We start from the raw sequence: 57426 nt of genomic DNA on the forward strand, positions 1-57426 counted from the left end.
CCCGCAGATCCATGCCCGCGTACAGCGCCGCCACCTGCTCGGCGTAGCCGTTGAACGGCAGCGTCTCGCGCCGCGACAGCTCGCCGATCCGCCGCTCGCTGCGCTGCGACCAGCGCGGGTGCGGCACGTCGGGGTTCACGTTGGCGTAGAACCCGTACTCGTTGGGCGAGGACTGCATCCACAGCGAGGTGGGCTGGTCGGCCACCAGCTCGATCTTGGTGATGGCCTTGATGCTCTTGAAGCCGTACTTCCAGGGCACGTGCAGCCGGATGGGCGCGCCGTTCTGCACCGGCAGCGACTGGCCGTACAGCCCGGTGCCCAGCAGCGCCAGGTCGTGCATGGCCTCGTCGAGACGCAGGCCCTCGACGTAGGGCCAACTGAAGTAGGCGTCCTGCTGCCCGGGCATGTGCTCGGGGGCCATCACGGCCTGGAAGCGGACATAGCGGGCCTCGCTGGTCGGCTCGGCGGCGGCCAGCAGCTTGCGCAGCGGCACGCCCAGCCAGGGGATGACCATCGACCAGCCCTCGACGCAGCGGTGGCGGTAGATGCGCTCCTCCTCGCCAAACTGCTTCGCGAGATCTTCGATGGCGTAGGTTTTGGGGTTGCGCACCATGCCGCCGACCTCGACGGCCCAGGGGGTGGTGGGGAAGCCCTGGGCGAGCGCGGCGACGCGCTCTTTGTCGGTGGTGAACTCGTAGTAGTTGTTGTAGGTGGTGATCTGCGCGTAGGTGTTGAGCGCATCGCCCCGCTCGTCTTTGGTTGCGCCCGAGCGGGTGGTGTGGGTCGCCACGCCGGGGATGGCGGCATTGGGCTGGCTGGGGCTGGCCGCCGGGCCGCAGGCGGCCAGCAGCCCCGCCCCGCCCGCCAGCGCCGCCGCACCCCGCATGAACTGCCGCCGCGTGCGGTACACCGCCTCCGGCGTGATCTCCGAGCTTGGTATCTTCCTCGCCATCGCTCGCCTCTCCTCTCTTATGATAGCTACTGGTTTTGTTATACCACGAGTACCTGATAAAATGGTGAGAGGACCATGATCGTGCCAACCATCTTGAATCTATCGCGCTCCATTTTTGCTGTCGATCCGAATGGCTTCGGCCAAGCCTAGAGGCTATACTACACAGGGTTATCGCCTCTACGGCTCGAAGCGTCCCGCCAAGACCCATGCACCATAGATGAGGCCCGCATGACACACTCCGCCGCAGCACATCCCTATCTTCGCACCCCGGCCATCTCGCCTGACGGCCAGCAGATCGCCTTTGTCTATGCCACCGATATCTGGCTGGTGGGCAGCACCGGTGGCAGCGCCGAGCGCCTAACCGCACACCCCGCCAACCACAGCTCGCCGCGCTGGTCGCCCGATGGCCAGCAGATCGCCTTCAGCGCCGACCGCAGCGGCAATGGCGAGATCTACTGCGTGCATCTGGAAGCGAGCACCAGCACCCAGATCACCTTCCACGACCACGCCGCGACGCCAGAGGCCTGGTCGCCCGATGGCAGCGCGATCTACTTCAGCTCGGGCCGCGAGATGCAGGGCGCGGCGCTCTACCGCGTGCAGGCCAGCGGCAGCACGCCTATACGCTGGCTGAGCCAGCCCTACACCCAGATCGAGCACGCCAGCATCAGCCCCGACGGCCAGCGGATCGCCTTCAACATCACCCGCGAGCCGTGGTGGAAGCGTGGGCCAAACAGCTACACGGGCAGCGAGGTGTGGCTGGCCAGCAACACCCCCAACCCGGAGACCTTCCTCCGGCTCGGCAGCGACTACAGCGGCACCAACCGCTGGCCGATGTGGTCGATCCACGGCGACGGTGTGTATGTGGTCTCCGACCGCGATGGGTATGAGAACATCTGGCTGCTGCCCGCCAGCGGCGGCGCGGCGCGCCAGATCACCACCTTTCGCGACGGCAGGCTGCTCTGGCCCACGATCAGCGCCGATGGGCGGATGATCGTCTTCGAGCGCAACTTCGGCATCTGGACGCTCGACATCGCGTCGGGGCACGTCGCCCCCATCCATGTGCGAGTGCGTGCCGAGAGCAAGGCCCCGGCCACCCGCGCCGCCAACGTCACCCGCGACATCCAAGAGCTAGAGCTATCGCCCGACGGCAAGAAGATCGCGTTCATCGCCCACGGCGAGGTGTTCATCGACTTCGCCGACAAAGAGACCGACCGCGAGCGGCGGCAGGGGCCATCGTTCCGTATTACCAACACCCCCGCGCGCGAGGCCAATGTCACATGGTCGCGCGACAGCCGCCATGTCTTCTACACCTCCGACCGCGATGGCGAGCCGAGCATCTACCGCTACGATGTAGCCCAGCGGATCGAGCGGCGGGTGGATGCGGCGGATGGCAGCAAGCACTCGCTGCGCTTCTCGCCCGACGGCACATGGCTGGCCTACGCATGCGGCGACAGCGAGATCCGCCTGATCGAGCACGCCAGCGGGGTCGACCGGCCTTTCGCCAAGGCCAACTTCACCCGCGGCGTGATGTTCGACTGGTCGCCCGACAGCCGCTGGCTGGCCTACACCGCACAGGATGACCGCGCCTTTGTGAACGTCTACATCCAGCAGATCGGGCAGGGCGCAGCCAGGCAGATCTCCTTTCTCAGCAACGTCAGCACCTTCTGGCCGATCTGGTCGCCCGACGGCGAGTTTATCATCGGCACCACACGCCAGTTTCGCGCCGAGCAGCAGATCATCCGCATCGACCTGCAGCCGCGAAGGCCGCAGTTCCGCGAGGATGAGTTCGAGCGGCTGTTTGCCGAGCCGAAGGCCACCGCCGACCCGCCCGCCAGCGAGGCCGCCAGCACCGAGGTGCGCTTTGAGGGCATCGAGCAGCGCCTCTCCATCCTCACTGCACCCCAGCTGGACGCCATGGCCTGCGCGATCAGCCCCGATAGCCGCGACCTGCTGTTCCACGCCAGCGTGGCGGGCAAGGGCAACCTCTGGGTGATGGCGCTCGACGACGCCCGCGCCGAGCAGTCGCCGCGCCAGATCACCTCGACCAACGGCTACAAAGGCTCGGTGCAGTTTGCCCCCGACGGCAAAAGCTTCTACTACACCGACGCCAGCCAGATCGTCATCCGCAAATTTCCGCTGGGTGAGGCCACCAGCCTGCCGATCAGCGCCGAGGCCGTGATCAGCTTCCACGAGGAGCGGCTCCAGATCTTTGATGAGTGCTGGCGGGTGCTACGCGATCGCTTTTACGACTCGACCTTCCGCGGCATGGACTGGGTCGCCATACGCGATCAGTTCCGGCCATACGCGGCTGCGGCCCAATCTAGCCACGACTTCCGCGCTATCCTCAACCTCATGCAGGGCGAGCTGCGGGCCTCGCACACCGGCGTGTTCGGACGCAGCCTGCCCGCCGACGATGGCTATATCGGCGTGCTGTTCAACCAGCACGAGCAGGCCAGCAGCGGGCGGCTGATCATCGACGCGGTGCTGCCCAACGGCCCGGCAGAGCTGGCCGGGGTGCAGAGCGGCGACGAGCTGCTGGCGGTGGATGACAGCGAGATCGCAGGCGGGGCTAACCTAGATGCCCTGCTGAGCCGCACGATCGGGCGGCGCGTGCGGCTGCGGCTGCGCGCGGCAGATGCCGAGCCGCGCGAGGTGGCGCTGCGCCCGATCGCGGCCAGCAGCTATGACAAGATCCAGTACCGCGCCTGGGTGGAGCAGAACAAAGCCTATGTGCACCGCGAGAGCGGCGGGCGGCTGGGCTACGTGCACATCCGCGAGATGAGCTACGCCGCATACCAGCGCCTGCTGATCGACCTCGACGCCGAGATCCACAGCCGCGAGGGGATCGTGATCGACATCCGCTTCAACGGCGGCGGCTACATCTTCTCGTTCATCCTCGATGTGCTGTCGCGCCGCACCCAGATGCGCCACGGGTTCCGCGACTACCCGGCCACCGACTCGGCCCACTTCCACGGCAACCGCGTGCTGAACAAGCCCACTGTGCTGGTGATCAATCAGAAGACCGCATCCAACGCCGAGATCTTCGCCGAGGGATACCGCCAGCTGGGCCTAGGGCCGATCGTGGGCAGGCCCTCGGCGGGCGCGGTGATCAGCACCACCGAGCGCAGCCTACTGGATGGCAGCTGGCTGCGGGTGCCACAGTACCGCGTCACCACCATCGATGGCGAGGATCTAGAGGGAACAGGGCGACCTGTGGATGTGGATGTAGAGATGCCTGTGGGCGCGGGTGCCCACCGCCGCGACCCGCAGCTAGATGCGGCGGCCCAGGCCCTGCTCGCACGCATCGACCGCAGCACAGCCAGCTAACAGGGCCGGTGGGGCCATTGGTGCGCGGCCCCACCGGCGCAGCTTGTCGTCAGGCAAATGCAAAGCGGTTGAACACAGCGCTCTATCGTCAAACAGCGATGAAGAAGCAAGAAGTGTGGCTTTCTTTTTACGATATACGGTAGTTTTATGAGCAATTCTGCAATAATCTTGTCTACAAATCATCACAGGTTTGAACGTTTTGATTCTATTCGCCAGATTCACACCAATAGAACTATAGAGTCCAATTACTATTGGGCTATTCCTCTCAATATCACAGCTTCGTTATACTAGAGCGACGAGCAACGATGCTCCAATTCCCTATTTTTCTCGCAATCATTTAAGGGAGCATTAGGATGCGTGTCCTGATCGATCAGAAATCGTATGAGGAGATGCTGAGCAAGCCTTCGCAACCACGCGACTGCTATGTACGGAAAACGGAATACTTGCACCATATGTATATTGATGGGGTGAAGTATCTGGTCGCACGGGCGGTATACGACAACATCAAAAAGGCGCAGGATGCCAGCGACGACGATGCCCTGCTTCACCTGATGTACCATAAAGACGAGCTGGAGCGGCTGGTCGCCGACGCGCGCAACAAGGGCGTCGATCTGCGCACCACACGGCTGCTGGGCGACCCGCCCCCCACCGACGACGAGGCACGACCCACGCTCTCCAACAGCTTCCTGCCCCAGGAGCCGCAGGAGATCGAGGCAACGGGCCTGAACCGCACCTTCCTCTACGAGCACACCACACGCATCATCTACAACCGGGGCCGTGTCACCGGTGCCGAGCTGGCCGACGAGATGCGGCTCTCCTACCGCATCGTGGATGTGCTGCTGACCGAGCTGCGCAAGCAGGAGCTGATCGACATCGCCGGGCAGCGCGGCTATGGCGACATCAACTACGAGTACACGCTCACACCGCGTGGCAGCCAGGCCGCCCAGGATGCCCTGCTGAAGACCATGTACTCCGGCCCCATCCCAGTAACGCTGGAGGAGTGGATCGCCTCGGTGAAGGCGCAGACGGTGAAGGATGTGATCGTCACCCGCAAGAACATCCGCGACGCCTTCCAGGGCCTGGTGATCGACGAGTCCATCCTGAACTGGGTCGGCCCGGCGGTGAACTCGGCCTCGTCGGTGATGCTGTTCGGCTACCCCGGCAACGGCAAGACTACCATCGCCGAGCGTATCACCCACCTGATGGGCGACGATATCTTCATCCCCTACACCATCTATGCCGACGGCGCGGTGATCAAGATGTACGACGCGATCGTGCACGAGACACCCAAGCGAGCGCTGCCCGAAGATCTTGAGTATGACAAGCGCTGGATCCGCATCACCCGCCCGGTGGTGATCGTGGGCGGCGAGCTAACGCTTGAGGGCCTGGGGCTGGTGTATAACAAGGAGTCGCGCACCTACGAGGCCCCCTTCCAGATGAAGGCCAACTGCGGCATCTTCCTGATCGACGACTTCGGGCGGCAGCAGGTGCGCGTGTTCGACCTGCTGAACCGCTGGATCATCCCGCTGGAGAAGCGCTACGACTTCCTCACCACCGTCACCGGCAAGAAGATCCAGATCCCCTTCGATCAGCTGATCATGTTCTCTACCAACCTCGACCCCAACGACCTAGGCGACGACGCGCTGCTGCGGCGTATCAAGTTCAAGTTCGAGATCATCGACCCGACCGAGGAGCAGTGGCGGCAGATCTGGCAGATCATGTGCCGGATCATGAAGGTGCCCTACGACGACCGAGGGCTCGACTACCTGCTGGCCAAATGGTATGTGCCCGACGAGCGACCGCTGCGCATGTGCCAGCCACGCGACATCCTGCTGCAGATGATCGCCATCGCCAAATACAACATGGAGACGCCCACGCTGAACGCCGACCTGCTGGATGCGGCCTGCGCCACCTACTTCACCAGCAAGGAGAAGAAGAACTTCGGCGCGAAGGTGCGGCTCGATCTCTAGGACAGACCGCCCGCCAAGCTCACACCACGCAGAAGCGCCGCACCCCATTGTGTCGGGGGGCGGCGCGTCTCTTTTGCCCGCGGGCGCCGCGAGGGGGTCAGGTCGCCCCGCACGCCACCCCCCGCCCCCCCCCCCCCCCCCCCCCCCCCTTCCGCGCCCCCCCCTTGTGGCCGGGGGGGCGCCGCTTCTCTTTGCCCGGCGGGCGCGGCTAGGGGTTCAGGTCGACCCGCTCGCCACGCGCCGCGAACACCAGCTGCTCGGCCACATTCGTCACGCGGTCGCCGACGCGCTCAAGGGTATGGGCCACCACCGTGCGGTCAAGCGCCCACTCGGCGGCGGCAGGCTCGCGCTGGATGAGGGCCAGCATCTGGGCCCGCACGCCGTCCTCTAGCCGGTCGATCTCGTCATCCTGCTGCTGGATCTGCTCCAGCTTGTCCGGCGAGCCAGCGATAAAGGCATCGATGCCGGTGATCAGCATGGCCACGGCCAGATCGCCCAGCTGGCTGATCGGCACATCGGGCGCGGCCTGCGGCGGGGCGGGGTTGCGCAGCGTGGCCTTGGCGATGCGCTTGGCGTAATCGCCGATGCGCTCTAGCTCGGATGCGATCTCGAGCGCGGCCAGCAGCCGCCGCAGGTCGCTGGCCACCGGCTGCTGCAGTGCGATGATCTGCAGCACATGCTGCTCGATGGTCTCGTGGGCCTTGTCGATCAGAGCATCGGCCCCGATGATCCGCTGCGCCTCGACAAGATCGATCTGGTCAAACGCCCGCACGGCGGCGGCGATCTCTTTTTTCACCGCCTCGCCAAGCGACTGCAGCTCTTGGTAGAGCTGGTGCAGCTCCTCGTCGTAGTGAGCCCGTGTCCGCATAGCACCTCCTTCTTCATACCAGGTATGGCTAGTATCTCACATCCTGGCAATAGTGCTGGCGACAGCGGCGAGCTTGTCGGCGTAGGTCGCGCCGGGCACGGCCCAGCGCCCGTTGAGGTTTTGCAGCAAGCGGGCCTCGCCACGGTAGCGGCTGAGCGGGCGGAAGGTCAGGGCCTGGGTGATCAGGCGGCTCTGGGCCGGGCTGGCCTGCTCGTCGCGCAGCGCATAGGCCAGCAGCCTGCCCACGTGGGCCGGGATGGCGTCTTTGTCCCAGGTGGTGAAGGCCACGCCCTCGTGCCAGCGGTTGGTGTTCTCGTTCCAGACCCACGAGCCGCTGGGGGGACGCCGCACGCTCTGCTGGCCGGTGACGCCGATGCCCGCCGGGTTGCGGCGCGGGCGCTGCGCCCACCACGAGGTGAGGTTGCCGGTCTCGTGGATGAGCTGGGCGATGGCGATCACCGGATCGAGGCCGACCGACTGTGCGATGCGGAAGTAGGCCGGCACAATCACGCGGCGGATGTCGTACTCGGTGTAGTCGCCATGGGGGCGGGCGCTGATAAAGCGGGCGCACTGCTCTTGGCTGGCATGGTTTGGCCCGAGGATGTGGCTCTCGATCGTATACGGCATCGTATGCTCCTTGCGACATTGCATGGTTTGGGCAGATCCTACTCCTATCTGCCCAAAATGACAAGACCGCTATGGGTTTTTACTAGGGGGCGCAAGGGAACGACAGGAAGAGCGCCGCTTTACCAGCAAAAAGACGCCAAAGCACCAAGGGAAGAAAAGAGAACGAGGAGAGTGGGCAAAGCCAAGCCCGCACCCCCCTCGCATCCGGTGAAGATACACCAGATCCTGGCCTAGCGCTGTGTGTGGCGTCCGATGGTGGCCATAACCGCAATGAGGGCGGACCTCGTGTCCGCCCTCACCTGCGCCGCACAGATCGCGCAGCCGCTACACCCCGCAGCCCTGGCTGAGCGCCTCGCTGGGGCCAGCGGGCGGCAGGTCGTAGACCACGCTGCTATCGCCCTCGTAGTAGTCGCTATCCGCCAGGATCTCCAAGCGCCCGTCGCCATTCAGATCCCACAGGCCGTTGAGCGAGAAGACCTGCGGCGCGCCAAACTCAATTGGCTTGGTGATCACATCGCTGGCGACCACGGTGGCCGGCTTCGTCGCATCGGCGTGGATGATGACGAGGATGGAGTAGTCGCCGGGCTGAGCCGAGGAGCTTGGTGCCGTGCCCTCGCCATACTTGGTGGCTGCCACTGCTGTCTCGCTGGTGCCATCGCCGTCGATATCGGCCTGGATGGCGCGGGTGATCTGCACCTTTGGCTGGCTGAGCCCCAGCTTCTGCAGCGCGGCCTCGACCGGCGGGACAAGGCTGGCGGTGGTGACAGGGACCTCGGTCACGGGGCGCGGCATCGGCTGCCAGTCCGCACCTAGGGCGAAGCGCTCGGATGGGCTCTGGCCATCGGTGACCTCGACCGAGTAGAGCCAGGTGCAGATCGGGTCGTCCTTGGGCTTGGCCGCCGAGCCAGCAAAGCGCAGCGGGCCAGAGCCCTGGCCCAGGCTGATGTAGGTGGCGGGCAGCAGATAGGGCGCGCCGACCTCGGCCTTCACCCAGCTGCCGTTATTTACCAGGCCGATGACAATCTTCCGCGATATATCTACCACCGCATGCATGTCGTAGGCGACCGCCTGCTGTGCAAACAGCCGTTCCCAGGTCTGCGGGCCGACCACACCATCGACCTCAAGGCTGTTCAGCGCCTGGAAAGCCTTGACGGCCAGCTCGGTCTGTCCACCGAAGACACCATCGACCGTGCCAACATGGGCGTAGCCGAGCTTGGTTAGGCGATCTTGCAGCGCACGAACATCCTCGCCCTCAAGCATGGGATTCTGCAGCAGCAGGTTTCGCGTGCGGGTGGGCGCGGTGGCATCGGAGGCGGCGGGCGGCATGCTGGTCGGGCGGGGCGCGACGGTCGCGCCAAGCCCCGCGCCATCGGTGGGAGCGGGGGCCACCGTTGCGCCGAGCGCCGCCGGGGCCGCCGTGGGCTGGGCAGCAGCCGCCGTGGGCTGGGCAGCGGCCGCCGTGGGCTGGGGCGGCTGTGGGGTAGCAGTCGCACAAGACACCAGCACGCAGGCAATCATCGGGAGAGCCAGCGTACGGGTATGAAAAAGACGCATTCGGTTCCTCACTTTCTCACGCGTTTCCATAGACACAAACGTGGGAAGCGCACGTTTCTGCGCATCCAGGGGGCAGCAAGCAGCATTCGCGCCAAAAGGATTTTCCCTTTATACTTTGCGCTCGCAGGCCAGGAAGGCCGAAAGCTATTGTAGGATGTTAGGGAGGGCGAGGCAAACGCCTCGCTGGTAGCCTAGAGCTTGAAGATGACAGATTTGGAACCGAAACCGACCGCCCGGCGCGTGAGCATTCTGGGCATCCCAATCGACGATGTGACCGAGGAGGAGGTGATCGCGCAGATCCGCCAGTGGGTGGCCGAGGGCGGGCCGCACCAGATCTGCACGGTCAACCCCGAGTTTGTGATGGCGGCCCAACGCAGCGGCGCGTTCCGCCGCGTGCTGCTAGCCGCCGACATCTGCACGCCCGATGGCTTCGGGCTGCTGGTGGCGGCCCGCTGGCGCGGCAGCCCGCTGCGCACGCGGGTGACCGGCGTGGGACTGACCGAGCAGATCGCGGCGGTAGCCGCGCGGGAGGGATGGTCGGTGTTTCTGCTGGGCGCGGCTCCCGGCGTGGCCGAGCACGCCGCCGAGCTGCTGGAGGGGCGCTACCCCGGCCTGCGGGTAGCGGGATGCCACGCTGGCACGCCCCGCCCCGAGGATGAGGAGGGCATCCGCCAGCGGATCGCGGCGGCCCAGCCCGATGTGCTGCTAGTGGCCTACGGGCACCCTGCGCAGGAGCTGTGGATCGCGCGCAACCAGCCGCTGCTGCGAGTGCCTGCAGCCATGGGCGTGGGCGGCACCTTCGATGAGATCAGCGGGCTAGTGCGGCCCACCCCGGCCTGGGTGCAGCGCCTGGGGCTGAAGTGGGCGCATCGCCTGATCCAGCAGCCGCAGCGCTGGCGGCGGGTGCTCACGGCAGTGCCGCTATTCATGTGGGCGGTGCTGCGCGAGCCGCGGGCGGGCTAGGGCAGGGCCAGTCGGCGTTCCACCAGCTGGCGCTGGATGTGGCGGGGGCGCAGCGCCTCGACCAGCACGGCCACGCTGCGCTGGGGGTCGCAGGCATCGCCGCAGGTGAAGCAGTCCCAGAAGGCCGCGCCGTGCTCGGGGTAGGTGTGCAGGCTGGCGTGGCTCTCGGCCAGCAGCGCCAGCGCGGTGACGCCCTGGGGCGCGAAGCCGTGGACGATCTGGCGCAGCACCGTCGCGCCGGTGGCCTCGGCGGCGCGGCGCACCAGCACCTCTAGCGCCACGAGGTCGTCGAGCATGGCTGGCTCGCAGCCCTCCAGCGTGAGCAGCAGGTGGCGGCCATGGGCCGCGTAGGGCGGAGCGGTCGCATCGACCATGGGCATGTGCTCGACCATCACGCCACCTGCCCGCTGTTGCTATGCGAATGTTGCATCGAGCGGCCCCTCACATTCCATCCAACGAGTTTCGTCTCTCGTCCAACGAGTTTCGTCTCTCGTCCAACGAGTTTCGTCTCTCGTCCAACGAGTTTCGTCTCTCGTCCAACGAGTTTCATCTCTCATCCAACGAGTTTCATCTCTCGTCCAACGAGTTTCATCTCTCGTCCAACGAGTTTCATCTCTCGTCCAACGAGTTTCATCTCTCGTCCAACGAGTTTCATCTCTCGTCCAACGAGTTTCATCTCTCGTCCAACGAGTTTCGTCTCTCGTCCAACGAGTTTCGTCTCTCGTCCAACGAGTTTCGTCTCCCTGCACTATTCCCAATGGTGGTGCATGCCCTCTGCGGGCGGCACCACAGGTTCCACACCCTTGGAACTACGCGAGGAGGCGATGGAATCATTGACGTAGGGGCGGGTCTCGTGCCCGCCCGCACCGCATGCATCGGCATCATCGAACGCCTTTGCGATACGCGCGATGCACGCGGCGCGCATCGCCACGCGCCGCAGGCATCGGTTGCCGTTCGATTCCTGCGGCGGGCCACGATGGGGCGGGCACGAGACCCGCCCCTACACCCATTGCGGGCATTGCGATCATCGGATCGGAAACGATGATCGCAATGTGGAATCATCGGCAGCCGACCTCGCATGTTTGCCAGAAAAGCAAGTGACGCCTGCTCAGTCGCATAAACCCTGTGCCCAGACACCCTAGCGCTTGGGCGGGCCATCGGTCGTATCGTTCCAGTTCTGCAGCCAGTCATCCAGCAGCGCCGCCAGCGTGGCGCGGTAGGCGGCGCACGCGGTGGCGTGCTGCCAGCCGCCCACACCGATGGCAACCGCCGCAGCCAGGGCCACGAAGCTCTGGATGTCAGCAATATCCTGCGTGGCCAGGCCCTCGATATTGCCGTTATCCCACCAGTCGCGCATCATCGTGCTGGCCACGGCGCGGGTGGTGTAGTGGCGGATGTGATCGGGGGTGTCGTTTGGCAGGTAGAGCAGGGCAGGGCCAGCCGCATCGCGGGTGAACTTGGTGAGCAGCACTACCGTGTCGGCGGGGATACGCCCGTAGGCCGAGGACTGGGTCACATTGCTGGCGGCCCGCGCCATGCGCTGGTGCGGCTGCGGCGCGGGCTTGCGGCCTGTGCCCAGCGCCGCAGCCACGGCAAGGCCCGTCAGCAGCCAGGCCCCCACGAAGATCGGCAGCGAGAGGCGGGTGGCGGTGATCCGAGTGATCATCCAGAGCAGCAGGTAGACCAGCGCCCAGGCCAGCACCACCATCGCCGCCGTGCCCGCCGCCACGCGCGCCAGCCAGCGCAGCGCCGCCCAGCCCGCGAACCCCGCCACCAGAAAGCCAAAGCCAAGCAGGGCCGCCTCGAACACCGGGTTGAGCACCCGCGAGCCGGGGATGGCCTGCATGATCCACAGCACCAGCAGGCAGAAGATCGCCCCGCCAGCGCCATACAGCAGCGCCGCCAGCAGCATCCCCCCCCACTGCTGGCGCGGGTGGGCAGTCGATACGCTCATGCCTTCTTCCCCTAGCCCACGATCACGGCGACGGTGATCGCCGCGAGGCCGAGGATCACGGCGGCCAGCTTGATCGCCGCCGCCACATTGCCGCGCTCGATCTCCACCTTATAGTCGATCGGGTCGAGCCGGTCGTACAGCTGCACGCCCAGGTAGAAGATCAGCACGCCCACCACGCCCCAGCCGATAGAGGCCAGCACCTGCATGATCACGGTAGCAAAATCGGGCATCGGTGTTCCTTTCTGCATAAAAACGGTCGGCGGGGTGGCGGTCTAGTCGATCGGGCCGGGCGGGCCAGGGTCGCCGGGCGAGTTCCAGTTGGCCAGCCAGTCTTCGAGCAGCGCGCGCAGGGTGGCCTGGAAGATCGGCAGGCCGGAGATGTTAAGATCCGATCCAGCCAGCGAGGCGGCCAGCGCCACGAAGCTCTTGATGTCCTCGATATCCTGGAACAGCAGTCCCTCGGTGTTCTCGTTCTCGCGCCAGTCGCGCAACACAAATTCCAGCACGGTCTCGGTGACATAGGCGCGCACCTGCTCGCTGGCGCTACGGGGCAGGGCGGGTAGCACCTTCTCCTGCACCATCAGGGCGCTGCGCTGCAGCAGGCTCACGGTGTCGGGCGGGATGCGGCCAAAGCGCCCGGCGGACTGATAGCTCATGCGGGGTCTCCTCCACTGCGGGCCAGGGCGCTCGCCGCCCGGCCCTCGGATGCGATGCGCACCACCGTATCGGCGATGCGGTCGAGAAAGGCGTAGTCGTGCGCGCCGATGAAGCGCACCGGCGTGCCGCCGAACTGGCGCTTGAAGCGCGAGAATCCGGCGTAGAGATGATCGGATGTGCCAAACGGCTCGTAGCCATAGAAATCATAGGTGGCGCAGCCGCTGGCCAGCGCGCTTTGGATGGCGGCCCACTGCAGCGCGTAGCCGCCCATCATCTGGCGCTTGGCGTTGGTGACGCCGCCGTAGAGATAGGTGGCGCGCTGGCCGTAGGTGATCAGCAACATCGCGCCCAGCAGGTCGCCGCCGTGCTCGGCCAGCAGCAGGCGGGCGTGCCCGGCGGGCATCAGCGCGGCGCACAGGTCGGCAAAAAAATGGTACGGCTCGATAAAGAAGTCGTCGCGGGTGGCGGCGTCGCTCAGCGCATCATAGAAGGCAGGCAGATCCTCCGCCGAGCGGCTCTCGCGCACGGCCACGCCGTGGCGGGCGGCCAGCCGGATGTTGTAGCGGCCCTTGGGGCGCATCTGGGCCAGCACCGCCTGCTCGCCCTGCGCTAGGTCGAGATAGAGTGTCTCGCAGGGCAGCAGGTCGAGCGGGGCGCGGCGAAACTCGCGCAGCACCGGCGGGCGCGGCCCAGGCAGGCGCGGCTCGACCCGCAGGGCCAGCGCGCCCAGCTGGGCGGCCCTGCCCCTGGCCTCGGCCAGCAGCAGGCCCAGGCCCTGCCGCGCGGCGGCGTGGTCATCCCAGGGCAGCACCGGCCCCTCGGGCGCGACCATCAGGCCCATGCGCTGGCCCTGCGCCGTGTAGAAGATCGCGCCGCCAGCCAGATCCTGTCCATCCATCAGGCCCAGGTGCAGCGTGGCGAAGCCCTGGGCGCGCTTCCACGCGGCCCAGTGCAGGCTCTGCATCACCCCGCTGGCGGGCGCGCGCTGCACCAGCTCCTCCCAGCGCCGCCCCAAGGGAGAGGCCGCATCCAGATCGCCCAGATCGATGAGCTCTCGCGTGTTGGCCATGGCTACTTCAGCCTCTCCAGCAGCACCCGGGCCGCCGCCAGCTCCTTGGGCAGCTCATCCAGCTGGCGCTGCGAGAGCGTGAGCTGCTGGGTGACGCTGGCCAGATCGGCCTCGGTGCGGCGGATGGCCTCGGAGAGGGGGATGTTGGTCGTGCCGTACTCCACCGACTCACCCAGGCTAGTGGTGCGCTTCAGCGCGTCGTACTCGGCCTTATCCTTCTGCAGCAGGGCTTGCTCCTGCCGTGCCGCCGCCACGTCGGCCTCCAGGCGGGCGTAGGCCGCTGTGCTCTGCTGGGTCTCGGTGGTCAGCATGCCACGGATCAGCTTTTTGAAATCATCGGAGTAGGCCAGATCGGCGGGCTGGGTGCGGGCCGCATCCAGCCAGACCGCGCCGCCATCGTAGTAGCGCGTGCCGTCGGGGGTCTGCAGCAGCAGCGCGCTGCCGTCGGCCAGCAGCCACGCGCCGCTGAACAGCTCGAACGCGCCCTCTGCCGGGGGCTGGGGCAGGGCGGGCACCGTGGCCGGGATGGTGCCCAGGCTGGCCAGCGCGTTGGTCAGGCGCTGCGACATCGACTCCATGTTTGCCAGCTCGCGGGCGTCGTCGGCATTCCAGGGCACAAAGTCGACCCAGCCCACCCAGCCCATCCACGAGCGCTTGGCTGTGGCGCTCTGCACCAGGCCGGCCTGCTGGCGCGTGATCTCCTGCGCAGCACGCCAGTAGAGCGCCGAGTCGCGCTCGAAGTAGGCCATGGGGATGCCAGTCTGGATGTCGGTCAGCGTCATCACCTCGGCGTCGAGCAGCAGTGCGGCGGTGTCGCTCACCACCACGGTCACGCGGCCATCTTGCAGGATGTCGGTCTCCGGCGTCAGGCGGTAGACCGAGACCTCCTCGGCGGGCTGCTCGGCGGGGCGCGAGCTGCTGGAGTAGTGATTCGAGTGGTAGTGGTGGTAGCCGCTGCGCCCGTAGAAGATCGGGTAGTAGTGGTAGCGGCGCACGGGGAAGCTCGACCCGGCCTCATCCACCGCGCTGGCGGTGCCATAGCCAGGGCTGCGGAAGCCGCCGCCGCTGGCCACCTGGGGCGTGGATGGCTGGTAGTAGCTGTTGGATGGGCTGGCCAGGCGCGTGGTCTCGCCGGTGTAGGCATGGCCAGCGGCGGCGCTGCCGCCCGAGCCGCTGCCCGAGCCGCCCTTGCCATAGACCGCATCGGGGTAGATCAGGTTAGCCACCACTACCACCAGGGTGACGATGGTGACCACACGCATGCCCAGCTGCAGCAGCCCACCGTAGCTGCCCACCCAGTCGCGCAGGTGCGCCCGCAGCAGCCGCAGCTCGGCCACCATGCGGTGGGGCAGATCGGCGGCGCGGCGCAGCAGCCGATCGACCAGCGCGGGCAGGTCGATCGCGGCGAGGAAGCGGCCAGGGTCTTCGAGAAAGGCCTCGATCATCGGGCGGGTCTGGTCGGCGCGCAGCGCGGGCATGAGCGTGAGCATGCGGCCCAGCAGCTGGGTCTCGTCGGGGCGCGCCCCGATGGGCTGGGCCAGCGCGCCGCGCAGCTCGGGCGGCAGCAGGCTTGCGCCGTCATCGGGCGGGGGCAGCGGGGCATCATCCTCGGGCGCGGCCAGCGCATCCCACAGCTCGCCGCCCTGGATCACGGGCGTGCTGTTGTACATATAGTGCACCAGCACGCCGCTGCCCGCCAGCCCCGGCGCGGCCTGGCTGCGCAGCGCCGCCGCCTGCTGCGGGAAGCTGAACAGCCTGCGCAGCTGCTCGTGGCCGTGCAGCGCCTGGCGCGGCGTGGCCAGCTCGGCGGCGGCCAGCTCGGCGGCGGCGATCGGCTCGGGCGAGGCGAGGAAGAAGCCCCAGTCATCGCCATAGCCCTGCTCGTCGAACGAGGGCAGCGCGATGCGGTAGGGGCGCGGGTGGAGCTGAGCGGCGCGCATGGCGTTGTAGATCGACCAGTAGGCCTCGGCGCAGCCGCTGGGCGAGAGGCCGTTGACCGCCAGCACGCCGCGCTGGCCCAGCAGCCCGCGCAGGCGCTGGTACCACTCCACCGAGTGGAAGCGGGCCTCCTCGGCGGTCTGCGGCGAGGTCAGGTCCAGCACGATCAGCGCGAACGTGCGCCCGCAGCGCTCGGCGTAGGCCCAGGCGTCGTCGATCTGCACATGGACAGCCAGATGGTGCAGGCTGCCACCGTTCAGCTCGGCCAGCTCGGTGCGGGCCAGCTCGATGATGGCGGGGTCGTAGTCGATCAGGTCGATGCGGGTGAGGCGGGGCGATTTCAGCAGCTCGCGGGCGATCAGGCCATCGCCGCCGCCCAAGATCAGCGCCTCCAGCTCGGCGGGGGCGCGGCGCTCGGCCAGGGCGAGGCCGGGCAGGGCCAGCGACTCGTGATAGATCCGCTCATCGCGGCTGTCAAACTGCAGGTCGCCATTGATATACAGCAGGAGCGCATCATCGCGTCGATCAAGAAGAATGGTCATTGGCATACTCACGGGGCTAGAGGAAAGCCTACTGGTGCTATATACGCAGCGCAGCCGCCGAGGTTTCAGCCGCGCCCAAAAGCCGGGTATAATCAAGGCTCGACCCAATTGGCGAGAAGCAGCGCCGCCGCACCGCAGGGGTGCGCCGCGCTGCTTCTGTGCATCAAGCAGAATGAGGTTCCCCTGTGCCTATCTCGCAGATGCTGCTCAACAGCATTCTTCTCTTCTGCGCTGCCTTCATCGGTGGCACGCTCAACTCGGTGGCGGGCGGCGGCAGCTTCTTCACCTTCCCCTCGCTCCTCTTCGCAGGCATCGACGCCAAGATGGCCAACGCCACCAGCACGATCGCGCTGTGGCCCGGCTCGCTGGCCAGCGTGCTGGCCTACCGCGAGGAGATGGGCGACATGCGGCAGCAGGTGCGGCTGCTCGCGCCGATCAGCATGATCGGCGGGCTGGCGGGCGCGCTGCTGCTGCTCGTCACCCCCTCGGATGTGTTCGAGCAGATGCTGCCCTACCTGATGCTGGTGGCGACCCTGCTGTTCACCTTCAGCGCCCGCATCACGGCCTTTGTGCGCGGCCTCGACCACCGCGCCGACTCGCCGCGCGCGGTGCTGGTGCGGGCCGTGGTCATCCAGGCGGTTATCTCGGTGTACGGCGGCTTCTTCGGCGGCGGGATCGGCATCCTGATGCTGGCCGCGCTGGCCCTGATGGGCATGGAGCACATCCACCGCATGAACGCGCTCAAGGCGCTGCTCGGCTCGCTGATCAACGGGATCGCGGTGGTCACCTTCATCATCGCCCGCGAGGTGGAGTGGGGGCCGGCGGTGATCATGATCGTGGGGGCCATCCTGGGCGGCTACATCGGCGCGGCGGTGGCGCGCAAGATCGACCCGAAGGTCATACGCAGCTTTGTGATCGTGGTGGGGCTGGGGATCTCGGCCTACCTATTTGTGCGCGGCTAGCATGCCAAAGGCCGTGGCGTGCTGATGCGCCACGGCCTCTTTTCTGCACCCCGAAGCGCTAGCGCCCCTCGCCGCCCTGCGATCGGTCGGGCAGGGGCGTGGGTGTGGTGGCCGGAACCAGACAGGTGATCGAGCTAAGCAGCTCGTTCGAGCCACGGATGCGCAGATCCACGCGGTAGCTGCCCGGCAGCTCGCTGCCCATGGTCAGGCTCACGCTGAAGGTGCCATCGCGCCGCACGGTGCCGCCGCTCACCACACGTGAGCCAAAGTAGACTAGGAAGCCCGAGTTGGCAGGCCCCTCGCCGGTGATCGTCACCGTCTCGCCGGGCATGCACACCCGCGAGCCATCGCTGGGCGTGGGGGTGGCCAGCACCTCCTGGGTGGGCGTGGGCGAGAGCGGCTGGGGCGTGTAGAGCACGCGCGGTGTGGGCGTGGCAAAGCCACCCTGGAACGGCGTGGCGACCGGCGTGAGCGTGGTGGGCGTGGCGGTGATGCCAGCCCAGCTGGTGGCAGTGGTGACGGTGCTGGTGATGGCGCTGGTTGTCACCGTGGCGGTGGCCGCCACCGTGGTGGTCGCGCCAGGGTAGGCGTTCGTCGTGCTATTGGCCAGCGCCATCGCGGTCTGCGTCGGGCCGGGGTAGTCGGTAATATCGTTCTGAGGTGCGGCGCGCGACCCAGCGCTCGGCTGGAATAGCAGTACCGCGATCAGCAGAGTTCCAGAGCCAATAATGCTGATCGGCGTTAGGATTGATTGTCGCATCAGATCGTGCCTCAACGGTCTATAGCTTCGTTATTGTCGTATGCGAATGCACAGACTATACCATGCTTTCGCGATCTTTGTCATACCAGAACCGTAATACTTTCCTGACAATAATCGTAGAAAACAAGATTCCTTAGCCATATGCTAGAAGAAAAGCATGTGGCTAAGGAAAAGATGAGAGTACGATCTTCTACAAGCTAGCTGCCCAACTGCCTAGCGGATATGGCGCAGGGTATCCTCCGCCGCCGCCACGGTGGCCATCACCATCTCCTCGGTGTGCAGCACCGAGAGGAAGGCGGCCTCGAACTGCGAGGGGGCCAGATAGATGCCACGGTCGAGCATGCCGTGGAAGAAGGCGGCGTAGCGCGCGGTGTCGGCCCGCTTGGCGCTGGTGTAGTCGGTCACGGGCTGGTCGGCGAAGAACAGGCCCCACATGGAGCCAGCGTAGCCCGCCTGGAGCGGCACGCCCGCATCCTGCGCCACGCGCACTAGGCCGCTGGTCAGGCTCTGAGCCAGGCGGCCCAGCCGCTCGTACACGCCCGGCTGGCGGATGGCGCGCAGCGTGGTGATGCCCGCCGCCATGGCCAGCGGGTTGCCCGAGAGCGTGCCGGCCTGGTACATCGGCCCCGCCGGGGCGACCATCTGCATGATCTCGCGCCGCCCGCCGTAGGCCGCCGCAGGCAGGCCGCCGCCGATCACCTTGCCTAGGCAGGTCAGGTCGGGCCGTATGCCGAACAGGCCCTGCGCGCCGCCGTAGGCCACGCGGAAGCCGGTCATCACCTCATCCAGCATCAGCAGCGCGCCATACTGATCGGCCAGCTGGCGCAGGCCCTGGAGGAAGCCAGGCAGCGGCGGCACAAAGCCCATGTTGCCCACCACCGGCTCCACCGCGATCAGCGCCACCTGCCCAGGGTTCTGGCGCAGCAGATCCTCCACCGCGTTCAGGTCGTTGAACGGCGCGGTCAACGTGCTGGCCGTCACGCCTGCGGGCACGCCGGGGCTGTCGGGCAGGCCCAGCGTGGCCACGCCGCTGCCCGCCTGCACCAGCAGGCCGTCGTAGTGGCCGTGGTAGCACCCGGCAAACTTGATGATCTTCTCGCGGCCCGTGTAGGCGCGGGCCAGCCGGATGGCGCTCATGGTGGCCTCGGTGCCCGAGGACACGAAGCGCACCATCTCCACCGCAGGCATGGCATCTACGATCAGCTCGGCCAGCTCGCTCTCCAGTGCGGTGGGCGCGCCAAACGAGGTGCCGCGCACGGCCTGGCCGCTGATCGCCGCGATCACATCGGGGTGGGCGTGGCCCAGGATGAGCGGCCCCCACGAGAGCACGTAGTCGATGAAGCGGTTGCCATCCACGTCGTAGAGCAGCGCACCCTCGCCACGGTCAATAAAGCGCGGCACGCCGCCGACGCTGCGAAAGGCCCGCACGGGGCTATTCACGCCGCCGGGGATATACTGCTGCGCCTCCTCAAAGAGGCGCTCAGAATGCGATATTGAGCCCATCATCCCTCCACTTGAATCGTGCCTGCGCCTGATTGTCGGCGCGGCATCTTTTCCCCTAGCAGCATACCACTACTCGGCCAGCCAGCGGGCCGCATCCTTGGCAAAATAGGTGATGATCTGGTCGGCACCGGCGCGGCGGATGGCGATCAGGCTCTCAAGCGCGGCGCGGCGCTCGTCGATCCAGCCGTTCTGGGCGGCGGCCTTGATCATGGCAAACTCGCCGCTCACCTGGTAGGCGGCCAGCGGCAGCTGGTACTGCGCCCGCACCGCCTGGATGATGTCGAGGTAGGCCCCGGCGGGCTTCACCATCAGCATATCTGCACCCTCGGCCACATCCAGCGCCACCTCGCGCAGCGCCTCGCGGGCGTTCGCGGCGTCCATCTGGTAGGCGCGGCGGTCGCCAAACTGCGGCGTGCTCTCGGCGGCCTCGCGGAAGGGGCCGTAGAAGGCCGAGGCGAACTTGGCGGCGTAGGCCATGATCGGTGTGTCCTGCAGGCCTGCCGCATCCAGCCCGTGGCGGATGGCGGCGACCTGGCCATCCATCATGGCGCTGGGCGCGACAATGTCGGCCCCGGCCTCGGCGTAGGCCACGGCGGCACGGGCCAGCAGCTCCAGCGTGGGGTCGTTCAGCACGTCGCCCATGCCGGGGCGCGGGGCCAGCACGCCGCAGTGGCCGTGGTCGGTGTACTCGCACAGGCACACGTCGGCCACCACCACCATGTCGGGGGCCTGGCGCTTGATCGCGCGGATGGCGCTGGGCACCGGGCCGGCATCGTCCCACGCGCCACTGCCGAGGGCGTCCTTATGGGCTGGGATGCCAAACAGCAGCACGGCGGGGATGCCCAGCTCGGCCAGCTCGGCGATCTCGCGCTCCAGGCGATCGACCGAGAGCTGCGCGTGGCCGGGCATCGAGCTGATCGGGCGGGCGATGCCGCTGCCCTCGGCCACAAACAGCGGGGCGATCATATTATCGACGCTCAGCGTGGTCTCGCGCACCATGCGGCGCAGGGTCTCGGTGCGGCGCAGGCGGCGGGGGCGATTCTTGAGATGCATGGGGGCGCTCCTATACAAAAGGCGGCGCGGGTGCCGCCTGAGAATGCGATAGCTGTAGCAGCTCGGGCCTAGCGGCGCTGCGCGGCCCAGCCCAGCAGCGCGGCGGTGATGCCCGGCGAGGTGTACTCCTGGGCGGTGATGCCAGCGAGGCCAAGATCCGAGGCCGTGCGCGCCGTGGCCGGGCCGATAAAGATGAGGGCCAGCGGATTGAGCAGGGCGGGCAGGTCGGCAGGCGTCAGGCCCGCCTGGGCCAGGCCCTCGATCATATAGCGCACGGTGGAGGAGCTGGTGAAGGTAATCGCATCCACCTGGCCAGCCAGCAGCAGCGGGGCCAGCGTGGCCGCACCCTGGCCGGGCACGGTGCGGTAGGCCACCACCGCATCCACCAGCGCGCCCCTGGCCCGCAGGCCGTCGGCCAGCGTCTCGCGGGCGATGTCGGCGCAGGGCAGCAGCACGCGCTCCCCGGCCACTTCCCCGATCTCCTCCAGCAGGCCCTCGGCGATATGCCGACGGGGCACCAGCGCCACCCGCATGCCGCGCGCCGCCAGGACCTGGGCGGTGGCCGGGCCGACCGCCGCCAGCCGAACATCCGACAGCGCGCCCGCGCCCACACCCAGCGCAGCCAGCCTATGGGCAAGGGCGCTAGCAGCGTTGGGGCTGGTGAGCACCACCCAAGCGTAGCGCCGCACATCCGCCAGCACCGCATCGAGCGGCGCGGGGTCGAGCGGCGGCGCGAAGGCGATCATCGGGTGGAGCAGCGGGGTGGCCCCCAGCGCCGCCAGCTGGGCCGCCAGGCTCTCGCCCTGGCCCTCGGCGCGGGTGATCACCACCCGCAGCCCGGCCAGCGGACTAGACATTCACCAGCTCCTCGGGCTGCGCGGCGGGCTGGTAGGGGCAGAACGGGTCGGCGGCCAGCGGGTCGCCGGTGAGCGCGAAGGCCCGCGAGCGCGAGCCGCCGCAGATCGCGCGGTACTCGCATAGGCCGCACTTGCCCTTCAGCCTGTTGGGGTCGTGCAGATCGACAAACAGCGGCGAGCGGCGGTACACGTCGGCCAGCGTGTCGGTGCGCACGTTGCCCGCCGGAAGCGGCAGGAAGCCCGCCGGGCAGATCTCGCCGGTGTGCGAGACGAACATGATGCCGTGGCCATCGCGCACGCGCAGGCTGCGGTAGGCGTGCGAGCGCCGGATCTGCTCGGGGGTGAAGCCCTCCTCCTGCATGGCCTGGATGGCCACGCGGCGGAACGAGGGGGCCTCGGTGGTGGACATAGCGAAGGGCGCGGTGCGGCTGGTGCGGTCGACCCAGCGCATCAGCTCCTCGCCCTGCTCCGGCTCTAGCGCCTCCAGCACCTTGCCGCGCCCCACGCTGATCAGGAAAAACAGGCTCCATCGGCTGATGCCGATCTCGCACAGCAGGTCGTAGATCGCGGGCACGTCGCCCAGCGTCTCGGCGGCCACCAGCGTGTTGATCTGCACCGGCATGCCCAGCTCGTTGGCCCAGCGCGCCACATTCACCGTGCGCTCGAAGCAGCCGGGGATCATGCGGATCGCGTCGTGAAGCTCGGCGGTCGCGCCATCCAGGCTCAGGCCCAGCGCGTTGATGCCGATATCGTGCAGGTGCACCACCACATCGCGGGTGAGGCGCTCGCTGGCGGCGGGTGTGATCGAGACCGAGATCTCGTGGGCGTGGGCCTCGGCGATCAGCGCATCCAGGTCGGGGCGCTGCATGGGGTCGCCGCCGGTGAGGATCAGCTGGGGGCGTGGGTCGCCAAACGCGGCGATCTGGCGGATCAGCTCGCGGCCCTCGGCGGTGGTCAGCTGGCGCGGGTCGGCGTGGGCTTGGGCCTCGGCGCGGCAGTGGCGGCAGGCCAGCGGGCAGGCCGTGGTCATCTCCCAGTAGACATTCAGCGGGGTCTGGGCGTAGTCGCGCCGGGCGTGCTGGCGCATCAGGTGTGGTGTGCGGTTCATGGCCTTGGTACATAGCGGCAGCAGGCCACTCGTTCCACGGCCCACCGTCACCTATGGCTATATATGCGGTTCGCGGGCGGCCTGCTCAGCGCGCCGCCCCTGGGGAAGAAAGCTTCTGCATCGTCAAGAGCGTCTGCCCGCCGATCGAGAGCAGCTCCTCGGCGAGGTGTCGGCCCAGCGACACCGGGTCGCTGGCCGGGCCGCGGCGGCTGCCGCGCACCACATGGCCGCTGGCGCTGCCGATCAGGCCGTAGATCTGGATGTGGTCGCCGCCGAGCTGGGCGTAGGCCGCCAGCGGCACCTGGCAGCCGCCGCCAAACCGCGCCAGAAAGGCGCGCTCGGCTAGGGCGGCGGTGCGCGCGGCGTGGTCGTCGAGCGCTGCCAGCAGGGCCAGCACCTCGTCGTCGCCCGCGCGGGCCTCGATGCCCAGGATGCCCTGCGAGACCGCAGGCACCATCACCGTGGGCGCGAGGTACTCGCTGATCTCGCCCGCCAGCCCCAGGCGGTGTAGCCCGGCAGCCGCCAGCACGATCGCGTCGTACGCGCCCTCGTGCAGCTTGCGCAGCCGCGTGTCCACATTGCCGCGAAGGTCGGCGATCTGCAGATCGGGACGCCAGTGGCGCAGCTGGCTAGCCCGCCGCAGGCTGGATGTGCCCACCGTCGCGCCCTCGGGCAGCTGCGAGAGCGTCAGACCGCCCCGGCTCACCAGGGCATCGCGCGCATCCTCGCGGGCGGGGAAGGCCCCCAGCGCCATGTCGGGCGGCAGCTCGGATGGCAGATCCTTGGCGCTGTGGACGGCCAGATCGACCTCGCCACGGCGCATCGCATCCTCGATCTCGGTCACAAACAGGCCCTTGTCGCCGATCGCCGAGAGCGGGCGGTCGAGCACCACATCGCCCTTGGTGGTGATGTGTTTGTGCTCCACGGTCAGCCCAGGGTGGGCCTGCCGCAGCATCTCGCTCACCATCTCGGTCTGGGCGAGCGCCAGCTTGCTGCGGCGAGTTCCAATCACAACGTGTGTCTTTGACATTCTATCTTATGTAGACCATATGAAGCGAAAGAGGCATAGGCTGTCGCATCTTCAGCCACCCCCATCCTACCATCTTCGCTATCCGAAAAAAAGCGCCGGTGGAAAACGCTCTGTTCTGTGTTCGCAACAGAACGGGCTAGAGCGCGGCCAGCGCCTCGCGCACCACCGACTCGATCACGGCCACAAACTCGGCATCAGCGTTGGGCATAGCGATGCGGCGCAGCGCCATGCCGTGCTCGGCGGCCTTGTCCTGGGCCTCGGTGTCGATGTCCCACAGCACCTCAAGGTGCTCGGCCACAAAGCCGAAGGGCACGCTCAGCACCTGCGTCACGCCCTCCTCGTGCAGGGTGTCGAGGTAGTCCAGGATGTCTGGCCCCAGCCAGGGGTCGCCGGTCATACCCGCGCTCTGGAAGCAGAAGCGCCAGTCGGCCAGGCCCAGGCGCTCGGCCACAGCGGCGGCGCTCTCGCGCAGGTACTGCGGGTAGGGGTCGCCCATCGTCACGATCTTCTCGGGCAGGCTGTGGGCGCTGAACAGCACCTTCACCGCATCTAGACCGGGCTGGGGGAACTGCTCGGCGGCGGCGCGGATGCGGCGGGCCGTCATCTCTAGAAAGCCGGGGTTGAGGTGCCAGCTCTCGATAAAGTGCAGCTGAAAGGGCTGCTCGACGTGCTCCAGCGCCTTCTGGATGTACTTGCGGTAGCCCTCTAGGCTATAGCGCGAGTAGTGCGGCGCGAGCACCACCGCCACCACCTGCTCCACGCCGTCGGCCACGATCTGCGGCACCACATCGCCGATATAGGGGTGCCAGTGCTTCATGCCCAGGTACACGCGGTAGCGACCCGCGCCATCGGCGTCTAGCCGCTGCTGCAGCTGCTGGGCCACGCTGTCCGACAGGTCGAGCAGGGGCGTGCGCCCGCCCACCTTGCGGTAGCGCTCGCGAAGGTCGTGCAGGGCCTCGGGCGAGGGCGGCCTGCCGCCGCGAATGTGCGTGTAGTACGGCTCGACATCCTCAAGGGTGCCCGGCGTACCATAGGCAAGCACAAAAATACCGATCGGTTTGTCGCTCATATCTGCTCACAGGGCGGGCCATGCCAAGGCATGGCCCGCGCTTATGCAATGCGAAAAGAAGGATTAGCTCTGGCCGTAGCTATGCACAAAATCGACCAGCCGCCGCACGGTGTCCACCGGCGTCTCGGTCAGGATGCCGTGGCCAAGGTTGAAGATGAAGCCCGGCCTGCCCGCCGCGCGGTCGATGATGTCGGCGGCGCGCTGCTCCAGCTCCTCCCAGGGCGCAAACAGCGTCATCGGGTCGAGGTTGCCCTGGATGGCGTAGCCGGGGCCAAGCTCGGCCCAGGCATCATCCAGCTGAGTGCGCCAGTCGATGCCCACCACATCGGTGCCCACCTGCCGCACCAGCGGCAGCATGCCGGTGGTGCCGGTGGAGAAGTAGATGATCGGCGTCTCGGCCCCGGCGCGGGCGCGCACCTTGGCCACCACGTCCTTCAGGTAGGGCAGCACAAAGCGCTCGAAGTCGTAGGGGGCCAGTGCGCCCGCCCAGCTGTCGAACAGCTGCACCGCGTCCGCGCCAGCGGCGATCTGGTTCGATAGGTAGTCGGCCACCAGATCGGCCAGCTTGGCCATCAGGGCGTGCCAGGCCTGCGGCTCGCGGTACATCAGCTGCTTGGCGCGGCGGTACTCCTTCGAGCCGCCGCCCTCGATCGCGTAGCTGGCCAGGGTGAAAGGCGCGCCGCTGAAACCGATCAGCGGGGTGCGTCCCGCCAGCTCGCGCTTGACCAGGCGGATGGCCTCAAGCGTGTAGGGCACGGTCTCGCGCGTGTCGGGCTGGGCCAGCGCGGCCACATCGGCGGCAGAGCGGATGGGGTTGTGGATGATCGGCCCCTCGCCCTTCTCGTAGGTGAGCTGGAGGCCCATACCCTCCAGCGGCGGCAGGATGTCGGCGAAGATGATCGCCGCATCCAGATCGAAGGCGCGCAGCGGCTGGAGCGTCACTTCGGCGGCCAGCTCGGGCGTCTTCACCATGGTTAGGAAGCCGTGCTGCTCGCGCACGGCGCGGTACTCGGGCATGTAGCGCCCGGCCTGGCGCATCAGCCACACCGGCGTACGCTCGGCGGGCTGGCGAAGGCATGCTTGCAGAAATGGATGCTGTTTCATAGTACGCTACCCGATCAGGGCCAGCGCCTCCCCTAGCTCATAGTGGCTGCCAGTGATGATGGGCGTGTCCTTGAGGGTGTAGCGGCGGGCCTCGGTGGCGCGCAGATCCGTCACCAGCGCGCTGAAGCGCGGCAGATCCTCGGTCTCATAGGCCACCACGAACTCCTGGTCATCCAGGCCGGTGACGTAGAGCAGCACCTGCGGGATGTCGGCGTAGTCGTGCCCGATGCGGATGTGCTCGTTCATCATGCCCTGGCGGGCCTCGCGGCTCATCAGGAACCACTCGGTGGTCTTGGCGAAGGGGTAGACCACCAGGTAGCTCTGGCGGGTGTCCACGTCGATGGCCTGCTCCTGGGTGGTGGGGCGCTTGGTGTAGGTGGATGGCCGGGTGAAGCCGAATAGGTTGTAGGTCAGCTCCATGTACTGGCCGATGCCGGTCTGCAGCAGGCGGGCGGTCATCTGCTGCATCTCCTTGGCATCGAAGCCCTTGCGCCACAGCAGCAGGTCGCAGATCGTCTTGAAGCCGATGGTGCTGTAGGCGTAGGTCTTCACGCCGCTGAACTCGGCCACCGCCTGCGCGAACGAGGCGCGGCCATCCTGGCGGGCGCTCAGCGGCAGCCTGCGCCAGGCCGGGTCGATCTTGAAGCCGCAGTAGGTGACGAAATATGGCTGCTTTGCGGGGGTCTCATCGCTAGACATGATACTCTCCTCTTCATTCTCAGACAGGGCAGCTAGAGCTGAAACAGGCGCTGCACCGCGTGGGCCAGCTCGTCGGCCTCGCTCGGGTTTTTGAGCGAGGTGATGGGCGAGTGCAGCAACTTATTGACAATGGCGGCGCTCAGGGCGCTGATCGCGGCCTGCTCGCTGGGGCCGAGGTTGGGCAGCCGGGCGAGCGTGCGCTCCAGCTCGGCGGCGCGGATGGCCTCGGCGCGCTCGCGAAGGGCGCGGATGGTGGGCACGATGCGCTGGGTGGCCCACCAGTCCATAAACTTGGCGACCTCGCCGCGCACCACATCCTCGGCGGCGCTCACCTCGGCGGCGCGGGCCTCGCGGTTGGATGCGCAGATCGCCTGCATGTGGTCGACATCGAACAGGGTGACGTTCTCCAGCGCGATGGCGGCGGGGTCGATATCGCGCGGCACCGCCAGATCGAGCAGCACCTGGGGGCTGTGGGCGGCGGCCTCGGCCACCTGCGCGGCGGTTAGCACCACGTCGGGGGCGGATGTGCAGCAGATCGCCACATCGTGGGCGGCCAGCAGCTGCGGCAGGGCCGCGTAGGGCGCGGACTGCACCCCGTAGCGCTGGGCCAGGGCCTCGGCGCGCGCGGCGGTGCGATTGGCCACCGTCACATGGGCGATGCCGTGCAGGTGCTTGATCGCCAGCTCGGCCATGCGGCCAGCGCCCACCACCAGCACACGCCGCCCCGCCAGCGTCCCAAAGCGCTGGCGGGCCAGATCCACCGCCACCGAGACCACCGAGAGGTTCAGGCGGGCGATGCCGGTGTTGGTGCGCACCAGCTTGCCCGCAGTCAGGGCGTTGTCGATCATGCGGCGCAGGTGCGCCCCCAGCGCACCCGCATCCGATGCGGCCTGCACCGCGCTGCGGATCTGGCTGGTGATCTGCTCCTCACCCAGCACCATGGAGTCTAGCCCGGCGGCCAAGCGGAACACATGCTGCACTGCCGCCTCGCCCACCAGCGTGGTGGTGTGCGGCAGCACCGTGGCGCGGTCGACGTGGTGCCAGTCGGCCAGGAAGTGCGCCAGGGCCTGCGGGTCGGCGTCATCCTCCATCGTGGCGTAGATCTCGACGCGGTTGCAGGTGGAGAGCACGCAGGCCTCGATGGCCTGCTCGCGCAGCGCCTGGAGGGCGGCGGGCAGATCGGCGTCGGCGAAGGCGAGCTGTTCGCGCAGCGCGACCGGCGTGGTGCGCTGGTGGATACCGGTAATTACAAGTTGCACAGAATCCTCGAAGTAAAGAGCCGCGCGGCAATGATGCGTGGCAGCGTTTTATCTCGCAGAATACAGGAGGGCTGCTGCCTAGCCGTGCGGCTGCTCGTAGCCCTCGATCACACCAAGCAGCACCGTATCCATAAAGCGATCGACGCGCACATGGAGCGCGGCGGCCTCTTCTGGCCCGAGCGGCTGCGACACGCCGATGATCGGCATGCCGATGCCCGCAAACGAAGTGCGAAAGAACAGGAAGGCCTCCACGGTCTCGTACAGGCTCACGCCGCTGGCGCGGGCCTCGGTGCCGTAGGCGATGCCCACCTCGCGGGCCTCGGCTAGGAAGCGCTCCTCATCGCCACGGCGGGCGGCGTACTGGGCCAGCAGGCCCAGCAGCCGCTGGCCCAGGCCGCGCATGCGCTCGGGGCCGCCGTGGCTGGCCATACGGGCGTGCCAATCCTGCTGGGCCAGGGCGCGCTCGTCCACACCCCAGGGCATGGCGGGCGCGGGGTCGGGCGGGGCCACGTTGGAAAGCACCTGCGGCGGCAGCGTGGCCAGGCGGGCAATGGCCTGGCCCGAGAAGCGGCGGTGGCCGCCCAGCGTGCGCTTGATCGGCACCAGGCCCTCGTCGCCCCAGCGGCGCAGGGTCGAGCTGGCCACGCCCAGGCGCTCGCTGGCCTCCTGCAGGGTCAGCCACTCATCGGCGGCAGATTCGTCGTGTGGGTCCATGGCCATGCGTTCTTCCAAACCTACCAAAGCTCATCCGTCACAATCCAGTGTACCCGGATTTTTTGCAGCACATGCAGAACCTGAAGGCATCGGTCAGTTCGAGGCCACCAGCTGCGCGATCCGCCCCAGCGCGCGCTTGGCCGCATCCTGGCCCTGCTGCACGCAGTCGGGGATGCCCACGCCACGGTAGGCGCACCCGGCCAGGTACAGGCCCTGCGGGCTGGCCTTCTCCATCTGAGCCACGCGGTCGAGATGGCCGACATCGTACTGGGGGTTGGCGCGGTGCCAGCGCACAATGTGGGTGTGCAGCGGCTCGGCGGTGATGCCCAGCAGCTCGCGCAGCTCGGCGCGCACCGTCTCCATCAGCTGCGGGTCTTCGAGGGCAAAGGTGCCGGGGTTGTGCGAGCCGCCGAAGAACACGCGCAGCAGCGTGGTGTCGCCGCTGGCGCGGCCCTCCCACTTGATCGACGACATAGTGACGGCATTGATCTTGCGGCCCTCGATGCGGGGCAGCAGCACGCCCGCGCAGGGCTTCACGTGGGCCAGATCGCTGCTGCGGAAGGCCAGCGTGACCGTGCCGGTGGAGACGTAGCGGATCTGCTCAAGCTGCGCGGCGAGGTCGGGCGCGAAGCCGCGCACGATCTGGGCGGTGGCGTAGGCGGGGGTGGCCATGATCACAGCGTCGGCATCCAGCACCTCGCCGTTCTCCAGCAGCACGCGGTAGCCATTCTGCGCCTTCTGGATGCTGGCCACGCCCGTGTCGCGTAGCACGCTACCCTGGATGCTGGCGCTGAGCCTGTCGATCAGCTCCTGCAGGCCGTTGGGGAAGGAAGCGAAGGCGGGCACGGCGGGCGCGCCCGGCTTGCGCTTGGCGCGCATGGCCTTCTGCTCGGCGCGCAGGCCGCGGATCAGGCTGCCGTGGGTGCGCTCGGCCTGCTGGAAGCGCGGGAAGGTGGCCTGGATGCTCTGGCGCTCGCACTCGGCGTTGTGGATGCCCGACATCAGCGGCTCGGCCATGCGCTCCAGCACCTCGCGGCCCATGCGGCGGCGGATGAAGTCGCCCAGCGACTCGTCGCCGGGGTCGCGGCGGCGCGGCAGGATGAAGTCGAGGCCGGCGCGCAGCCGCCCCGGCAGCGAGAGCAGGCCCGAGCGGATGAAGGGGCCGAGCTTGAGCGGGACCACCAGCATCAGTCCCTCGGGCATCTGCTCTAGCCGCCCGCGCGAGTAGATGTAGACGGTCTTCTGCTGCTGGTTGCTGCCGATCAGGCGCTCGGCGAGGCCCAGATCGCGCACCAGGCCGAGCGCGGCGGGCTTCTGAGTCAAAAAGGAGTCGGGGCCAGCCTCGATCACATAGCGGCCCTGGCCCTCCACAATATCGGTGCGAACTTTCCCGCCCAGCCGCGCGTCGCGCTCGATCAGCGTGTAGCGCAGCCGGTCCGAGGATTTGTCGAGCGCGTGCGCCGCGCTCAGACCGGTGATTCCGCCCCCGACGATCACCACGTGGGGGAGTGACGCGTGCATTGTGGGTGTCATAAATCTATCAAATCTATCAAATCTCTTCTTTGCTGCAGAGTATACTCGCTTTTGAGTTATGTGTCAATTTTCACAATTATTCGCTATTCTTTCTTGGTAAACTTGCCACAACGCATCATACGGCCTATTTCATAACGACCAAAAGCCTAACGTCGACCGATAAGCGAGATATCAGGATGCAATCATCTTGCGGCCCACCGCACCAGCGCAAAAGCGATGTATACTGGCGCGAATCATGATCAAAAAAATGACAATCACCAATAGAGAAACACCCGCACACTATGCTTGAATACTATGAACCTGCCACCAGCGAGCGCCGCGCCCAGGCCGAGGTCGACACCGCCGCCATCGAGTCCAACGCGCGCCTGATGCGGCGCGTGCTTGGCCCAGGCTGCCAGCTGATCGGCGTGGCCAAGGCCGACGCCTACGGCCACGGCGCAGTGGGCGCGGTGCAGGCCATGCTGCGCGGGGGGGCCACCTGCGCCGCTGTGGCCACTGTGGGCGAGGGCAGGCGGCTGCGCGCCGCCGGGATCGACGCGCCCATCTTGGTGCTGGGGCCAGCCAGCAGGCGCGACCTGCACGAGGCGCTAGCCCTGGGCCTGCAGCTGATGGTGGGCGACGCCGCCATGATCCAGGCAGTGGCCGCCGCCGCCGAGGCCACCGGCCACCAGGCCCGCGTGCATCTAAAGATCGACACCGGCATGCACCGGCTGGGCCTGCTGCCCCACGAGGCGCTGCCGGTGCTGCGCGCCACCCCAGGCGCAGGCGTGCTGCGCTGGGAAGGTATCTTCACCCACTTCGCCTGCGCCGACGAGCCGACGCGGCCCGAGACTCACTTTCAGATCGCCGCGTTCGAAGAGGTGGTGGGCGCGCTAGCTGCGGCGGGCTACCGCTTCCCGCTGGTGCACGCCGCCAGCAGCGCCGGTGCGCTAGCCTTCCCCGAGGCGCGCTACAGCGCGGCCCGCGTGGGCATCGCGCTCTACGGCGTCGCGCCCAGCGACGAGGTGGGGCTGCCCGCAGGCTTCCAGCCAGCGCTCACCTTCCGCACCAGCATCACCCGCGTGGCCGAGCTTCCGGCGGGCAGCCAGGTGTCGTACGGCGGGGTCTACCGCACGCCAGGCCCGCAGCGCATCGCCACCATCGGCGCGGGCTACGCCGACGGCCTGCGCCGCTCGCCGCCGTGGCAGCAGGCGCTGGTGGGCGGCGTGCGTGTGCCGATCGTTGGGCGGATCTGTATGGACTACGCGATGGTGGATGTGACCGATCTGGATGCCCAGGTGGAGGACGAGGTGGTGCTGATGGGACGCCAGGGCGAGGCCAGCATCAGCGCCGCAGAGGTGGGCCAGTGGCTCGGCACCAGCGCCTACGAGGTGCTCACCACCATCCTGCCGGGCGAGCCGAGAAGCTAACATTTGATGCTACAATAGCCGCCATGAACTACCAAGACGCGCTCAACTACATCTACTCGTTCTTGGACAGCGAGGCCAAGCTGCCGCGCCTGCCCGCCGAGTTTAATCTGCCGCGCACCGTGGCCCTGCTGCGGGCCTGCGGCGACCCGCAGCGGGAGTTCCGCAGCGTGGTGGTGGCGGGCACCAAGGGCAAAGGCTCGACCTCGGTGATGCTCGAATCCATCCTGCGCCACGCCGGGCTGCGCACAGGGCTGTGGACATCGCCGCACCTGCACTCGTACCGCGAGCGCATCCAGCTGGGCCGCGAGCCGATCGGCCAGGAGCTGCTGGTGGCCCAGGTCGAGCGCCTGCGCCCGATCTTCGACCGCTTCGACATCGAGCAGTTTGGCACGCCCAGCGTCTTCGACATCGGCTTTGTGATCGCGCTCGACCTGTTCGCGCGCAGCCAGGTGGAGGTAGCCGTGCTAGAGGTGGGGCTGGGCGGGCGCTACGACTGCGCCAACGCCGTGCCCGCCGTGCTATCGGTCATCACGTCGATCAGCTACGACCACATGCACGTGCTGGGCCATACCCTGGCCGAGATCGCCTATCAGAAGGCTGGGATCGCCAAGTCCGGCGTGCCGCTGCTGGCCCTAGAGCAGGCCCCCGAGGCCATGCAGGCCATCGCCAAGGCCGCAGGCGAGGCCCAGGCCCCGCTCTACACCCTGCCGCGCGCCGGCGACAGCGCCACGCCGCAGGGGCCCCGCCCGCTGAGCCAGCCCTACGCTGGCCCCATCCGCCCGGCGCTCCAGGGCAGCTTCCAGCGCGAAAATGCCCGCCTAGCGGTGGCCGCAGCGGCCCTGCTGCGCGAGCAGTGCTACGAGATCGCCGACGAGGCGATCGACGCCGGGCTGGCCAGCGCGTGGTGGCCCGCCCGCTTCGAGGTGGTGGCGGGCGATCCGACCTATGTGATCGACGGCGCGCACAACGGCGACTCCGCTGCGCGGCTGCTGGAGGCGCTGCGCGCGCAGTTCGGCGGCAGTCAGCTAGTGCTGGTGTTCGGCACCACCCAGGACAAAGACGTGGCCCGCATGTTCGACACGCTCATCCCCGCCGCCGACGCGCTGGTGCTGACCCACTCGCGCCACCCCCGCGCCGACACCCACATGGCCACCCTGGCCGAGGCCGCCCGCCAGCGCCGCGCCGCCGACGCGCCGCTGGAGACCCGCCTGACCGACGACATCCCCAAGGCGCTGGCAGAGGCGCGGACCCTGGCCCGCCCTGGCGCGGTGATCTGCATCACCGGCTCGCTGTTTGTAGCTGCCGCCGCCCGCGAGGCGCTGGGCCTGCCCCACCAGCGCGACTAGGCGTGGCGGCTGAGCCAGAAGGTGTTCGGCTGGACCGTGGCGGACACCTGGACAACCACATCGGTGCGGACGAGGGTGTCCGCGCTGTTCACCAGCACGTGGCTGGGGCGCTCCGAAAAGCGCAGCTCGTAGCCGCGGATGGCCTCATCAAGCTTGTCGCTGGCCTCTTTGCGAGGCGTATCATCGAACCACACATAGTACATAGGCCCTCCTTTAATAAAAAACACCTGGCGAGCCTTCAGCTTTTGTCCGCTGAAGGCTCGCCTCGCTCATTCAGCACCATCTGCACCCGATGCGCGTAGGGGCAGCGGAAAAGCGCGTAGAAAACCTTTTTGCGCACCGTGTGGGTAGAGACCATACCGCGAAAGAAGGGATCTGGCTCCGACACCACCACATTCATCCACTGCTGCTCGCGCAGCACCATGGTCATCAGCACGCCCTGCTGGCCAGCCTGCGCGCACTGCTGGCAGGGGATTGGCTCAAGAACCTTCGACGACTCGCCCATGCGCTCTCCCTTGGCCATTGCAACACCCCCGGCTACCGATACCAGCGCTTGCGCCCGCGCGCGGGTGGCTCCGGCAGTGCCAGATCGACGCTGCCGCCAGCGTCGGGAAAGATCAGGTTGAAGCTGCGGCGCAAAATCTCGCGCACCACCGCCTCAAAGGCAACATCGGTGACCAGCGTGACCGAGAGGCAGCGGCGGCTATCTTCTGGATCGCGCTCCACCACTACACGTTGCCAGTGGGGCCAGCGCCGCACCGTGGTGAGGATGCGATCCTCATTTTCCCCACGAAGGGTCAAAAGTAGCTCGCCAGCAGTGTTCATAGAAAGCGTGCTCATACTCCCCCGCTCCTCTCAGAATATCCCTTATAATGCGTATTTTGCATTTTCTGATAGCGTTTTAAAAAATAATACAGTAATGGCGGCACAGCTGTTTTTTCAACATACAATACACAATCAGCGATACAAACGCTGCAAGCAAAAGATCGCCAATAATGGCAGCCTACACATACCAACATGAGTAGAAAAGAGAGAAACAACCAGAAGGCGCAAGAAATCTCTTATATTGCCGAGCAGAGGAGGGTGAGGAGTCATCAAGTGGTCCTTTCTATCACGGACCGCTTGATCGAAACCAGGCGCTAGGTGATATTCTTTTCCCAACAATATACGTGCCCTGAGTATACCACACCACGCAGCGCAGCGCGATCTTCAGGCGGGGCCTATGCATTCCCTTTCGGCAGAACGTTTTTACCACCAAGACTCCAAGGCACGAAGGAAACAGATACCAGCAGGGCACGAAGAAAAAACGATTCGCCGCCAAGGCGCAAAAGGGCATCAGACAGAACGCATAGACCCTGGCGGCCTATGCGTTCTGTCCAAAAAACAGCGTACCGTCACATGAGCGTGCTGGGATGTGCGCGGGCCGACCGTCGGCAATGCTTGCGGCGCCGGTCGGCCCGCGCGCTGGTGAGGGGTAATTGTGGGGCAAAGGCCGCAGCTACGCCCGCCGTGGCCCAAGCAGCGCATTGAGCTGCCCATAGAGCGGGCTGCGGCGCAGCTGCGCGTCGGTGGCGACGCCCTGGTAGACCATGTCGGCCAGCTCGCTGTTGAGCGCGGCGCTCTGGCCGCGGCCCTGCACTGTGTCGCGGAAGGCAGTATGCTTGAGCAGCAGCGCGGCCTCGTTCTGCGGCGCGAGCTTGCCCGCGAACAGGCGGTGCGGCGGCCTCGTCGGCAGGTTCGCCGCATCGCAGCGCGCCATGATCTCGCGGTCGCGGTCGGCGCGGTAGCTCAGGCCGGGCAGCGGCGTGGGGCCTTGGCCATCGCTGTAGAGGTCGCGGTAGTAGCTGGGCGGGTAGCTGCCGATCCGGGCCAGCATGTCGCTGATGCGCTTGCGGTGGCGCTCGCTGGGGATGTGCAGGTAGTCCCACACCAGGAAATCGGCCCCGGCCTCGGCCACCGCCTTCACCGTCATACTGATGCTGTAGTCGGTATCGTTCACATAGGGCGTGATCGGCATCATGGCCACGCCGGTGGGGATGCCCGCCTGCTTGAGCGCGGCGATCGCCTCCAGGCGCAGCTGGGGCGGCGGGGCCTTGTCTTCCAGCTTCGAGCAGAGGTAGGGGTCGGTGCCCAGCACCGTGAACACCACCGCCGCGAGGCTCTTGGCGTTGATCTGCTCCAGCAGCACCAGATCCTCCAGCACGGTGGGGCTCTTCGTCAGGATGAGGCAGGGCTGGCCGCGCTCGGCGAACAGCCGCAGGATCTGGCGGGTTAGGCGGTAGCTCGCCTCGGCGGGCTGGTAGGGGTCGCTCAGCGCGGTGATGGCGACCAGATCGCCACGGTCGATCTGCTCCAGATCCTCGGCCACCTTGTCCACGAGGTTCACGGCCACGCGCACCGTCTCGTTGAACGGTCGGGTGCGGTAGGCCCAGCCATCGCAGTAGGGGCAGCCGAACTCGCAGCCATCGTAGACCGCCAGCGTGTAGGACGAGAGAAAGTACTCGTTGATCGTTGGGCGGCGCTTGCCGATCGCCGCGCCGGTCAGCTCATCTTCAACATAGTATGCCATAGCAAATAGCGCTCCCCAGTGGGCTAGCGGGCATCTCCCCCGCGAATCGCAGCCAGCAGCTCGGCGTGGATCTGGCCATTGGACGCCACCATAGAAGTGCTCCAGGGCGTCCACTCGCCGCCATCCGCATCGGTGATCATGCCGCCCGCCTCCAGCAGGATCAGCGCAGCCGCCGAGGAGTCCCATGGCTTCAGCCAGAACTCCCAGTGGGCATCCAGCCGCCCGCAGGCCACCGAGGCCAGGTCGAGCGCCGCCGAGCCAGCGCGGCGGATGCCCTGCACCAGGCGGTGCACGCGGGCGAACTCGGCGGCGTTGTTGCGCTCGTTGGTGGCGAAGTCGTAGGGGAAGCCGGTGGAGAGCAGCGCGTCGCCGAGCGACGCCGCCGACGAGACGCGGATGGGCGCGCCGTTCAGGTGGGCGCCGCCGCCGCGCTGGGCCGTGAACAGCTGATCGCGGGTGGGGTCGTAGACCACGCCCAGGTAGGGGGCGCGCTCGTAGAGCAGGCCGAGCGAGACGCAGTAGTAGGGGAAGTCGTGCGCGAAATTGTTGGTGCCATCCAGCGGGTCGATCACCCACAGCCACGGCGAGTCGGACTCCACGCCGCCGCCCTCCTCGGCCAGAATGCCGTGGTCGGGGAAGCGCTCGCGGATCGCCGCGATGATCAGGGCCTCGCTGGCGCGGTCCACATTGGTCACCAGGTCGAAGGGGCCTTTCTTGTCGATCTGGCGGGGCTGCGACGCGCCCTCGCGCAGCACAGCGCCTGCGCGGCGGGCAAGCTGGACAGTAAACGGTAGCATAGCGGGTGTATCTGGCGCGCTCGCCCGCGCCCAGCGCGAGCGCGGGAGGGGAACGAACTGCGCCGCTAGAGCGTCTCCATTAGGTAAGGGACGACGAGTGGCCTTTTCCAGGTGGCCGCATACACGCGGCGGCCCTATTATACACGAGAGAAGATTGGGAGAAGGTCGGAAAGGATTTCTGCTATGTATCGACGGATCTTGGCGCTGACGGCTATGGCCTGCGCGCTGGCGGCCTGCGGCGCATCGGGCGGCGCGGCACCGCAGCCGGGCAACAGCGCCGCCGCGCCCACCGCCGGGGCCAGCACCGCCGCGCCCGCGCCCACGGGAGCGCCCGCCCCATCGCCCACGGCAGCGGCCACCGCCACCGCCGCGCCCGCCGACACCGCCGCACCGCCGACAGAGCAGCCCAAGGAGGCAGCCATGCCCGAGCAGACCGCACAGCCCGCCGACGAGCAGAGCGCCATGGTCGCTATCGCCACGCAGGATCTGGCCAAGCGCCTGAGCATCACCACGGACAAGATCGCCACAACGTCGGTAGAGGAGGTCGAGTGGAACAACGGCGCGCTGGGCTGCCCCCAGCCCGACATGGCCTACACCCAGGTAATCATCTCGGGGTTCAAGATCGTGCTTGAGGCCGACGGCAAGAGCTACAACTACCACACCGACCGCACCAAGCGCGCGGTGCTGTGCGAGAATAGCGGCCCCACCGGCAAGCTGAAGCAGCCCTAGCGCTTGCGGACGCGCCGCTTCTGCACATAGCGCTTGGGCTGCTTCAGCGGCCCTGGCTCAGGCGGCATCACGTCCTCGTCCTCGGGCGGCTGGTCGACCGGCTCGCCAAACAGCCGCAGCCACTCCTCGACCTCGGCGGGCGAGAGCCGCACCTCGCGCGGCTTCTCCTCGTTGGGGTCGATCTTAATGTGGGGCGAGGCCAGCAGGGTGGCGGCAAACTCGGTCGAACTGATCACACGCACCTTGCGCGCCTGGGCGGCCCGCGCCACCCGTCGATCGGATGTGATCACGCGCCAGTCGGAGGTGCGCTCGATCTGGGCGATGCGGCGGATGATCTGCGTGTCGGCATCCTGGGGCGACTGGGCGAAGTAGCATGTGATCCCATAGCCATCCAGCCGCACCGGGTGCCCGTACACGCCACGGTCGAAGATCACGATGATGTTGCGCCGACGGTTGGCCGTGGCATAGCGCCGCAGCACCATCACCAGTTTGGCCTCATCATCTGGGTCGTCGAGCGCGATCCCGGGCATCTTACCGATCAGATTATGTCCATCTACCAGGTAGTTCATGTCGCTGCCGCCGCCCTGTTTCGGGCGGCTTTGCTCTGCGCCGCACCGTTCGCTTCACCAGATCGTAGCAGTATACCACGCCCGCAACTATCTGCCGCCGCCCAGCGTCGTAGCAGCAGAGAAAATGGTGCTGTATGGCGTACAGAAGCCTAGCACCCTCAGATTCTGCCTAGCGGTGAAGGAAGAGATGATGCCCGAGCGACAGATACCCGACACGCCCTACCAGCCTCAAGATATCCCAGGCTACACCCCGCCCGCCGTGCCGCCCATGGCCACCCAGCGCCAGCGCACCACCCGCGCCCTGGGCGCGATCCTGATGGTGTTCGGCCTCGGCTGGCTGGGGATCGCCCTCCATGAGAATACGCGCCCGCCTCAAGATTCGGTTGCCACCGAGAGCGTCAGCACGTCCTCGCTGCTCGCGCAGACCTACCCGACCCAGAACCTCATGCTCGACATCAGCAACGGCACGGTGGATGTGAGCACTTGGGATCGCAGCGAGACCCAGATCGAGATCGTTTACGAGGGCGGCGCGCCCGAGGACTACGACCTGCGGCAGGAAGCGCGCGGCGACACGCTGGAGATCCACGGCGGCCCCAAGCCCTATCTGCCGATCAGCGGCGACCGACAGCTGAGCTACCACATCACCATACCCAAGAGCGGAAGCGTCAACATCCGCAATACCGTCGGCGACATCAGCGTGGCCGATGTGGATGGCCCGGTCACGATCGCTATCAGCACCGGCACGATCAGCGCATCCAACCTTGGCGGCAAGCTGAGCGCCTCGACCACGAATGGCGATATTCACGTGGAGGGGCTGCAAGGCTCGCTGGTGGCCCAGAGCACCAATGGATCGATCAGCCTCACCGACAGCCATAGCCGCGATGTCCAAGCCTCCACTGTCACCGGCGACATCGACATCGAAGGGGCATCGGGCAAGATCGCGCTGCAGAACACCAACGGCAGCATTGCGGTGCACGACGCGCAGGAGAGCAGCCTGAGCCTCAACACCGTGAACGGCGATATCACCTTCGATGGGGCGCTGGCCACCAGCGCCAAGCACACGCTCAACACCGTCTCGGGCAGCGTCGACATGCGCATCCCCGAGAATAGCGACCTCGTGCTGCACGCCGACACATCGAGCGGCGCGATCAGCATCGGCGACGGGATCGAGCTGCAGCGCAGAGAGGAAAACCCCGCTAGCGTCAGCGGCACGCTGGGCAAGGGCGGAGCCGAACTGCAGATCTCCACCGTCACTGGCGACATCCAGGTGCAGGGCGAGTAGGGCGCACAGCAAGGCCCCAGGCAGCCTGCGAGGCTGCCTGGGGCCTTGCTGTGCTTGGGGGAAAGGCTACTCGGCGGCCAGGAAGCCGAACGCACCCGCCAGCTCGCGCAGGGTGGCCTGGGCCTTGGCCAGGTCGCGGCCCTCGCGGGCGGCGGCCAGCACCGCGCCGGACAGCGCATCCAGTGTGTGCAGCGCGGCGGGGGTGTTCAGGTCGGCGTCCATCGCGCCCAGGAAGGCGGCGCGGTAGGAGGCCGCATCCAGCGGCGCGCCCGCGCCCGACTCGGCGCGCAGGGCCGACTTCAGCTGCGTGATCTTCGACTCGGTGGCCACCACGTCCTCGCGCACATAGTCGAAGTCGGCGCGGTAGTGGAACGACATCAGGTACCAGCGCAGCGCGTCGGCGGTGTGCTCCTTCAGCGCGTCGCGCACAAACACCATGTTGCCCAGCGACTTCGACATCTTCTCGCCATCCAGCCGCGCCATGCCGCCATGCACCCAGAAGCGCACAAACGGCGACTTGCCCGTCACCGGCTCGGTCTGCGCGATCTCGGATGGGTGGTGCGGGAACACCAGGTCGCTGCCGCCGCCGTGGATATCGATCTGGTCGCCCAGGTAGCGGGTGGACATGGCGGTGCACTCGATGTGCCAGCCGGGGCGGCCCTCGCCCCAGGGGCTCGGCCAGCTCGGCTCGCCGGGGCGCGAGGGCTGCCACAGCACAAAGTCCAGCGGATCCTCTTTGTTCGGGTCGGCGGGGTTGTTGCCGCGCGTGTTGGCCACCGCCAGCAGGGCCTCGTAGTCGAGCTTGGGCATCGCGCCATAGTCGGGGGCCATACGGGCGCGGTAGTAGGCGCTGCCGCCCGCCGCGTAGCCGTAGCCCAGCTCGACCAGCTTGGCGATGATCGCCTGCATGCCGGCGATCTCCTCCGAGGCCTTGGGCGCATAGGTCGGCGCGAGCATGTTCATAGCCGCGCAGTCGGCGCGGAACTGCTCGGTCTCGCGGCGGGCCAGCTCATCCCAGGCCACGCCATCGCGCTTGGCGCGCTCGAACAGCGGGTCGTCCACATCCGTCACGTTCTGGCAGTAGCGCACCTCGGCGCCCTGGTAGCGCAGGTAGCGCTGCAGCACATCGAAGATCAGGAAGGTGTGGGCGTGGCCGATATGGGTGGTGTCGTACGGCGTTACACCGCAGACATACAGGGTCAGGGGGCGATCCTGCGGTATCTCAAGCGGAGCGGCGGCCCCGCGAAGGGTGTCAAACAGTTGCATAGCGTCTTGCCTGCGCCTCCTCGTCACACAGACGATCTTCCACCGAGAACATAGGGCGAACGGCCACCAGCGTGATATCATCGTGCTGCTCGGCCTCGCCAATAAACATCTGAACCTTGCTGAGAATCAGCTCCACCAGCGCGCGAACATCCCCCAGCGGCTGGGCCGTAGCGATCAGGGCCTCCAGCCGATCGAATCCGAACATCTCCCCCTGGGCGTTGTGGGCCTCCACAACGCCATCGCTCAGCAGCAGCAGCATATCGCCCGGCGCGATCTCGGTGGTCAGGTCGCGGTACTCGGCCCCAGCGAACGCGCCGATCGGCAGCCCGCCGACATCGAGAAAGCGGCAGCCCGACGCACCGATCAGCACTGGTGCGATCATGCCCGCATTGGCGACCCGCAGCATGCGCTCGCGCGGGTCGAACACGGCAAACATCAGGGCCGCGTTCATATGGCTGGCCTTCAGGCGCGGCGCGAGCAGGGTGTTGAGCGTCGAGAGCACCTCGGCGGGGTGCTCCAGCTCGCGCCCGTGCGACTCGACCGCGCTGGATGTGAGCGACATCAGCAGCGCCGCGCCCACGCCCTTGCCCGAGATATCGCCGATGGCGATGGCCGCCCGGCCCTCGGAGAGCGCGATGTAGGTGTAGAAATCGCCGCCCACCTCGTAGGCTGGCACCGAGCGGGCGAACACCGCGATCTCGTCGCCACCCCAGGGCGCACGGTCGGGCAGCAGCCCCAGCTGGATGTCGCGGGCCAGCATCAGGCCGTGGCGCAGCCGATCGTTCTGCCGCTCGATCTCATCCAGCGACTGCTGCAGGTGCGCGGCCATCTGGTTGAACGAGCTGGCCACATCGCCTAGCTCGTCGTTGCTGGTGATGGTGATGCGGTGGTCGAGGTGGCCGCTGCCTACCAGCCGTGCGCCACCGCTCAGCGCGCGCAGCGGCAGGATAAAGTCGTTGGCCTGGCGCAGCGACCAGATCAGCACCGCGCCATCCACCAAGATCACCACCAGCGCCAGCACCCAGATGCTGCGGCGCAGGTTGGCAAAGGCGATCAGCGAGGGCTTCTCGGCTACCACGCTCCAGCCCGTCGCGCGGCCATCGCTCAGCTCAAGAGGGCTGATCGCCCCCACCACGCTCAGCGTGCGCGCGCCGATGTACTCGTGCACGGTATTGGTCGCACCCAGAAAATGCTTCATGTCCGTCGGCGGCACAAAGTTCACGCTGCCATCATTCACCACCAGCGCGCTGGTGCGCAAATCGTAGAGATAGGCATTGTTGGATGTGCCATCGGTGGATGCGCGCAGCTCCTCGATCACCTTGGTCGAGTCGATCGTGGCCCGCAGCGCGCCCACCACGATGCCCGAGCTATTGTGCAGCGGCATCACCACCACAAAATCGTTCGCGCCCTGCGCATCGAGCGTGGTGGTAAAGGTGATGGTGTCGTGCTGCATCACCGCCTGGATCAGCGGGTCGGCGCTCAGGTCGCGCAGCTCGTCCTCGCGGGCCAGCTGCACCCGCTGCGTGCGCACGATCTCGTGGGCGGTGCGATCCACCACCGAGACCTCAAGCAGGTCGGGGTACATCTCGCTGGCCATATCGGCGGCGCGCTCGCGGATCTCGTTCTGCCCGCCCGTATCGGGCTGGATAAAGACCTCGAACACGCCAAACTCGCGCACGAAGTTGCTCAGATAGAGCGCGATGCTGCGCGAGGTGCGGCTGGCCAGGCCCAGCTGCTCGTTATAGACATTTTCACGTTGGGTGTTGAAGTCGATGCCGATCAGCAGCACGCCGATCAGCAGCAGCGGGACGGTGGATGTGACGAGGTACGACCAGAGGAGGCGAGATGCGATGCTTCTGCGCGCATCTTCCCTGGCGTGTCGATCAGGCACCACATCGCTCGGACTGTTGGCACTGCGCATGAATGCACCTTGGAAGAGGAACCCCGCATAGACTGTGCATTATAGCATAACCCGCGTGGGGTCTATCCAGCACCTATGGGCGATTCCGCATACAGAAGGCAAAAGATCGCAGCGGCCTAGCCAGCCTGGTTGGCCACCGCGATCGCCTGCTCGACATCCAGCGCCGGGCCATCGCCGCCCAGCCAGAGCAGAAACTCGACATTTCCCGCCGGGCCAGTGATCGGCGAGCGGGCCAGCCCGTGCGCGGCCAGCCCCACACCATCGGCAAAGGCGATCACGCTGCGGATGACATTAGCGCGCACCTTCAGGTCGCGCACCACGCCGCCCTTGCCCACCTGCTCGGGGCCGGCCTCGAACTGCGGCTTGATCAGGGCCACGATCCACGAGCCGGGGGCGATCAGGCGCTGGGCGGCGGGCAGCACCAGGCGCAGCGAGATGAACGAGGTGTCGATCACCGCGCAGCTAGGCGTGGGGATGCTGGGCGGCTCGCCCTCGGCGGGGGCGGCGGGCGTGGGAAGCTGCTCCAGGTAGCGCACGTTGGTGCGATCCACCACCACCACGCGCGGGTCGCTGCGCAGCTTCCAGTCGAGCAGCCCGTAGCCCACATCGACAGCGTAGACATAGGATGCGCCGTGCTGCAGCAGCACATCGGTGAAGCCGCCGGTGGATGCGCCGATGTCTAGCGCGGTGCGGCCAGCGGGCGAGATCGGGAAGGAGGCGAGGGCGTGGGCCAGCTTGTAGCCGCCGCGGCTCACATAGGGCATGGTCTCGGCCAGCGCCAGGTCGGCATCGGGCGGCACCATGTCGCCCGCCTTGTCGCGGGGCTGGCCCGCCACCCGCACCACGCCGCTCATGATCAGGGCCTGGGCCTTGCTGCGGCTCTCTGCGAGGCCGCGCTCCACCATCAGTTGGTCAAGTCGTACTTTTTTCATAGGGGGCTATTGTAGCTGAACCCGCACGCAGCGTGCAAGCCGCACGGCAGGGCGTTAGGGCATACCAGTCAAATAAACGTAGCCCCCGGTCATTCTTGGGCAGCGCCTAGCGGCTGGCCAGCGTCGCCCGCCCGATCAGGGCCAGGGCCAGATCATCCTGCAGGGGGTGGAACAGGCCAGCGCGCGCATCGCGCAGCAGCCGCTCCAGCGGCAGCGCCCGCGTGGTGCCGAAGCCCCCGGCCACGCGCAGCGCCAGATCCGTCACCTCGCAGGCGGTGTTGGTGCACAGGTACTTGGCGCTGGCGATCTGCGCCGCCAGCCCGTCGCGCAGCTCGGGGTGGGCCGACCAGGCCCGCGCGGTGCTGTAGAGCAGCGCGCGGCAGGCATCTAGCCGCGCCTGGATCTCGCCGACCCACTGCTGGATATGCGGCAGCGTGGCGATCGGCTTGCCCAACGAGGGCGGCGTGCGGGTGTTGGCGTAGCCGCAGGCGGCGTTGCAGGCCGCCTGGCCCACCCCCAGATACACCGCCGCAATCGCCAGCGACCAGCCGCTGAGCCTGCCTGGCGCGGCAGCCCCCACAACCCGCCGATCGACCACATAATCCTCAGGCACAAACACATCCTCGAACACCACATCGTCGTTCCCGCTGGTGCGCATGCCTAGGCTCTCGCCGCCCGTCTGCTGCACCAAAACCCCGCTGGTGCGCGCGTCGATGATCGCGGTGGCCGTCTCGGCCTGGTGCACGCCGCCGGAGGGCGGGATCACCACGCCGGTGGCCATGTAGCGCAGCGCCGGGCCTCCCGTGGCGAAGATCTTGTGGCCGCACACCATATAGCCGCCGGGCACCGGCGTGGCCGTGGTGGAGGGCAGCGACCCGCGCGAGACGCTGCCCATGGCCGCCTCGGTCACCACCGAGTTGATCAGCCCGCCCTCGGCGGCGATGGTGCGGCAGACCTGGCCAAATACCGGCTCGGGCCAGGGGCGATCCTCGGCCAGCCGCCCAAGCAGCTGCACCAGCATGCCCGCGGCCAGCGCCGTCGCGCCATCACCTATGGCCAGGTGCTCCTGGGCCAGCACCATCTCCAGCACATCGGCCCCCGCGCCGCCGTACTCGGCGGGGATGACCAGCCGCAGGTAGCCCGCATCATGCAGGGCCTGGTAGTTCTCTATCGGAAAGCGACCCTGGCGATCATTCGCATCCACCTGCGGCGCGAAGCGCGCGGCCAGCTCGGCAGCCAGGTCGACGGTGCGGCGCTGGCGATCGGTCAGTTCTTCTCGGAGCATGCGGTTGCCTTTCTTGATCGAGGGGAGATTGGTTCTACGCTAGGGGATGTTGATCGGCCCAACCACCAGCGCATCGGGGCCATCCGTCGGCGCGCCCGGCAGCGGGCTGGCTTCCAGCCCCAGGCGGCGCTGATCCTGCGGCGTGTAGAGGCCCAGCGAGAGCCAGTACGAGCCGGGGGGCAGCTGCCGCGCCACGGGGATGCTCTGCCGCCAGACCACCACATGGCCCGGGCGCCACGCCGCCTGGAGCGGCACATCCACAGCGGCCACCTGCGCGCCGCTGGCATCCAGCACATGGATGAACAGCATGGCGTCGGGCGGGGCGGCCAGCAGCGGCTCTAGGTAGAGCGTCGCCGTGAGCACGCCGCTCGCATCTAGGCCAGATGTGTGGGTGTCATAGCCGTGCAGCGCAAATGCGCCGCCGAAGCGCGCCGCCAGCGGGTGACCGATATGCGGCAGCACGCGGTACACATAGGCGTACTCGATGCCGTGCCGCAGCACCGTGTAGGCGGGCGGGCCGGATGCGCGCAGCGCCGTGGTGACATCCGGCGCATCGCCGCGCTGGATCTGATCCACCGTCAGAATAGCATAGGACGGCTCGCGCAGGGTCGGCGGCCAGTTCAGCTCGATGGCCTGGTTGCAGCGGTAGAAGGCCATGATCTCGGGGAAGGGCGCAGCCACCGGCAGCTCGCAGCTGGGGTCGTCCTGGGCGATGAAGGCGGCGGCATCCTCCAGCCCCTCGCCCCAGCCCACCGGCACCGAGCGCGCCGCCGCCGCGCCGCCGCCCAGCAGCGGGCTATAGTAGGCCAGCTCGTAGGGGTGGAACCACAGGAGCGTGCCGACCATGGCGGCGGCCAGCAGCCCCGGCAGGCCCCAGACCAGTGCGTGCCGCGCCGCCTGCCAGCGGGCCAGAAGCGCATCGTAGAGCGCCAGCAGGCCGACGGCGGCCAGCACATCCAGCGCGGGGAAGATCGGCAGCAGGTAGCGGTCAAACTTCTTGGGCAGCGCGCTCATGGCCAGCGCGAACATGGCCACAAACACCAGCAGCCACAGCAGCGCCGCGCCACCCGCAGGCCGCCAGCGCCGCCCCAGTGCCAACGCGGCAGCGGCCAGCAGCCCCAGCCCCACCCAGGGCGTCAGGCGGTAGGCCGCCGCCACCGGGTAGAACAGCGGCCCCGGCGCAGCCACCGATACGCCCATGAAAAAGTTGCCCCAGGCGTGCGGCTCCGCGCCATTGCCGCTCACCTCGGCCAGCACCTTGGCCAGCGCCGCGCCGGGCGCGACCCAGGCCGCGGGCCAGAGCGCCAGCCACGTGGCCGCGGCCAGCGCCGCCCAGGCCAGCGCCGGTGCCGCCGCGCCCACTAGGGCCGTGCGCCACGGCAGGCCAGCCCGCCGCGCCCGCCACAGCTGCGCCAGGGCCAGCAGCCCTACCATCGGCACCAGGATAGCCGAGGGCGATTTGGTGAGGAAGGCCAGCCCGCCGCAGGCCGCCGAGAGCGCCAGCGCGCCCCAGCGCACCGGCTGCCCAGCGCCGCCCTGCGCCACCAGCAGCGCCAGCACCGCAAGGGTGATAAAGGTCGCCAGCAGCGCATCGGTGTGCAGCAGCTGGGCGTGGGCCACCAGAAAGGGGTCGCAGGCCCACAGCAGCCCGGCCAGCAGCGCCGCGCGCCCGCCCACCAGCCGCCGCAGTAGCGCGTAGCCCAGCGCCACCCCCGCCGAGCATACCAGCGCCACAAACAGCCGCATAGAGCGCAGCTCGGCCAGCTGGCCCTGGGCGTCGGCAAAGCCCGCAGCGGCCAGCGCCGCATGCAGGCGCAGGCCCGCCGCGCCCAGCCACATCGTGGTGACGCCAGGGTGGCCGGAGATCGCCGTGGCAGCGTAGTCGCCGCGCCCCAGCGCATCCAGAAACTCGTGCGAGCGGCCCAGCCACGCAAAGGCCTCGTCGATCGTTATGAAGGAGCCAAGCGCCAGCGCGCGCGGCAGCAGCGCCAGCAAAAACAGCAGCGCCAGCAGCGGCCAGCGGCGCGAGGGGGAATCGGAAAGTTCAATCACAGCAGCGCGCACCTGTTGGAAGCAAAGCGTATCCGGCTGGATTGTAGGCCAGATGCGGCGGTGGTGTCAAAGAGTAGCGCATGAGGACTCAGATCCGGTATGATAGCAGCGCCATCTCTATCTTTGAACAGGTGCACTCACATGACGACCGCTCGCCCATCCCAACGACCGCGCGTAATCGCCATTGCCGCCTATATCGGCATCTGCGGCGTGCTGCTCGGGTGCGCCCTTGCGCTCAACAGCGGCACCTTTACCTACACCCTCGATGACCCCTACATTCACCTGTCGCTGGCGCGCAATATTCTCCATGGCAGCTACGGTATGAACAGCGGCGAGTTCGCCGCACCGGCCTCCAGCATCATCTGGCCCGTTCTGATCGCGCCGTTTACCACGCTGCCGATCGGAGTCTACGCTCCGCTGATCCTCAGCATGGCCAGCGCAATCGGCAGCATCTCGCTGCTGGCGCGCATGTTTGCCGAGGCATTCGGGCGCGTGGAGGCCAGATACACCCAGGCGACCCAGGCCATCCTGCTGATCTGGCTCATGGTGACGGCCAATCTGATCGGCCTCACCTTCACCGGCATGGAGCACAACGCTCAGATCTGCTGCACGCTGCTCACCCTACGCGGGCTGCTGATCGAGCGCGAGCGGCGCATGGTGCCCTGGTGGCTCTGCGCCGCGATCATTCTGGCACCGCTGCTGCGCTACGAGTGCCTAGTGCTCTCTGGGCTGGCCATCATCTACCTGCTGTGGCGCAGGCATGTGGGCCAGGCGGCGCTCTGCGTGGGCGTCATCGTGGTGGTCATGGGCGCATTCACCGCCATGCTGGCCTCCCACGGCGTGGGGCTGCTGCCAAGCTCGGTCATATCCAAGTCGAGCGCCTACGGCACATCGGTCGGCGATTTCCTGGGCAGCCGACTCCAGAAGATCTTTTTCTCGCAGCCCGGGCTGGTGCTGCTAGCATGCATCGCCGCTATGCTGCTGAGAACAAGGCCGACGCTGCAGCCCGTGGCCTGGATCATGGCCGCCGCCACCGCCATCCACCTGCTGTTTGGGCGAACTGCGGGCTACCCGCGCTACGAGATGTACCTGCTCGCCAGCGACTGCGCATTTCTGATCATCGCGCACCCCGAGCGGATTATGTCGATCGTGGAGCGGGTGCGGCCCATTCTCGCCAGCATCACGCTGGTCATGATCGCTCCGCTGGTCAGCGTCACCAGCCTGATCGCAACCGTGGAGATGCCGATCGGCAGCAATAATGTCTACGAGCAGCAGTTTCAGATGGCGCGCTTTGTGGCCGACTACTACCGCGCCCCCGTCGCCGTCAATGACATAGGGCTGGTCACATGGGGCGGAAAGCAGCCGGTGCTCGATCTGTGGGGGCTAGCCTCCTATCCGGCGCTGCAGCTGCGGCTGGGCGACACGCCCGACCCGATCTGGATGGAGCAGATCGCCCAGCAGCACGATGTGCACCTAGCCATGATCTACAGCTACTGGTTTAAAGGCGTGCCGCCCAGCTGGGTGCCGCTTGGCACGCTGCGGATGAGCCGCTTCGAGGCCACCGTGACCGACAAGGTGACCTTCTACGCCACCGACGAGGCCACCGCCCAGCGCGTGCGCGCCATGCTGCCACAGTTCGTCGCCACGCTACCGCCCGCCGTGCGGTTCGAGCCACCCGCCGACACACCCCCTAACGAGCCATGAGGCCCTAGGCCGCCGCGCGCAGCCAGGCCGCCGTGCGCGCCAGCCCCTCCTCGGTGCTCACCAGCGGCGCGTAGCCCAGGTCGCGCCGCGCCGCGCTCAGGTCGAAGTAGCGCGAGTTGGCCATCTGCGCCACCAGCAGCCGCGTGAGCGGAGGCTCCTGGCCGCCGCCCAGCAGCCGGTAGGCATCCTCCATCAGCCCAGCGGCGGCGCGGGCCAGGGGGTAAGGAATGGCCGGGTGGTCGGGCACCTGTGGCGCGCCCACCAGCTCCAGCAGGCGGTTGATAAAGGCCCACAGGTTCACCGGCTGCTCCTGGCCGATGAAGTAGGCCCGGCCCACCACCGGCGACCCCGCGCGCAGCCGGTCGGCGGCTGCCAGATGCGCGGCGGCTGCGTTTTCCACATAGGTCACATCCACCAGATTGGTGCCATCGCCCACCCGCCGCAGCCGCCCGGCGCGCGCCCGCCGCACCAGGATGGGCATCAGCGTGGCGTCGCGTGGCCCCCAGACCAGCGGCGGGCGGATGGCTACCGTCAGTAGGCCGGGCTGGCGCAGCAGCCACTGCTCGGCCAGGGCCTTGGTGTAGGGGTAAGCCGCCAGGTAGCGGCGCGGGTAGGGCCGCGACTCGTCGGCGTGCTCCACGCTCTCCTCGCCAAACACCACCGAGGGCGAGGAGGTATAGACCATGCGGCGCACCCCGGCGCGGGCGGCCTGCCGCGCGATATGCTGCGTGGCCGTCACGTTGTTCTGGTAGAAGTCGCGCAGCGTGCCCCAGACCCCGGCCTTGGCGGCCACATGGAACACCACATCGCAGCCTTCCAGCGCGTCGGCTAGCGGCGTGCCCACCGCCAGATCGACCTGAAAGCAGGCCACGCCCAGCGCCTCTAGCTCGGGGTAGCGGCTGCGGCCCACCACCCGCACCTCGTCGCCGCGCGCCAGCAGCTGCTCCACGATCGCGCGACCGATAAAGCCATTGCCGCCCGTCACCAGCGCTCGCATCAGGCCGCCCTTTCCGGCTGGGCCGCCCGCGACTCCTCGCGCAGCCGCATCAGCTCCCAGAAGTCGCTCTCCAGCTTGGGCGTGTCGCCATCTTGCGGCAGGTGCTCGAAGATCGCGCGGTACACGATCCAGAAGCCGATGCTCACCACAATCAGGTTGGGGATGGGCAGCACCACGCGGGTCAGCCCGTTCACATAGGCCACCTGGCTGTTGAACTCGGGCGTGCCAAACGATGCAACTACGATATTCAGATTCAGAAAGAAGTTGATCACCGCCGCGATCACGTTGGCCAGCACCACCAGCCAGGTGGCCAGCTGCAGCTTGGCTGGGATGCCAGGCTCGCGCAGCAGCTCGGCTAGCGCACGCTCGCGCTCGGGGGTGTTGGGGTTCACAGCCTGGGCGAAAAAGAAGCGAAACACCGGCTTGCCCAGCAGCGCCGACACCGCGAAGATGATGGTGGTGACGAGCAGGCTCATGTTGTCCTTGATCGCGTACAGCAGCCCATCCACGAACCAGAAGGCAATCACGCCGTTAATGATCGCACCCAGCCCGATATAGCTGGTGATGAAGTTGAACTTCTTGGTGAGAAACAGCAGGTCATAGAACACCCAGGCCACGGGGATGAGCGCGGCAACCACGTAGGCGGTGGGCGCACCCGTGCGCGGCGTGAGGAAGTTGAGCACCAGGATGGGGATGACCGCACCGACAAACAGATCGAGGAGGAGCTTTGTGCTTTGCTTCATGGGTCGCTTTCTCAAGGGCTAGAAGCCCGCTTCTTGCAATGGCCGCTGACGCTCGGCCCAGGCCGCCAGGCGGTCGCGGAAGATCTTGGCGTTGTGGCGCACATCCACTGGGAAGGCCGGGTGAAATAGCACCGTGCGAATGCCCGCTGTGAGCGGCGTGGATGCGCCCAGCGCCAGCAGCTCGTGGGCCAGGCGGGCGCGCTCGGCCCGGCTGCGCGGGAAATGCCCCGGCCTTGGCTCGGCCACGATGGCAGGCGTGCGCAGCGCGCCGCCGCCCAGCCCCACCAGCGCGGTGCGGGCCACCTCGGGGTGCTGGTTGAACACCGGCTCGACCTGCTCGGTGAACAGGGTGCCGCCTGCCGTGGGCACGCGATGCGCCTTACGACCACAGAACCACAGCCGCCCCTGCGCATCCAGATAGCCCACGTCGCCCATGCGGTGCCACACGCGCGCGCCGTCGGCGATCTTGGCCAGCCGGTTGGCCTCGGGGCGGGCTAGATAGCGCCGCGTCACCATCGGCCCGCACACCACGATCTCGCCCACCGCCTCGGGCGGCAGCGGCTCCACATCGGTCCAGCTGGTCAGCGCATCCTCGCCGATCGGGATGATCCGCAGCTCCATGCCGGGCAGCGGCAGCCCCAGGCAGGCCCCGGCGGTCGGGCCGCGCTCGGCCTGGGCCGCCAGCACCTCGCGCCCGCCGATCGACGTGATCGGCAGGGCCTCGGTCGCGCCGTAGGGCGTGTGGGTGCCGCCGCCCTCGCCCAGCAGCGGCAGCATCTGCGCGTGCAGCCGCGCGGGCACCGGAGCGCCCGCCATCATCACGCGCCGCAGCGAGGGCAGCCGCTCGCCGCGCTCGGCGCAGTGGGCCGCCACCTTGGCCCAGATCGCGGGCGAGCCAAACGACGAGGTGACGCGGTGGCGCTGGATGAACGACACCACCTCGGCGGGGTCGCACGCGGCTGGCCGCGTGGGGTCGATAGGCGGGATGGCCGAGGTCAGACCCATGGCCACATTAAACAGCACAAACAGCGGGAAGACCGGCATCTCGACCTCGCCCTGCTGGATGCCATAGTGCTCGCGCAGCACAGCGCACTGGGCGTTGAGCATGCTGTGCTCGTACAGCACGCCCTTGGGCACGCCTGTGCTGCCAGTGGTAAAGGCGATCGCCGCCGTATCATCCGCCGCCACTGTCGCGGTGGGGTAGGGCGCGGCCACGCCCGCCCCCACCGACTCCAGCGCACCCAGCCGCAGGCTGCCCGGCGCAGCGTAGCGGCCCACCGTCACCCAGCGGCGCACGTGGCGCAGCGCGCCCGGCGCGGCCAGCCGCAGCAGGTGCGCGCGCGGCACGCCGATCAGCGCCTCGGGCGCGGCCTCGGCGATGCACTGGCGGATGTTCTGCGTGCCCATGGCCGGGTCGATCAGGATGGGCACTGCGCCCACCTGAAACAGCGCGAAGCCTAGGGCCAGCAGCGGCAGCCCGGCGGGCACCATCAGCAGCACCCGCGTGCCCTGCGCTATGCCGCAGCCCGCCAGGCCCCAGGCCAGTGCGTTGCTCTTGCGCGCCAGCTCGGCGTAGGTCAGCCGCTCGCAGCCGCGCGGCGTCTCGTGCAGCACCGCCACCTGATCAGGCCGCAGCCGGGCCTGCTCGGGCAGGAAGGCCGCGATGTTCTGCGCAGCCTCACTCGTCATGCCAGGAACCGCACGATGCGCGAGGCCACCTCGCCCGGGGCCTCCTCCAGCAGGTAGTGCCCCGCCTCGTCGTAGCGCGCCGCCGAGGCCAGCGGGAAGCGCTGCATCCAGCCGCTCAGGAAGCTATCGTCAAAAAAGGTGTCGCGCCCACCCCAGAGGATGAGCGCGGGGGTCTCGCGGAACTGGCCGATCTGCCGGTCGATCGCCTCCATCAGCGGCCATGTGGGGTGGCTAGGGTGGGTGGGCAGGTCTTCCACAAAGCGCTGCAGCGCGATGCGGTCGTGGTGGCTGCGGTAGGGCATCAGGTGGCCCTCGCGCACATCCTGCGGCAGCGTAGGCGTGTCCCACGGCGCGGCGTAGGGCGTCAGCCCCAGGCGGCGGCTGAGCAGATCGCCGAGCGGCGCGACCTGGCCCAGCGCCACCGGCAGCGGCACGCGCGGCGGCAGGAAGGCCAGGCTGTTCATCACCACCAGCCGCCGCAGCCGCAGCTCGTGGCGCACCGCGTAGCCCAGCCCGACCGGCCCGCCCCAGTCGTGCACCACCAGATCGGCCTCGGCGACACCCAGCTGGCGCAGCAGCAGGGCCAGATTTTTAATATGGTTCGCCAGCTGGTAGAGGTAGCCCTGCGGTTTGTCCGACAGGCCGCAGCCCAGATGATCGGGCGCGATCACACGGTGGGCCTCGCGCAGCGCCAGAATGAGCCGACGGTAGTAGAACGACCACGTGAGGTTGCCATGGAGCAGCACCACCACCGGCCCGCTGCCCTCATCCACATAGCTCATCGTGCCGCCGGGTACGGCGATGCGCTGCTGCGCGAACGGGTAGAGCGCCTGGGTGGGCCCAAGATCGATCTCTGTACGCTGTGCGGTAGCCACGGCGATCCTCCTTGGTTTGGTACGCAGGTGAGATTCGCGGGATACTATAGCATACAATCTGGCCCGATTCGACCCCGCCACACCGCAAGGGGAACCGCTTTACCACCAAGGCTCCAAAACGCCAAGGAGCAAAAGGGAACGAATACCACGAAGGCGCGAAGACACGAAGGGGACAAGAAAAGCATTTGGATAGAGGGCTGGCCCTCACATGGTGTCGCTTTTTCATGAGGGGTATTGGGATGCGGCAGGGTGCATCCAAGCGCATGCCGACCCATATCAGACATGGGAACGCCTGCTGGTGTGGTACCCGCGCTGGGCGATGCCGCACCAGCGATGCCCACGGTGTGGGCGGGTCTGGTGCCCGCCCACACCGTGGGCATCGCGTTCATCGAATACCGTGCGATGTATGCGATGTATGCGATGAAACACGGAGCGCATCGGCACGCGCCGCATGCATCGGATGAGGGTGCGATGAACGCGGCGTATCGCGATGGGGCGGGCACCAGACCCGCCCCTACACCCCTTGTGGATCATTGCGGGCATCGGGTCGCGGGGCGATGACGGCAATGTGATTCACGGCCATCGATCCCACATGGTTGCCAAACAGACCTGGGAACGCTGCAAAAGTGACACCATGTGAGGGGCTGGCCCCTAGGCACCGCCCGCGCAAGAAATTCACGCACCGAGTCCTAACCAGCACCATACCCGGCGGTGCACGAACAGCGTTTTCTGCAGATACGATGGTTCTGCTCGCCGCATCAGCGCACACCTACCCAATAACGCGCCCAAGCTGCACCCATCCCGCAACTTGACAGAGCAAGAAAAGCGGCGGTATACTTGCCCTGTGGCATTCGCCACATACAACTGTGTCGCTCCTTCGTTAGGCGCGGCGCTCATATGGACAGAAGTCGCTGCTCCGGCCCGTCGAAAGACGCTCAGGGGCATACCGTGCGGTTCGAGCTAAGGGCCGCATTAATGCGACTGCCCATGCTGGCTACGCCATATGAGAGCTTAAGCTCAACCAGGGGGGAGAAGACGCAACGACTACGGTATTTACCGCTGTTGCGCACCCCTCTGCATTGCATGCCGAAGGGGTGTTCTTTTTGAGGAACTCGATGGACGGTAGTCATCAACGTTGGGCGGCCGTACTGCGGTCGCCGAACACGACAACGGAACCCCACAACTCACCGACCGTTCCCGCGTGCCTGCCGCACCAAGGCCGCGTGATGTTCCCGCCCGGCGCACCTCGCTAGCGCATCGGGCGAGCCTTCACGCCCCCGTGCCGCAGCACGGGGGCGTTGCTATGCCTTGGGCATAGCGCACAACCTGGCGGGGCACAGCCAAGCCCGCTGCCGCCAGCGAAGGGAGGCTCGCAATGATGTTTCTGGCACACCTACTCGACAGCCCAGTCTGCGGCAAGACCGATGAGCTCATCGGCAAGCTCGACGACCTGATCGTCCGCATCGACCACTCGCCCTACCCCTCAATCAGCGGGATTGTGGTGCGCGACCGTGGGCGGCGCTTCTTCGTGCCCGCCGCCCACCTGGTGGGCATGAACGGCGTAGCCAAGCTCAACTCATCGGTGGTGGATGTCCAGCCCTTCCGCCGCCGCGATGGCGAGGTGCTGCTGGCCAAGGATGTGCTCGACCACCAGATCATCGACATCAGCGGGCGGCGGATCGTGCGCGTCAACGACGTGCAGCTCACCAAGATCGAGTCCGACTTCCGCGTGATCGGCGTGGATGTGAGCGCCCAGGCCCTGTTCCGCCGCCTCGCGCCCAAACGCCTGGCCGACCGCATCCAGGGCCGCCATATCATCGACTGGGATGAGGTGCAGTACCTGGCCTCGGCGGCCCCCGTGCAGCTCAAGGTCTCCTACAACCGCCTCACCGAGCTGAACCCGGTGGACCTGGCCCGCATCGTCGACGCGCTCTCCTTCCGCGAGAGCGCCGAGTTGATCGGCGGGCTGGACCACGAGACCGCCGCCGACCTGCTGGAGGAAGTGAGCGACGAGCGCCTGGCCGACCTGCTGGAGGGCATGGACATCGAGCGCGCCGCCGACATCCTTGAGGAGATGGCCCCCGGCGCTGCCGCCGACGCCCTCGAAGACCTGACCCGCGACATCGCCGCCCGCATCCTGGCCCGCATCGAGCCAGAGGAGGCCGCCGACATCCAAGAGGCGCTCTCCTACGATGAGGATAGCGTGGGCCGCATCATGGAGACCGACTTCGTGCGCGTACCCATGGGCTCCACCATCCACGAGGCCCTGCAGGCCATCCGCACCCTCGAAAGCCCGCCCGACCCGCTGCTGGCCGTCTATGTCGTCTCCGAGCAAGACCCCGAGGAGCTGCGCGGGATCGTGCGGCTGCGCGCCCTGATGCTGGCTGACCCCGCCATGCTGATCGACGACATTATGGAGGACGACCTGCCCACCGTGCAGCCCGAGGACCGCGCCGAGGATGCGGCCCGCATCCTGGCCGAGTACAACCTGCTGGCCGTGCCCGTGCTCGACGAGTCGATGCGGCTGGTCGGCGTGGTCAGCGTCGATGATGCCCTGGCAGTGCTGATGCCCGAGATATGGAGCCGTCGCGGCGCGCGCACCCACCTATAGCCGCGCCGCCCCACCCATGTCCGCCCGCTGGATCAGCCGTGGCCGCCGCAGCGCGTGGCAGCCCACACCACAAGCCGAGGGATCATCATGACCACAAACGAGCACATCAACGAGACCGCCATCGACACCACTCCCCACGAGCCGGCCAAGCGCCCGCGCTTCCGCCTCAGCCGCCGTGGCATCTGGCCCTACCTCATGGCGCTGGGGCCAGGGCTGCTGGCCGCATCCGCCGGCAACGACGCCGGTGGCATCGCCACCTACGCCTCGGCAGGGGCCAGCTACGGCTACAACCTGCTCTGGGCGATGGTGATCGTCACCATCTTCGTGGGCGTGGTGCAGGAGATGAGCGCGCGGCTCGGCGCTGTCACCAGCAAGGGCTTCTCCGACCTGGTGCGCGAGAACTTCCCGCTGCGCGCCACCGCGCTCATTCTCAGCACGCTATTTATCGCCAACTTCGGCATTATCGTCTCCGAGTTTGTCGGCATCGCCGCCGCCGCCGAGCTGTTCGGGGTCAGCCGCTACATCGCGGTGCCGCTGTCCGCGTTCATCGTGTGGCTGCTGATCACGCGCGGCTCCTACGACCGCGTGGAGAAGGTCTTCCTGGCGCTCTCCGCCGTGTTCCTCACCTATATCGCGGCGGCCTTTTTGGCCAAGCCCGACTGGGGCGAGGTGGTGCGCAGCACATTGCAGCCCACCATCCACTGGAACGGCGACTACCTGCAGCTGCTGATCGCGCTGATCGGCACCACTGTGTCGCCCTACATGCAGCTCTACATCCAGTCATCGGTGGTGGAAAAGGGCGTGACGCCCGACGAGTACCGCTACACCCGCTTCGATGTGATCACCGGCACCGTATTTGCAGGCATTGTCGCCTCGTTTATCATCATCGCCACGGCCACCACGCTCTACCCGCGCGGCATTACCATCGAGAGCGCATCCGACGCGGCCCAGGCCCTGGCCCCAGTCGCGGGCGAGTACGCCAGCGTGCTGTTCGCGGTCGGACTGCTAGGGGCCTCGCTGCTAGCCGCCGGGGTGCTGCCTATCTCCACCACCTATATGATGAGCGAGGCGCTGGGCTTCGAGCGCGGCGTGTCGCGCACGTGGGACGAGGCCCCCATGTTCTTGGGGCTGTTCACCGGGCTGGTGGCGGTGGGCGCGCTGCTGGCGCTCATCCCCGGGCTGCCGCTCATCCAGGTGCTGGTGGGCGTCTACGTGCTGAACGGCCTGCTGCTGCCGATCGAGCTGTTCGCCATCCTCGCGCTGATCAACAACCGCGAGCTGATGGGCAGGCACGTGAACGGGCCGATCTTCAACACCATCGCCTGGGGCGTGGCGATCACCGTCAGCGTGCTGTCGTTTTCGCTGATCGTGATCACCGTGCTAGGCTGGTTCGGCATCCATCTGTAGCCGCTGGGGCCGCATGGTAAAAAGAGGAGAGCGGCAGATGCAGTTTCCCTACCGCTTCGGGGAAGATCTGGTCTGGGTGCAGAAGCTGCCGCCCGCGCAGTGGGGCGGCCAGCACCAGCAGATCCTGCACGCACTGGCCTACCGGGGCGGGCAGCTGCAGATCGCTGCCGAGGGCTGGCGCAGCGCACCGCTGGGCGCTGGCGAGGAGAAGGCGGTCTTTGTGGTGTGCGACCCCCAGCGGCGGGTGTTCGCGCTGGAGCTGATCGACGAGCGCCACTACCTGAACGGGCGCTTCATCGGCGGGGCCTACTTCCACACCGCCCGCGTGGCCAGCCTGGCCCAGGTGCCCTTCAGCCCCGCCGCGCTGATCGGCCTGACCTTCACCGGCCTGGTCAAGGCCCGCGAGTTCGCCTACGGCTACGAGTGGGATCGCTTTCAGCTGCGCGCCGCAGGCCCCAGCCGCGCCGACTGGCTGCTCACATCCTGGCTGCAGTCGCACTTCCAGCGCGCTTTTGCCGACTATGCTGCGCGCTACCGCGACGTCCATGGCCGCAACGTACTGTTCGAGCTGCGCCCGCGCGATCAGCCGGGGGCGCTGTGCCCCACCATCGACCACACGGGGCGGCTGCGGCTCGTGCGCGTGGGCCTTCAGCCGATTGACCTGCGATAACATAGTGAGCAAGCATGCCATGCACTCTGGTATACTAGGCCGACTGAGAGCACAAAAGCGGTACTGCGGGCAATTATGAATAACAACTATCATCGGCAGACTATCACTATCGCATTTGCGATATTTATCGCTACACTGTTTATCTACCTCTTTTCTGCACTGGCAAGCGGGCAATCCTATACACCTATCGATGCCCACTTTAATACGCTGGCCAAAGCGCTGCTTCACGGACATATCGCTATCGAAAATCCTATCAGTACCCACGATCTCACTTTCTACAATGGTCGCTGGTATGTGCCATTTCCTCCGCTTCCAGCCTTGCTGATGCTGCCCTTTATTGCGGTGCTTGGCGATATCAATACAGTACTTTTTTCAGTAGTGGTTGGGGCAATAAATACCACATGTGTCTTCCTGCTGATTCAGTCGCTCATACATAAAGGTTGGACACAAATCCAGCTGATAGATAGCCTCTGGCTAACCGCACTCTTTGGTTTTGGCACT

At 67.3% G+C, this 57426-nt stretch carries 50 protein-coding genes and 1 pseudogene (1 of these 51 only partly in view); 13 read left to right on the forward strand and 38 right to left on the reverse strand.

The annotated features are described in order from the left end of the window. Positions 1 to 952 (reverse strand): protein-methionine-sulfoxide reductase catalytic subunit MsrP (gene msrP, locus F8S13_24490; GenBank protein ID KAB8140186.1); only part of this gene is annotated, 952 nt, incomplete at its 3' end. A 228-nt stretch (positions 953 to 1180) separates the two neighbouring features. On the opposite strand from msrP, the gene F8S13_24495 reads away from it, so the two are divergent. Both F8S13_24495 and F8S13_24500 read left to right on the forward strand, forming a co-directional pair. Further along, complete coding sequence (locus tag F8S13_24495) at positions 1181 to 4279, forward strand: PDZ domain-containing protein (GenBank protein KAB8140187.1); 3099 nt, start codon at positions 1181 to 1183, stop codon at positions 4277 to 4279. Between the two features lie 353 nt (positions 4280 to 4632). Then, a complete protein-coding gene (locus F8S13_24500) occupies positions 4633 to 6249 on the forward strand; it encodes an ATP-binding protein (protein ID KAB8140188.1) in 1617 nt (538 codons plus the stop codon). A 75-nt stretch (positions 6250 to 6324) separates the two neighbouring features. Here the strand turns inward: F8S13_24500 and F8S13_24505 are convergent. The 4 genes and pseudogenes from F8S13_24505 to F8S13_24520 form a co-directional block, all read right to left on the reverse strand. After that, positions 6325 to 6411: pseudogene (locus F8S13_24505) on the reverse strand (single-stranded DNA-binding protein). 46 nt (positions 6412 to 6457) lie between these two features. Then, the gene (phoU, locus tag F8S13_24510) at positions 6458 to 7117 is read right to left on the reverse strand and encodes a phosphate signaling complex protein PhoU (GenBank protein ID KAB8140189.1); all 660 of its coding nucleotides are present in this window, start codon (positions 7115 to 7117) and stop codon (positions 6458 to 6460) included. A gap of 36 nt (positions 7118 to 7153) precedes the next feature. After that, positions 7154 to 7744 (reverse strand): hypothetical protein, encoded by a 591-nt coding sequence (locus F8S13_24515; protein ID KAB8140190.1) that lies wholly within the window; start codon positions 7742 to 7744, stop codon positions 7154 to 7156. Between the two features lie 324 nt (positions 7745 to 8068). After that, positions 8069 to 9298, reverse strand: a complete 1230-nt coding sequence (locus F8S13_24520; protein ID KAB8140191.1) for a peptidoglycan-binding protein — start codon at positions 9296 to 9298, stop codon at positions 8069 to 8071. Between the two features lie 204 nt (positions 9299 to 9502). On the opposite strand from F8S13_24520, the gene F8S13_24525 reads away from it, so the two are divergent. Continuing rightward, entirely contained in the window at positions 9503 to 10261 is a 759-nt protein-coding gene (locus tag F8S13_24525; GenBank protein KAB8140192.1) for a WecB/TagA/CpsF family glycosyltransferase, read from the forward strand. Here the strand turns inward: F8S13_24525 and speD are convergent. The 6 genes from speD to F8S13_24555 all read right to left on the reverse strand — a co-directional run bounded on the left by speD (position 10258) and on the right by F8S13_24555 (position 16427). Beyond that, positions 10258 to 10635, reverse strand: a complete 378-nt coding sequence (speD, locus tag F8S13_24530; protein ID KAB8140262.1) for an adenosylmethionine decarboxylase — start codon at positions 10633 to 10635, stop codon at positions 10258 to 10260. The two genes, F8S13_24525 and speD, sit on opposite strands and share 4 nt — an antisense overlap. A 764-nt stretch (positions 10636 to 11399) precedes the next feature. Continuing rightward, positions 11400 to 12215: a hypothetical protein gene (locus tag F8S13_24535; protein ID KAB8140193.1), complete on the reverse strand. Its 816-nt coding sequence runs from the start codon at positions 12213 to 12215 to the stop codon at positions 11400 to 11402. Positions 12216 to 12226: 11 nt separating this feature from the next. Further along, positions 12227 to 12445, reverse strand: a complete 219-nt coding sequence (locus F8S13_24540; GenBank protein KAB8140194.1) for a DUF350 domain-containing protein — start codon at positions 12443 to 12445, stop codon at positions 12227 to 12229. A gap of 42 nt (positions 12446 to 12487) precedes the next feature. Beyond that, entirely contained in the window at positions 12488 to 12871 is a 384-nt protein-coding gene (locus F8S13_24545; protein ID KAB8140195.1) for a hypothetical protein, read from the reverse strand. Then, a complete protein-coding gene (locus F8S13_24550; GenBank protein ID KAB8140196.1) occupies positions 12868 to 13941 on the reverse strand; it encodes an aminoacyltransferase in 1074 nt (357 codons plus the stop codon). The genes F8S13_24545 and F8S13_24550 overlap by 4 nt, the downstream gene beginning before the upstream one ends. 2 nt (positions 13942 to 13943) lie before the next feature. Beyond that, positions 13944 to 16427 carry a hypothetical protein gene (locus tag F8S13_24555; protein ID KAB8140197.1) on the reverse strand — a complete coding sequence of 828 codons (2484 nt, stop codon included), beginning with the start codon at positions 16425 to 16427 and terminating at the stop codon, positions 13944 to 13946. Between the two features lie 194 nt (positions 16428 to 16621). Between F8S13_24555 and F8S13_24560 the strand changes: the two genes are divergently transcribed. Further along, positions 16622 to 17383 (forward strand): sulfite exporter TauE/SafE family protein, encoded by a 762-nt coding sequence (locus tag F8S13_24560; protein KAB8140263.1) that lies wholly within the window; start codon positions 16622 to 16624, stop codon positions 17381 to 17383. 58 nt (positions 17384 to 17441) lie between these two features. Here F8S13_24560 and F8S13_24565 read toward each other — a convergent pair whose 3' ends face one another. The 12 genes from F8S13_24565 to hemG form a co-directional block, all read right to left on the reverse strand. Beyond that, positions 17442 to 18143 carry a hypothetical protein gene (locus F8S13_24565; protein KAB8140198.1) on the reverse strand — a complete coding sequence of 234 codons (702 nt, stop codon included), beginning with the start codon at positions 18141 to 18143 and terminating at the stop codon, positions 17442 to 17444. 213 nt (positions 18144 to 18356) lie between these two features. Further along, a complete protein-coding gene (gene hemL / locus F8S13_24570; GenBank protein ID KAB8140199.1) occupies positions 18357 to 19649 on the reverse strand; it encodes a glutamate-1-semialdehyde 2,1-aminomutase in 1293 nt (430 codons plus the stop codon). A gap of 66 nt (positions 19650 to 19715) precedes the next feature. Next, positions 19716 to 20699 (reverse strand): porphobilinogen synthase, encoded by a 984-nt coding sequence (gene hemB / locus F8S13_24575; GenBank protein ID KAB8140200.1) that lies wholly within the window; start codon positions 20697 to 20699, stop codon positions 19716 to 19718. Between the two features lie 68 nt (positions 20700 to 20767). Further along, a complete protein-coding gene (locus F8S13_24580; protein ID KAB8140201.1) occupies positions 20768 to 21556 on the reverse strand; it encodes a uroporphyrinogen-III synthase in 789 nt (262 codons plus the stop codon). Next, a complete protein-coding gene (locus F8S13_24585; GenBank protein KAB8140264.1) occupies positions 21549 to 22643 on the reverse strand; it encodes a TIGR04053 family radical SAM/SPASM domain-containing protein in 1095 nt (364 codons plus the stop codon). The genes F8S13_24580 and F8S13_24585 overlap by 8 nt, the downstream gene beginning before the upstream one ends. A gap of 106 nt (positions 22644 to 22749) precedes the next feature. Continuing rightward, a complete protein-coding gene (gene hemC / locus F8S13_24590; protein KAB8140202.1) occupies positions 22750 to 23694 on the reverse strand; it encodes a hydroxymethylbilane synthase in 945 nt (314 codons plus the stop codon). Positions 23695 to 23830: 136 nt separating this feature from the next. Beyond that, positions 23831 to 24763, reverse strand: coding sequence for a ferrochelatase (locus F8S13_24595; protein ID KAB8140203.1), 933 nt, complete (start codon positions 24761 to 24763; stop codon positions 23831 to 23833). Between the two features lie 63 nt (positions 24764 to 24826). Beyond that, positions 24827 to 25867: a uroporphyrinogen decarboxylase gene (hemE, locus tag F8S13_24600; GenBank protein ID KAB8140204.1), complete on the reverse strand. Its 1041-nt coding sequence runs from the start codon at positions 25865 to 25867 to the stop codon at positions 24827 to 24829. A gap of 6 nt (positions 25868 to 25873) precedes the next feature. Next, complete coding sequence (locus tag F8S13_24605; protein ID KAB8140205.1) at positions 25874 to 26566, reverse strand: chlorite dismutase family protein; 693 nt, start codon at positions 26564 to 26566, stop codon at positions 25874 to 25876. Between the two features lie 32 nt (positions 26567 to 26598). Then, on the reverse strand, positions 26599 to 27825 hold the full coding sequence (locus tag F8S13_24610) for a glutamyl-tRNA reductase (GenBank protein ID KAB8140206.1): 1227 nt from the start codon (positions 27823 to 27825) through the stop codon (positions 26599 to 26601). Positions 27826 to 27903: 78 nt separating this feature from the next. Further along, positions 27904 to 28539, reverse strand: coding sequence for a MerR family transcriptional regulator (locus tag F8S13_24615; GenBank protein KAB8140207.1), 636 nt, complete (start codon positions 28537 to 28539; stop codon positions 27904 to 27906). 93 nt (positions 28540 to 28632) lie between these two features. Then, entirely contained in the window at positions 28633 to 30072 is a 1440-nt protein-coding gene (gene hemG, locus F8S13_24620; GenBank protein KAB8140208.1) for a protoporphyrinogen oxidase, read from the reverse strand. A gap of 281 nt (positions 30073 to 30353) precedes the next feature. Here hemG and alr point away from each other — a divergent pair, with 281 nt between their 5' ends. Both alr and F8S13_24630 read left to right on the forward strand, forming a co-directional pair. Next, a complete protein-coding gene (gene alr, locus F8S13_24625; protein KAB8140209.1) occupies positions 30354 to 31481 on the forward strand; it encodes an alanine racemase in 1128 nt (375 codons plus the stop codon). 23 nt (positions 31482 to 31504) lie between these two features. Then, entirely contained in the window at positions 31505 to 32827 is a 1323-nt protein-coding gene (locus F8S13_24630) for a bifunctional folylpolyglutamate synthase/dihydrofolate synthase (GenBank protein ID KAB8140210.1), read from the forward strand. On the opposite strand, the gene F8S13_24635 is transcribed toward F8S13_24630, so the two are convergent. The 5 genes from F8S13_24635 to F8S13_24655 form a co-directional block, all read right to left on the reverse strand. Further along, complete coding sequence (locus F8S13_24635) at positions 32824 to 33030, reverse strand: hypothetical protein (protein KAB8140211.1); 207 nt, start codon at positions 33028 to 33030, stop codon at positions 32824 to 32826. The two genes, F8S13_24630 and F8S13_24635, sit on opposite strands and share 4 nt — an antisense overlap. 35 nt (positions 33031 to 33065) lie before the next feature. Beyond that, positions 33066 to 33350, reverse strand: a complete 285-nt coding sequence (locus F8S13_24640) for a hypothetical protein (GenBank protein KAB8140212.1) — start codon at positions 33348 to 33350, stop codon at positions 33066 to 33068. 14 nt (positions 33351 to 33364) lie between these two features. After that, positions 33365 to 33667 carry a hypothetical protein gene (locus F8S13_24645; GenBank protein KAB8140213.1) on the reverse strand — a complete coding sequence of 101 codons (303 nt, stop codon included), beginning with the start codon at positions 33665 to 33667 and terminating at the stop codon, positions 33365 to 33367. Between the two features lie 658 nt (positions 33668 to 34325). After that, a complete protein-coding gene (locus F8S13_24650) occupies positions 34326 to 35396 on the reverse strand; it encodes a radical SAM protein (protein KAB8140214.1) in 1071 nt (356 codons plus the stop codon). A gap of 23 nt (positions 35397 to 35419) precedes the next feature. Beyond that, complete coding sequence (locus F8S13_24655) at positions 35420 to 36193, reverse strand: inositol monophosphatase (protein KAB8140215.1); 774 nt, start codon at positions 36191 to 36193, stop codon at positions 35420 to 35422. A gap of 183 nt (positions 36194 to 36376) precedes the next feature. Between F8S13_24655 and F8S13_24660 the strand changes: the two genes are divergently transcribed. Then, positions 36377 to 36922, forward strand: a complete 546-nt coding sequence (locus tag F8S13_24660; protein KAB8140216.1) for a hypothetical protein — start codon at positions 36377 to 36379, stop codon at positions 36920 to 36922. On the opposite strand, the gene F8S13_24665 is transcribed toward F8S13_24660, so the two are convergent. Continuing rightward, the gene (locus tag F8S13_24665; GenBank protein ID KAB8140217.1) at positions 36919 to 37491 is read right to left on the reverse strand and encodes a hypothetical protein; all 573 of its coding nucleotides are present in this window, start codon (positions 37489 to 37491) and stop codon (positions 36919 to 36921) included. The two genes, F8S13_24660 and F8S13_24665, sit on opposite strands and share 4 nt — an antisense overlap. On the opposite strand from F8S13_24665, the gene F8S13_24670 reads away from it, so the two are divergent. After that, entirely contained in the window at positions 37490 to 38773 is a 1284-nt protein-coding gene (locus F8S13_24670; protein KAB8140218.1) for a DUF4097 domain-containing protein, read from the forward strand. The genes F8S13_24665 and F8S13_24670 overlap by 2 nt on opposite strands. 66 nt (positions 38774 to 38839) lie before the next feature. On the opposite strand, the gene F8S13_24675 is transcribed toward F8S13_24670, so the two are convergent. The 5 genes from F8S13_24675 to F8S13_24695 form a co-directional block, all read right to left on the reverse strand. Further along, complete coding sequence (locus F8S13_24675) at positions 38840 to 40039, reverse strand: cysteine--tRNA ligase (GenBank protein ID KAB8140219.1); 1200 nt, start codon at positions 40037 to 40039, stop codon at positions 38840 to 38842. Beyond that, complete coding sequence (locus tag F8S13_24680; protein ID KAB8140220.1) at positions 40026 to 41960, reverse strand: SpoIIE family protein phosphatase; 1935 nt, start codon at positions 41958 to 41960, stop codon at positions 40026 to 40028. The genes F8S13_24675 and F8S13_24680 overlap by 14 nt, the downstream gene beginning before the upstream one ends. A gap of 116 nt (positions 41961 to 42076) precedes the next feature. Then, the gene (locus F8S13_24685; GenBank protein KAB8140221.1) at positions 42077 to 42892 is read right to left on the reverse strand and encodes a TlyA family RNA methyltransferase; all 816 of its coding nucleotides are present in this window, start codon (positions 42890 to 42892) and stop codon (positions 42077 to 42079) included. Positions 42893 to 42998: 106 nt separating this feature from the next. Further along, a complete protein-coding gene (locus tag F8S13_24690; GenBank protein ID KAB8140222.1) occupies positions 42999 to 44177 on the reverse strand; it encodes an acyl-CoA dehydrogenase in 1179 nt (392 codons plus the stop codon). 39 nt (positions 44178 to 44216) lie between these two features. Then, positions 44217 to 46229, reverse strand: a complete 2013-nt coding sequence (locus tag F8S13_24695) for a phospholipid carrier-dependent glycosyltransferase (protein KAB8140223.1) — start codon at positions 46227 to 46229, stop codon at positions 44217 to 44219. Between the two features lie 141 nt (positions 46230 to 46370). Between F8S13_24695 and F8S13_24700 the strand changes: the two genes are divergently transcribed. Then, on the forward strand, positions 46371 to 47933 hold the full coding sequence (locus F8S13_24700; GenBank protein ID KAB8140224.1) for a hypothetical protein: 1563 nt from the start codon (positions 46371 to 46373) through the stop codon (positions 47931 to 47933). A gap of 4 nt (positions 47934 to 47937) precedes the next feature. Here the strand turns inward: F8S13_24700 and F8S13_24705 are convergent, their stop codons facing one another. The 4 genes from F8S13_24705 to F8S13_24720 are packed head-to-tail and all read right to left on the reverse strand — an operon-like array spanning position 47938 to position 52144. Beyond that, complete coding sequence (locus F8S13_24705) at positions 47938 to 48930, reverse strand: NAD-dependent epimerase/dehydratase family protein (GenBank protein KAB8140225.1); 993 nt, start codon at positions 48928 to 48930, stop codon at positions 47938 to 47940. Continuing rightward, positions 48930 to 49673 carry a hypothetical protein gene (locus F8S13_24710; protein ID KAB8140226.1) on the reverse strand — a complete coding sequence of 248 codons (744 nt, stop codon included), beginning with the start codon at positions 49671 to 49673 and terminating at the stop codon, positions 48930 to 48932. The genes F8S13_24705 and F8S13_24710 overlap by 1 nt, the downstream gene beginning before the upstream one ends. Positions 49674 to 49691: 18 nt before the next feature. Beyond that, positions 49692 to 51362, reverse strand: a complete 1671-nt coding sequence (locus F8S13_24715) for an AMP-binding protein (protein KAB8140227.1) — start codon at positions 51360 to 51362, stop codon at positions 49692 to 49694. Further along, the gene (locus F8S13_24720; protein ID KAB8140265.1) at positions 51359 to 52144 is read right to left on the reverse strand and encodes an alpha/beta fold hydrolase; all 786 of its coding nucleotides are present in this window, start codon (positions 52142 to 52144) and stop codon (positions 51359 to 51361) included. Before F8S13_24720 ends, F8S13_24715 begins: the two co-directional genes overlap by 4 nt. Before the next feature lie 1468 nt (positions 52145 to 53612). Between F8S13_24720 and F8S13_24725 the strand changes: the two genes are divergently transcribed. From F8S13_24725 to F8S13_24740, 4 genes are all read left to right on the forward strand, one after another. Next, positions 53613 to 54848 (forward strand): magnesium transporter, encoded by a 1236-nt coding sequence (locus F8S13_24725; protein KAB8140228.1) that lies wholly within the window; start codon positions 53613 to 53615, stop codon positions 54846 to 54848. A gap of 87 nt (positions 54849 to 54935) precedes the next feature. After that, positions 54936 to 56255, forward strand: coding sequence for a divalent metal cation transporter (locus tag F8S13_24730; GenBank protein ID KAB8140229.1), 1320 nt, complete (start codon positions 54936 to 54938; stop codon positions 56253 to 56255). 37 nt (positions 56256 to 56292) lie between these two features. Then, positions 56293 to 56925 carry a hypothetical protein gene (locus tag F8S13_24735; GenBank protein KAB8140230.1) on the forward strand — a complete coding sequence of 211 codons (633 nt, stop codon included), beginning with the start codon at positions 56293 to 56295 and terminating at the stop codon, positions 56923 to 56925. 75 nt (positions 56926 to 57000) lie between these two features. Then, positions 57001 to 57426 carry the 5' end (the start) of a hypothetical protein gene (locus F8S13_24740; protein KAB8140231.1) on the forward strand. The gene runs 795 nt beyond the window's last position, so 426 of the gene's 1221 nt are visible here — the first part of the coding sequence; it begins with the start codon at positions 57001 to 57003; its stop codon lies off the right edge, out of view.

The sequence above is a fragment of the Chloroflexia bacterium SDU3-3 genome (genome assembly GCA_009268125.1).
In the GTDB taxonomy this organism is placed as follows: domain Bacteria; phylum Chloroflexota; class Chloroflexia; order Chloroflexales; family Roseiflexaceae; genus SDU3-3.

Bases quoted from the DNA above. Each gene is read 5' to 3' on its own strand.
- F8S13_24495 (KAB8140187.1), top strand. From the start codon at position 1,181: ATGACACACTCCGCCGCAGCACATCCCTATCTTCGCACCCCGGCCATC.
- F8S13_24500 (KAB8140188.1), top strand. From the start codon at position 4,633: ATGCGTGTCCTGATCGATCAGAAATCGTATGAGGAGATGCTGAGCAAG.
- phoU (KAB8140189.1), bottom strand. From the start codon at position 7,117: ATGCGGACACGGGCTCACTACGACGAGGAGCTGCACCAGCTCTACCAA.
- F8S13_24515 (KAB8140190.1), bottom strand. From the start codon at position 7,744: ATGCCGTATACGATCGAGAGCCACATCCTCGGGCCAAACCATGCCAGC.
- F8S13_24520 (KAB8140191.1), bottom strand. From the start codon at position 9,298: ATGCGTCTTTTTCATACCCGTACGCTGGCTCTCCCGATGATTGCCTGC.
- F8S13_24525 (KAB8140192.1), top strand. From the start codon at position 9,503: ATGACAGATTTGGAACCGAAACCGACCGCCCGGCGCGTGAGCATTCTG.
- speD (KAB8140262.1), bottom strand. From the start codon at position 10,635: ATGGTCGATGCGACCGCTCCGCCCTACGCGGCCCATGGCCGCCACCTG.
- F8S13_24535 (KAB8140193.1), bottom strand. From the start codon at position 12,215: ATGAGCGTATCGACTGCCCACCCGCGCCAGCAGTGGGGGGGGATGCTG.
- F8S13_24540 (KAB8140194.1), bottom strand. From the start codon at position 12,445: ATGCCCGATTTTGCTACCGTGATCATGCAGGTGCTGGCCTCTATCGGC.
- F8S13_24545 (KAB8140195.1), bottom strand. From the start codon at position 12,871: ATGAGCTATCAGTCCGCCGGGCGCTTTGGCCGCATCCCGCCCGACACC.
- F8S13_24550 (KAB8140196.1), bottom strand. From the start codon at position 13,941: ATGGCCAACACGCGAGAGCTCATCGATCTGGGCGATCTGGATGCGGCC.
- F8S13_24555 (KAB8140197.1), bottom strand. From the start codon at position 16,427: ATGCCAATGACCATTCTTCTTGATCGACGCGATGATGCGCTCCTGCTG.
- F8S13_24560 (KAB8140263.1), top strand. From the start codon at position 16,622: ATGCTGCTCAACAGCATTCTTCTCTTCTGCGCTGCCTTCATCGGTGGC.
- F8S13_24565 (KAB8140198.1), bottom strand. From the start codon at position 18,143: ATGCGACAATCAATCCTAACGCCGATCAGCATTATTGGCTCTGGAACT.
- hemL (KAB8140199.1), bottom strand. From the start codon at position 19,649: ATGATGGGCTCAATATCGCATTCTGAGCGCCTCTTTGAGGAGGCGCAG.
- hemB (KAB8140200.1), bottom strand. From the start codon at position 20,699: ATGCATCTCAAGAATCGCCCCCGCCGCCTGCGCCGCACCGAGACCCTG.
- F8S13_24580 (KAB8140201.1), bottom strand. From the start codon at position 21,556: ATGTCTAGTCCGCTGGCCGGGCTGCGGGTGGTGATCACCCGCGCCGAG.
- F8S13_24585 (KAB8140264.1), bottom strand. From the start codon at position 22,643: ATGCGCCAGCACGCCCGGCGCGACTACGCCCAGACCCCGCTGAATGTC.
- hemC (KAB8140202.1), bottom strand. From the start codon at position 23,694: ATGTCAAAGACACACGTTGTGATTGGAACTCGCCGCAGCAAGCTGGCG.
- F8S13_24595 (KAB8140203.1), bottom strand. From the start codon at position 24,763: ATGAGCGACAAACCGATCGGTATTTTTGTGCTTGCCTATGGTACGCCG.
- hemE (KAB8140204.1), bottom strand. From the start codon at position 25,867: ATGAAACAGCATCCATTTCTGCAAGCATGCCTTCGCCAGCCCGCCGAG.
- F8S13_24605 (KAB8140205.1), bottom strand. From the start codon at position 26,566: ATGTCTAGCGATGAGACCCCCGCAAAGCAGCCATATTTCGTCACCTAC.
- F8S13_24615 (KAB8140207.1), bottom strand. From the start codon at position 28,539: ATGGACCCACACGACGAATCTGCCGCCGATGAGTGGCTGACCCTGCAG.
- hemG (KAB8140208.1), bottom strand. From the start codon at position 30,072: ATGACACCCACAATGCACGCGTCACTCCCCCACGTGGTGATCGTCGGG.
- alr (KAB8140209.1), top strand. From the start codon at position 30,354: ATGCTTGAATACTATGAACCTGCCACCAGCGAGCGCCGCGCCCAGGCC.
- F8S13_24630 (KAB8140210.1), top strand. From the start codon at position 31,505: ATGAACTACCAAGACGCGCTCAACTACATCTACTCGTTCTTGGACAGC.
- F8S13_24635 (KAB8140211.1), bottom strand. From the start codon at position 33,030: ATGTACTATGTGTGGTTCGATGATACGCCTCGCAAAGAGGCCAGCGAC.
- F8S13_24640 (KAB8140212.1), bottom strand. From the start codon at position 33,350: ATGGCCAAGGGAGAGCGCATGGGCGAGTCGTCGAAGGTTCTTGAGCCA.
- F8S13_24645 (KAB8140213.1), bottom strand. From the start codon at position 33,667: ATGAGCACGCTTTCTATGAACACTGCTGGCGAGCTACTTTTGACCCTT.
- F8S13_24650 (KAB8140214.1), bottom strand. From the start codon at position 35,396: ATGGCATACTATGTTGAAGATGAGCTGACCGGCGCGGCGATCGGCAAG.
- F8S13_24655 (KAB8140215.1), bottom strand. From the start codon at position 36,193: ATGCTACCGTTTACTGTCCAGCTTGCCCGCCGCGCAGGCGCTGTGCTG.
- F8S13_24660 (KAB8140216.1), top strand. From the start codon at position 36,377: ATGTATCGACGGATCTTGGCGCTGACGGCTATGGCCTGCGCGCTGGCG.
- F8S13_24670 (KAB8140218.1), top strand. From the start codon at position 37,490: ATGTCGCTGCCGCCGCCCTGTTTCGGGCGGCTTTGCTCTGCGCCGCAC.
- F8S13_24665 (KAB8140217.1), bottom strand. From the start codon at position 37,491: ATGAACTACCTGGTAGATGGACATAATCTGATCGGTAAGATGCCCGGG.
- F8S13_24675 (KAB8140219.1), bottom strand. From the start codon at position 40,039: ATGCAACTGTTTGACACCCTTCGCGGGGCCGCCGCTCCGCTTGAGATA.
- F8S13_24680 (KAB8140220.1), bottom strand. From the start codon at position 41,960: ATGCGCAGTGCCAACAGTCCGAGCGATGTGGTGCCTGATCGACACGCC.
- F8S13_24685 (KAB8140221.1), bottom strand. From the start codon at position 42,892: ATGAAAAAAGTACGACTTGACCAACTGATGGTGGAGCGCGGCCTCGCA.
- F8S13_24690 (KAB8140222.1), bottom strand. From the start codon at position 44,177: ATGCTCCGAGAAGAACTGACCGATCGCCAGCGCCGCACCGTCGACCTG.
- F8S13_24700 (KAB8140224.1), top strand. From the start codon at position 46,371: ATGACGACCGCTCGCCCATCCCAACGACCGCGCGTAATCGCCATTGCC.
- F8S13_24705 (KAB8140225.1), bottom strand. From the start codon at position 48,930: ATGCGAGCGCTGGTGACGGGCGGCAATGGCTTTATCGGTCGCGCGATC.
- F8S13_24710 (KAB8140226.1), bottom strand. From the start codon at position 49,673: ATGAAGCAAAGCACAAAGCTCCTCCTCGATCTGTTTGTCGGTGCGGTC.
- F8S13_24715 (KAB8140227.1), bottom strand. From the start codon at position 51,362: ATGACGAGTGAGGCTGCGCAGAACATCGCGGCCTTCCTGCCCGAGCAG.
- F8S13_24720 (KAB8140265.1), bottom strand. From the start codon at position 52,144: ATGAGCTATGTGGATGAGGGCAGCGGGCCGGTGGTGGTGCTGCTCCAT.
- F8S13_24725 (KAB8140228.1), top strand. From the start codon at position 53,613: ATGATGTTTCTGGCACACCTACTCGACAGCCCAGTCTGCGGCAAGACC.
- F8S13_24730 (KAB8140229.1), top strand. From the start codon at position 54,936: ATGACCACAAACGAGCACATCAACGAGACCGCCATCGACACCACTCCC.
- F8S13_24735 (KAB8140230.1), top strand. From the start codon at position 56,293: ATGCAGTTTCCCTACCGCTTCGGGGAAGATCTGGTCTGGGTGCAGAAG.